The 54,669-nt window shown below is 67.6% G+C and carries 57 protein-coding genes (2 of these 57 running past the window's edge); 13 read left to right on the plus strand and 44 right to left on the minus strand.

What is annotated here, in order from left to right; genetic code table 11:
• The 21 genes from nuoL to BMZ25_RS02205 all read right to left on the minus strand — a co-directional run.
• Nucleotides 1-1,665 carry the 5' portion of an NADH-quinone oxidoreductase subunit L gene (nuoL, locus tag BMZ25_RS02105; RefSeq protein WP_092687634.1) on the minus strand. 480 nt of this gene lie to the left of the window's left edge, so the window shows 1,665 of its 2,145 coding nt (coding positions 1-1,665); the start codon lies at nt 1,663-1,665; its stop codon lies off the left edge, out of view.
• A 4-nt stretch (nt 1,666-1,669) separates the two neighbouring features.
• Nucleotides 1,670-1,975 (minus strand): NADH-quinone oxidoreductase subunit NuoK, encoded by a 306-nt coding sequence (nuoK, locus tag BMZ25_RS02110; RefSeq protein ID WP_092687637.1) that lies wholly within the window; start codon nt 1,973-1,975, stop codon nt 1,670-1,672.
• Between the two features lie 101 nt (nt 1,976-2,076).
• A complete protein-coding gene (locus BMZ25_RS02115; protein ID WP_092687640.1) occupies nt 2,077-2,691 on the minus strand; it encodes an NADH-quinone oxidoreductase subunit J in 615 nt (204 codons plus the stop codon).
• 37 nt (nt 2,692-2,728) lie between these two features.
• Entirely contained in the window at nt 2,729-3,223 is a 495-nt protein-coding gene (gene nuoI, locus BMZ25_RS02120; RefSeq protein WP_092687643.1) for an NADH-quinone oxidoreductase subunit NuoI, read from the minus strand.
• Nucleotides 3,224-3,268: 45 nt separating this feature from the next.
• On the minus strand, nt 3,269-4,306 hold the full coding sequence (gene nuoH, locus BMZ25_RS02125) for an NADH-quinone oxidoreductase subunit NuoH (protein ID WP_092687646.1): 1,038 nt from the start codon (nt 4,304-4,306) through the stop codon (nt 3,269-3,271).
• Between the two features lie 6 nt (nt 4,307-4,312).
• Nucleotides 4,313-4,702: a hypothetical protein gene (locus tag BMZ25_RS02130; protein WP_177190363.1), complete on the minus strand. Its 390-nt coding sequence runs from the start codon at nt 4,700-4,702 to the stop codon at nt 4,313-4,315.
• 4 nt (nt 4,703-4,706) lie between these two features.
• Nucleotides 4,707-6,725 (minus strand): NADH-quinone oxidoreductase subunit NuoG, encoded by a 2,019-nt coding sequence (nuoG, locus tag BMZ25_RS02135; protein ID WP_092687652.1) that lies wholly within the window; start codon nt 6,723-6,725, stop codon nt 4,707-4,709.
• Nucleotides 6,726-6,909: 184 nt separating this feature from the next.
• Nucleotides 6,910-7,317 (minus strand): DUF5333 domain-containing protein, encoded by a 408-nt coding sequence (locus BMZ25_RS02140; RefSeq protein WP_092687655.1) that lies wholly within the window; start codon nt 7,315-7,317, stop codon nt 6,910-6,912.
• Between the two features lie 89 nt (nt 7,318-7,406).
• Entirely contained in the window at nt 7,407-7,751 is a 345-nt protein-coding gene (locus tag BMZ25_RS02145) for a hypothetical protein (protein WP_092687658.1), read from the minus strand.
• A gap of 78 nt (nt 7,752-7,829) precedes the next feature.
• Nucleotides 7,830-8,120, minus strand: coding sequence for a putative antibiotic biosynthesis monooxygenase (locus tag BMZ25_RS02150; protein ID WP_092687661.1), 291 nt, complete (start codon nt 8,118-8,120; stop codon nt 7,830-7,832).
• 115 nt (nt 8,121-8,235) lie between these two features.
• Nucleotides 8,236-9,522 carry an NADH-quinone oxidoreductase subunit NuoF gene (gene nuoF, locus BMZ25_RS02155; protein WP_092687664.1) on the minus strand — a complete coding sequence of 429 codons (1,287 nt, stop codon included), beginning with the start codon at nt 9,520-9,522 and terminating at the stop codon, nt 8,236-8,238.
• 4 nt (nt 9,523-9,526) lie between these two features.
• Nucleotides 9,527-9,754 carry a DUF5337 domain-containing protein gene (locus BMZ25_RS02160; protein WP_092687666.1) on the minus strand — a complete coding sequence of 76 codons (228 nt, stop codon included), beginning with the start codon at nt 9,752-9,754 and terminating at the stop codon, nt 9,527-9,529.
• Nucleotides 9,755-9,832: 78 nt separating this feature from the next.
• Entirely contained in the window at nt 9,833-10,567 is a 735-nt protein-coding gene (locus BMZ25_RS21095) for an endonuclease (RefSeq protein WP_235859753.1), read from the minus strand.
• Nucleotides 10,568-10,632: 65 nt separating this feature from the next.
• Nucleotides 10,633-11,841: an NADH-quinone oxidoreductase subunit E gene (locus BMZ25_RS02170; RefSeq protein ID WP_092687669.1), complete on the minus strand. Its 1,209-nt coding sequence runs from the start codon at nt 11,839-11,841 to the stop codon at nt 10,633-10,635.
• 90 nt (nt 11,842-11,931) lie between these two features.
• Nucleotides 11,932-13,143, minus strand: coding sequence for an NADH-quinone oxidoreductase subunit D (locus BMZ25_RS02175; RefSeq protein WP_092687672.1), 1,212 nt, complete (start codon nt 13,141-13,143; stop codon nt 11,932-11,934).
• Nucleotides 13,144-13,153: 10 nt separating this feature from the next.
• The gene (locus BMZ25_RS02180) at nt 13,154-14,050 is read right to left on the minus strand and encodes a sulfotransferase family protein (RefSeq protein WP_092687675.1); all 897 of its coding nucleotides are present in this window, start codon (nt 14,048-14,050) and stop codon (nt 13,154-13,156) included.
• Nucleotides 14,050-14,244: a hypothetical protein gene (locus BMZ25_RS02185; RefSeq protein WP_092687678.1), complete on the minus strand. Its 195-nt coding sequence runs from the start codon at nt 14,242-14,244 to the stop codon at nt 14,050-14,052. Before BMZ25_RS02185 ends, BMZ25_RS02180 begins: the two co-directional genes overlap by 1 nt.
• The gene (locus BMZ25_RS02190; protein WP_092687681.1) at nt 14,244-14,855 is read right to left on the minus strand and encodes an NADH-quinone oxidoreductase subunit C; all 612 of its coding nucleotides are present in this window, start codon (nt 14,853-14,855) and stop codon (nt 14,244-14,246) included. The genes BMZ25_RS02185 and BMZ25_RS02190 overlap by 1 nt, the downstream gene beginning before the upstream one ends.
• Nucleotides 14,852-15,385, minus strand: a complete 534-nt coding sequence (locus tag BMZ25_RS02195; protein WP_092687684.1) for a NuoB/complex I 20 kDa subunit family protein — start codon at nt 15,383-15,385, stop codon at nt 14,852-14,854. The genes BMZ25_RS02190 and BMZ25_RS02195 overlap by 4 nt, the downstream gene beginning before the upstream one ends.
• On the minus strand, nt 15,376-15,729 hold the full coding sequence (locus BMZ25_RS02200) for an NADH-quinone oxidoreductase subunit A (protein ID WP_408033420.1): 354 nt from the start codon (nt 15,727-15,729) through the stop codon (nt 15,376-15,378). The genes BMZ25_RS02195 and BMZ25_RS02200 overlap by 10 nt, the downstream gene beginning before the upstream one ends.
• 165 nt (nt 15,730-15,894) lie before the next feature.
• Complete coding sequence (locus tag BMZ25_RS02205; protein WP_092687689.1) at nt 15,895-16,566, minus strand: glutathione S-transferase family protein; 672 nt, start codon at nt 16,564-16,566, stop codon at nt 15,895-15,897.
• A 229-nt stretch (nt 16,567-16,795) separates the two neighbouring features.
• Here BMZ25_RS02205 and BMZ25_RS02210 point away from each other — a divergent pair, with 229 nt between their 5' ends.
• A complete protein-coding gene (locus BMZ25_RS02210; protein WP_092687691.1) occupies nt 16,796-17,926 on the plus strand; it encodes a DcaP family trimeric outer membrane transporter in 1,131 nt (376 codons plus the stop codon).
• 16 nt (nt 17,927-17,942) lie between these two features.
• Here the strand turns inward: BMZ25_RS02210 and BMZ25_RS02215 are convergent, their stop codons facing one another.
• Nucleotides 17,943-19,154 carry a DegT/DnrJ/EryC1/StrS family aminotransferase gene (locus BMZ25_RS02215; protein WP_092687694.1) on the minus strand — a complete coding sequence of 404 codons (1,212 nt, stop codon included), beginning with the start codon at nt 19,152-19,154 and terminating at the stop codon, nt 17,943-17,945.
• A gap of 9 nt (nt 19,155-19,163) precedes the next feature.
• The gene (locus BMZ25_RS02220) at nt 19,164-19,829 is read right to left on the minus strand and encodes an HAD-IA family hydrolase (protein WP_092687697.1); all 666 of its coding nucleotides are present in this window, start codon (nt 19,827-19,829) and stop codon (nt 19,164-19,166) included.
• A 126-nt stretch (nt 19,830-19,955) separates the two neighbouring features.
• Between BMZ25_RS02220 and glmU the strand changes: the two genes are divergently transcribed.
• Together glmU and glmS are read left to right on the plus strand one after the other, a co-directional pair.
• The gene (glmU, locus tag BMZ25_RS02225) at nt 19,956-21,314 is read left to right on the plus strand and encodes a bifunctional UDP-N-acetylglucosamine diphosphorylase/glucosamine-1-phosphate N-acetyltransferase GlmU (RefSeq protein ID WP_092687700.1); all 1,359 of its coding nucleotides are present in this window, start codon (nt 19,956-19,958) and stop codon (nt 21,312-21,314) included.
• Complete coding sequence (gene glmS, locus BMZ25_RS02230) at nt 21,314-23,128, plus strand: glutamine--fructose-6-phosphate transaminase (isomerizing) (RefSeq protein WP_092687703.1); 1,815 nt, start codon at nt 21,314-21,316, stop codon at nt 23,126-23,128. The genes glmU and glmS overlap by 1 nt, the downstream gene beginning before the upstream one ends.
• A gap of 6 nt (nt 23,129-23,134) precedes the next feature.
• Here glmS and BMZ25_RS02235 read toward each other — a convergent pair whose 3' ends face one another.
• Nucleotides 23,135-24,763: an AMP-binding protein gene (locus tag BMZ25_RS02235; RefSeq protein ID WP_092687706.1), complete on the minus strand. Its 1,629-nt coding sequence runs from the start codon at nt 24,761-24,763 to the stop codon at nt 23,135-23,137.
• Nucleotides 24,753-25,235, minus strand: a complete 483-nt coding sequence (locus BMZ25_RS02240; protein WP_092687709.1) for a hypothetical protein — start codon at nt 25,233-25,235, stop codon at nt 24,753-24,755. Before BMZ25_RS02240 ends, BMZ25_RS02235 begins: the two co-directional genes overlap by 11 nt.
• Nucleotides 25,236-25,319: 84 nt before the next feature.
• On the opposite strand from BMZ25_RS02240, the gene moaA reads away from it, so the two are divergent.
• Complete coding sequence (moaA, locus tag BMZ25_RS02245; RefSeq protein ID WP_092687711.1) at nt 25,320-26,327, plus strand: GTP 3',8-cyclase MoaA; 1,008 nt, start codon at nt 25,320-25,322, stop codon at nt 26,325-26,327.
• Between the two features lie 94 nt (nt 26,328-26,421).
• On the plus strand, nt 26,422-27,477 hold the full coding sequence (locus BMZ25_RS02250) for an NAD(P)-dependent alcohol dehydrogenase (RefSeq protein WP_092687714.1): 1,056 nt from the start codon (nt 26,422-26,424) through the stop codon (nt 27,475-27,477).
• Between the two features lie 40 nt (nt 27,478-27,517).
• Here the strand turns inward: BMZ25_RS02250 and BMZ25_RS02255 are convergent, their stop codons facing one another.
• Together BMZ25_RS02255 and BMZ25_RS02260 are read right to left on the minus strand one after the other, a co-directional pair.
• A complete protein-coding gene (locus BMZ25_RS02255; protein WP_092687717.1) occupies nt 27,518-28,675 on the minus strand; it encodes a M20 aminoacylase family protein in 1,158 nt (385 codons plus the stop codon).
• 23 nt (nt 28,676-28,698) lie between these two features.
• The gene (locus BMZ25_RS02260) at nt 28,699-30,051 is read right to left on the minus strand and encodes an NAD(P)/FAD-dependent oxidoreductase (protein ID WP_092688203.1); all 1,353 of its coding nucleotides are present in this window, start codon (nt 30,049-30,051) and stop codon (nt 28,699-28,701) included.
• Nucleotides 30,052-30,297: 246 nt separating this feature from the next.
• Here BMZ25_RS02260 and BMZ25_RS02265 point away from each other — a divergent pair, with 246 nt between their 5' ends.
• Entirely contained in the window at nt 30,298-31,716 is a 1,419-nt protein-coding gene (locus BMZ25_RS02265; protein WP_092687719.1) for an MATE family efflux transporter, read from the plus strand.
• Nucleotides 31,717-31,721: 5 nt separating this feature from the next.
• Here the strand turns inward: BMZ25_RS02265 and BMZ25_RS02270 are convergent, their stop codons facing one another.
• From BMZ25_RS02270 to BMZ25_RS02315, 10 genes are all read right to left on the minus strand, one after another.
• Nucleotides 31,722-33,002, minus strand: coding sequence for a DUF3422 family protein (locus BMZ25_RS02270; protein WP_092687721.1), 1,281 nt, complete (start codon nt 33,000-33,002; stop codon nt 31,722-31,724).
• A 128-nt stretch (nt 33,003-33,130) separates the two neighbouring features.
• Entirely contained in the window at nt 33,131-34,603 is a 1,473-nt protein-coding gene (locus BMZ25_RS02275) for a mannitol dehydrogenase family protein (RefSeq protein ID WP_092687724.1), read from the minus strand.
• Between the two features lie 9 nt (nt 34,604-34,612).
• Nucleotides 34,613-35,392: an SDR family NAD(P)-dependent oxidoreductase gene (locus tag BMZ25_RS02280; RefSeq protein WP_092687727.1), complete on the minus strand. Its 780-nt coding sequence runs from the start codon at nt 35,390-35,392 to the stop codon at nt 34,613-34,615.
• Complete coding sequence (locus BMZ25_RS02285) at nt 35,392-36,162, minus strand: L-iditol 2-dehydrogenase (protein ID WP_092687730.1); 771 nt, start codon at nt 36,160-36,162, stop codon at nt 35,392-35,394. Before BMZ25_RS02285 ends, BMZ25_RS02280 begins: the two co-directional genes overlap by 1 nt.
• Nucleotides 36,159-37,163 carry an ABC transporter ATP-binding protein gene (locus BMZ25_RS02290; protein ID WP_092687733.1) on the minus strand — a complete coding sequence of 335 codons (1,005 nt, stop codon included), beginning with the start codon at nt 37,161-37,163 and terminating at the stop codon, nt 36,159-36,161. The genes BMZ25_RS02285 and BMZ25_RS02290 overlap by 4 nt, the downstream gene beginning before the upstream one ends.
• A 7-nt stretch (nt 37,164-37,170) precedes the next feature.
• Nucleotides 37,171-38,001 (minus strand): carbohydrate ABC transporter permease, encoded by an 831-nt coding sequence (locus BMZ25_RS02295; protein WP_092687736.1) that lies wholly within the window; start codon nt 37,999-38,001, stop codon nt 37,171-37,173.
• Nucleotides 38,002-38,004: 3 nt separating this feature from the next.
• On the minus strand, nt 38,005-38,877 hold the full coding sequence (locus tag BMZ25_RS02300; protein ID WP_092687739.1) for a carbohydrate ABC transporter permease: 873 nt from the start codon (nt 38,875-38,877) through the stop codon (nt 38,005-38,007).
• 133 nt (nt 38,878-39,010) lie between these two features.
• Nucleotides 39,011-40,336: an ABC transporter substrate-binding protein gene (locus tag BMZ25_RS02305; protein ID WP_092687742.1), complete on the minus strand. Its 1,326-nt coding sequence runs from the start codon at nt 40,334-40,336 to the stop codon at nt 39,011-39,013.
• A gap of 152 nt (nt 40,337-40,488) precedes the next feature.
• Entirely contained in the window at nt 40,489-41,448 is a 960-nt protein-coding gene (locus BMZ25_RS02310; RefSeq protein WP_092687745.1) for a sugar-binding transcriptional regulator, read from the minus strand.
• Nucleotides 41,426-42,112: an HAD family hydrolase gene (locus BMZ25_RS02315; protein ID WP_218142505.1), complete on the minus strand. Its 687-nt coding sequence runs from the start codon at nt 42,110-42,112 to the stop codon at nt 41,426-41,428. Before BMZ25_RS02315 ends, BMZ25_RS02310 begins: the two co-directional genes overlap by 23 nt.
• Nucleotides 42,113-42,235: 123 nt before the next feature.
• Here BMZ25_RS02315 and BMZ25_RS02320 point away from each other — a divergent pair, with 123 nt between their 5' ends.
• Nucleotides 42,236-42,871: a nucleoside/nucleotide kinase family protein gene (locus BMZ25_RS02320; protein WP_092687750.1), complete on the plus strand. Its 636-nt coding sequence runs from the start codon at nt 42,236-42,238 to the stop codon at nt 42,869-42,871.
• 3 nt (nt 42,872-42,874) lie between these two features.
• Here BMZ25_RS02320 and ade read toward each other — a convergent pair whose 3' ends face one another.
• The 3 genes from ade to BMZ25_RS02335 form a co-directional block, all read right to left on the minus strand.
• Nucleotides 42,875-44,569 carry an adenine deaminase gene (gene ade, locus BMZ25_RS02325; protein WP_092687753.1) on the minus strand — a complete coding sequence of 565 codons (1,695 nt, stop codon included), beginning with the start codon at nt 44,567-44,569 and terminating at the stop codon, nt 42,875-42,877.
• Nucleotides 44,570-44,639: 70 nt separating this feature from the next.
• Nucleotides 44,640-45,731 carry a Gfo/Idh/MocA family protein gene (locus BMZ25_RS02330; protein ID WP_092687756.1) on the minus strand — a complete coding sequence of 364 codons (1,092 nt, stop codon included), beginning with the start codon at nt 45,729-45,731 and terminating at the stop codon, nt 44,640-44,642.
• Nucleotides 45,732-45,739: 8 nt separating this feature from the next.
• Entirely contained in the window at nt 45,740-46,432 is a 693-nt protein-coding gene (locus BMZ25_RS02335) for a GntR family transcriptional regulator (protein ID WP_092687758.1), read from the minus strand.
• Between the two features lie 87 nt (nt 46,433-46,519).
• On the opposite strand from BMZ25_RS02335, the gene BMZ25_RS02340 reads away from it, so the two are divergent.
• From BMZ25_RS02340 to BMZ25_RS02365, 6 genes are all read left to right on the plus strand, one after another.
• The gene (locus BMZ25_RS02340) at nt 46,520-47,677 is read left to right on the plus strand and encodes an LLM class flavin-dependent oxidoreductase (protein WP_092687761.1); all 1,158 of its coding nucleotides are present in this window, start codon (nt 46,520-46,522) and stop codon (nt 47,675-47,677) included.
• 1 nt (nt 47,678) lies between these two features.
• Nucleotides 47,679-48,578 carry an aldo/keto reductase gene (locus BMZ25_RS02345; protein ID WP_092687762.1) on the plus strand — a complete coding sequence of 300 codons (900 nt, stop codon included), beginning with the start codon at nt 47,679-47,681 and terminating at the stop codon, nt 48,576-48,578.
• Nucleotides 48,533-49,072: a flavin reductase family protein gene (locus tag BMZ25_RS02350; RefSeq protein WP_092687765.1), complete on the plus strand. Its 540-nt coding sequence runs from the start codon at nt 48,533-48,535 to the stop codon at nt 49,070-49,072. Before BMZ25_RS02345 ends, BMZ25_RS02350 begins: the two co-directional genes overlap by 46 nt.
• Nucleotides 49,073-49,136: 64 nt before the next feature.
• Nucleotides 49,137-49,721: a TRAP transporter small permease gene (locus BMZ25_RS02355; protein ID WP_092687768.1), complete on the plus strand. Its 585-nt coding sequence runs from the start codon at nt 49,137-49,139 to the stop codon at nt 49,719-49,721.
• A gap of 1 nt (nt 49,722) precedes the next feature.
• On the plus strand, nt 49,723-51,189 hold the full coding sequence (locus BMZ25_RS02360; RefSeq protein ID WP_092687771.1) for a TRAP transporter large permease: 1,467 nt from the start codon (nt 49,723-49,725) through the stop codon (nt 51,187-51,189).
• 30 nt (nt 51,190-51,219) lie between these two features.
• The gene (locus BMZ25_RS02365; RefSeq protein WP_092687774.1) at nt 51,220-52,284 is read left to right on the plus strand and encodes a TRAP transporter substrate-binding protein; all 1,065 of its coding nucleotides are present in this window, start codon (nt 51,220-51,222) and stop codon (nt 52,282-52,284) included.
• Nucleotides 52,285-52,350: 66 nt separating this feature from the next.
• On the opposite strand, the gene BMZ25_RS02370 is transcribed toward BMZ25_RS02365, so the two are convergent.
• The 4 genes from BMZ25_RS02370 to BMZ25_RS02385 all read right to left on the minus strand — a co-directional run.
• Entirely contained in the window at nt 52,351-53,262 is a 912-nt protein-coding gene (locus BMZ25_RS02370; protein ID WP_092687776.1) for a DMT family transporter, read from the minus strand.
• 31 nt (nt 53,263-53,293) lie between these two features.
• Nucleotides 53,294-53,782, minus strand: a complete 489-nt coding sequence (locus tag BMZ25_RS02375) for a phosphate-starvation-inducible PsiE family protein (protein ID WP_218142506.1) — start codon at nt 53,780-53,782, stop codon at nt 53,294-53,296.
• A gap of 67 nt (nt 53,783-53,849) precedes the next feature.
• Nucleotides 53,850-54,317 (minus strand): lytic transglycosylase domain-containing protein, encoded by a 468-nt coding sequence (locus BMZ25_RS02380; RefSeq protein WP_092687779.1) that lies wholly within the window; start codon nt 54,315-54,317, stop codon nt 53,850-53,852.
• Between the two features lie 93 nt (nt 54,318-54,410).
• Nucleotides 54,411-54,669 carry the 3' portion of a tetratricopeptide repeat protein gene (locus BMZ25_RS02385; RefSeq protein WP_092688208.1) on the minus strand. Its footprint extends 233 nt past the window's final position, so the window shows 259 of its 492 coding nt (coding positions 234-492); its start codon lies beyond the right edge, outside the window — the gene reads right to left on this strand; it ends in the stop codon at nt 54,411-54,413.

Genomic DNA, 54,669 nt, shown 5'->3' on the forward strand with positions numbered 1-54,669 from the left:
CGTTCCGTCACCTTCGCCCGACCCCTCGGCGCTTTCGCTTGCCGCCGCGTTATCCTCGGCAGAGCCGCCTTCTGCCGACGCGGTTTCCTCGCCGTGGTCGCCGCCCGCCTCTTCCGAGGCCTCGGCTTGATGCGGGATGCCGAACCAGGTCGTGACCTTCTCGTGCGAGCCGAAGAACGGCCCGTACCAGACCATGCCCGCGAACACCGCGCCGATTGCCAGCACGCCGAGCGGCGCCGTCATGATCGTCGGCGATTCATGCGCGTGGTCATGGGTGTGCTTGTCGCCCTTCTGCGGCCCGTAGAACGTCATGAACATCAGGCGCCACGAGTAGAACGAGGTGAAGGCCGCCGCGATGACCAGCATCCAGAAGGCGTAGGTCGCCACGCCGGTCTGCCCGCCCCAGGCGCTCTCGATGACGGCGTCCTTCGACAGGAAGCCGGCGAAGCCGATATGCGTCAGCGGGATGCCCACACCGGTGATCGCCAGCGTGCCGATCATCATGGCCCAGAACGTGTAGGGAAACTTGTCCTTCAGCCCGCCATAGTTCCGCATGTCCTGCTCGTGGTGCATCCCGTGGATGATCGAGCCGGCGCCGAGGAACAGCATCGCCTTGAAGAACGCGTGGGTGAACAGGTGGAACATCGCCGCCGAGTAGACGCCGACACCCGCTGCCACGAACATGTATCCGAGCTGCGAACAGGTCGAATAGGCGATCACGCGCTTGATGTCGTTCTGCACCAGACCCACCGTCGCGGCGAAGAACGCCGTCGACGCCCCAATGAAGGTGACGAAAGCGGTGGCGTTCGGCGCGAACTCCATCAGCGGCGACATCCGGCAGACGAGGAACACGCCCGCCGTCACCATCGTCGCGGCGTGGATCAGGGCCGAAACCGGGGTCGGGCCTTCCATCGCGTCGGGCAGCCAGGTGTGCAGCAAGAGCTGGGCCGACTTGCCCATCGCGCCGATGAACAGCAGCAGGCAGACCACCTCGATCGCGTTCCAGTCGCGCCACAGAAAGGTCATCTGCGTTTCGGCCATCTCGGGCGCGGCGGCGAACACGGTGTCGAAGTTGATCGAATCCACCAGGAAGAAGATCGCGAAGATCGCCAGGGCGAAGCCGAAATCGCCCACCCGGTTCACCACGAAGGCCTTGATGGCCGCCGCGTTCGCCGACGGCTTGCGGTAGTAGAAGCCGATCAGGAGGTACGAGGCGACGCCGACACCCTCCCATCCGAAGAACATCTGCACGAGGTTGTCCGACGTCACCAGCATCAGCATCGCGAAGGTGAAGAAGGACAGGTACGCGAAGAAGCGCGGGCGGTAGGGCTCGTCGTCCTTGAAGTGCGCGTCATGCGACATGTAGCCGAAGCTGTAGAGATGCACGAGGCTCGACACCGTCGTCACCACGACCAGCATGATCGCGGTCAGACGATCCAGCCGGATCGCCCAGTCGGTGCTGAGACTGCCCGACTCGATCCAGCGCAGGATCTGGATGCGGTGCATCTCGCCGTCATGGGCGAAGAACACGATCCACGACAGGAACGCCGCCAGAAGCAGCAGGCAGGTGGCCGTCCATTGCGCCGGCTTCTCGCCGATGATGCCGTAACCGAAGCCGCAGATGAGCGCGCCGATCAGCGGCGCGAAGAGGATAATCGTCTCCACAGCCTCAGCCTTTCATCACGTTGATGTCTTCGACGTCGATCGTGCCGCGGTTGCGGAAGAAGCAGACCAGGATCGCCAGCCCGATCGCCGCCTCGGCCGCGGCGACCGTCAGCACGAACAGCGTGAACACCTGCCCCACCAGATCGCCGAGATAAGCCGAGAAGGCGACGAGGTTGATGTTCACCGCCAGCAGCATCAGCTCGATCGACATCAGGAGGATGATCACGTTCTTCCGGTTCAGGAACAGCCCGAAGATCCCGATGACGAAGAGGGCCGCGGCGACGGTGAGGTAGTGTTCTAATCCGATCATTCTGTCCCTCCGGGCGTGCTCACCCGTTGAAGTATCCGTTGGCCACCAGAACGGCGGTGATGATCCCGATCGCCACCGCCGTCCAGCCGCCTGCGTTCATCTCACAGCCCCTGACCGGGCTTCACGTCCTTCAGCTCCATCGCCTTGGCGGGGTCGCGGTACATCTGCGCCAGCACGTCCTGCCGCTTGACGTCCGGACGGTGCCGCAGCGTCAGCACGATCGCCCCGATCATGGCGACCAGCAGGATCAGGCCCGCAAGCTGGAAGAGCATCAGGTAGTCGTCGTAGATCAGCTGCCCCAGCATCTGCGTGTTGTGGGCGCCCTCGAACTGGTCGGGCTGCGCCGCGAGAAGCTCTGGCGCGATCTCCGAGGTCTGCCAGACGCCGAAGGCGAGGCCGAGCTGCATCAGGATGACGACACCGATCAGCAGTGCGATCGGCATGTAGCGCGCCATGCCGGCCTTGAGCTCGGTGAAGTCGATGTCGAGCATCATCACCACGAACAGGAACAGCACCGCGACCGCGCCGACATAGACGATGATCAGCAGCATCGCCACGAACTCGGCGCCCAGCAGGACGAATAGGCCCGCCGACGACAGGAAGGCCAGGATCAGCCACAGGACCGAGTGGACGGGGTTGCGCGCGATCACGGTGAACAGGCCGGCGGCGGTCACAGTGATGGCGAAAAGATAGAAGGCGAAATCCGCGACACCCATTAGGCGGTCCCTTTCATCGCTGTCCTCTCGCGCCCCCTTAACGGTACGGCGCGTCGATTTCCAGATTGCGGGCGATCTCGGCTTCCCAGCGTTCGCCGTTCTCGAGCAGCTTCTCCTTGTTGTAGAAGAGCTCTTCCCGCGTCTCGGTCGCGAACTCGAAGTTCGGTCCCTCGACGATGGCATCCACCGGGCACGCCTCCTGGCAGAAACCGCAATAGATGCATTTCGTCATGTCGATGTCGTAGCGCGTCGTGCGGCGGCTGCCGTCGGTGCGCGGCTCGGCGTCGATGGTGATCGCCTGCGCGGGGCAGATCGCCTCGCACAGCTTGCATGCGATACACCGCTCTTCGCCGTTGGGATAGCGCCGCAGCGCGTGCTCGCCGCGGAACCGCGGGCTGAGCGGCCCCTTCTCGTGCGGGTAGTTGAGCGTCGCCTTGGGCGCGAAGAAGTATTTGAAGCCCAGCTTGAGACCCTTGAAGAAGTCCTGCAGCAGGAAGTACCGGCTGGCGCGGGTATAGTCGATGGATGCCATTTTCAGCCTCCGTAGGTTTCGTCGGGTGCGCCGCTGGCGGTCATCTCAGCCGCCCACGGCCCAGCGGGCATAGGCGCCGCCGAACAGGCCGTACTGGGCAAAGAATGACACCAGCACCACCCAGGCCAGGCTGAACGGAAGGAACACCTTCCAGCCCAGCCGCATCAGCTGGTCGTAGCGATAGCGCGGGACGATCGCCTTCACCATCGCGAAGAGGAAGAAGAAGATCGCCATCTTGCCGACCATCCACAGCGCGCCGTCGGGCAGGCCCGGAATGGGCGACAGCCAGCCGCCGAAGAACAGCAGCGAGGTCAGCGCGCACATAAGGAAGATCGCGATGTACTCGCCCGCCATGAACAGAAGGAACGGCGTCGAGGAATATTCCACCTGGTAGCCCGCGACGAGCTCCGACTCGGCCTCGGGCAGGTCGAAGGGCGGGCGGTTCGTCTCGGCCAGCGCCGAGATGAAGAACAGGAACACCATCGGGAAGTGCGGCAGCCAGTACCAGTTGAACAGGCCCAGGTTGCCGTCCTGCGCGCGGACGATCTCGCCGAAGTTCAGGCTGCCGGTCGTGATTATGACGCCGATGATGATCAGTCCGATCGAGACCTCGTACGAGATCATCTGAGCGGCGGACCGGAGCGAGCCGAGGAACGGGTATTTCGAGTTCGACGCCCAGCCCCCCATGATCACGCCGTAGACCTCGAGCGACGAGATCGCAAAGACGTAGAGGATGGCGACGTTGAGGTCCGCCAGCACCCAGGTGTCGTTGAACGGAATCACCGCCCAGGCCACCATCGCCAGGACGAACGACATCAGCGGCGCCAGCAGGAAGACCGTGCGGTCCGACCCGGCGGGGATGACGATCTCCTTGACGACATATTTCAACGCGTCGGCGACGGTCTGGAGCAGGCCGAATACGCCCACCACGTTGGGGCCGCGGCGCATCTGGACAGCGGCCCAGATCTTGCGGTCGCCGTAGACCATGAACAGCAGCGACACCATCACGAAGGTGATCACCATCCCGCACTGGGCAGCGATGATCAGCGCGATTCCGGGCGCCGTGGAAAAGAAATCAGCCATGCATCCTCACACCGTCGGTATTCCGTCTTCCCTACAGGCGGCGACCACCACATCGGCATCGATGGTGCGTGTCCCCTCGGGCAGCGCTGGCGAGACCGTGTAAACCGCATCTCCCCGCCAAAGGCCACCCTCTTCGTCGAGATTCGTTCGAACGCGTCGTGCAAATCCATAGTCGCGGATCCGCGCATACTGCGCCGCGGCGCAGTCGGCATAGGCCGTCACGTCGCCTGCGGAGGACGCTCCGCGCATCTCGACGAGGAAATTGACCAGATCCCCGCCCAGGAGCCGTGTCTGCACGCCGAGATACTCGGGCGCCGGCGCCTCGGCAGGGGGTGTCGTTTCGGCGCAGGCCGCGACTCCGGCCATCAATACCAGTACCGCGGTCCCGCGCCCCATCGTCTCACTCGGCCGCGATCTTCTCCGCGGCGCGATCCTTGGCCATCGCGCTGAGCTCGGCCATGACCTCGCTCGACCGCATGATCGGGTTGGCGAGATAGTGCGCCTTCACGTGGGTCGTGAGCGGCTGATCGAGCCCGTCGGTCCCGGCGTCGGAGACCGGCTCGAGCGTGTTCTCGACCACGCGCTCGACCTTCTTGAGATGGGGAACCTCGGCCACCATCGCCTGGCGCAACTGAGCGAGGCTGTCATAGGGCAGCGTGGCGTCCACCTCGGCCGACAGCGCGCGCAGGATCGCCCAGTTCTCCTTGGCCTCGCCGGGCGCGAAGCAGGCGCGCATCGCGATCTGCGGGCGGCCTTCCATGTTCACGAAAAGCCCCTGCTCTTCGGTATAGGCGGCGGCAGGCAGGATCACGTCGGCGCGGTGCGCCCCGCGGTCGCCGTGGCTGCCCTGGTAGATCACGAACGGGCCCTGCGGAATGTCGACCTCGTCCACGCCCAGGGCAAAGACCGTATCCGCCCCGTCGAGTGCTTTGGTCATGCCGCCCTCGGTCACGGCGCCGACATCCATCGCGCCCACGCGGCCGGCCGCGGTGTGCAGGATCAGAAGGCCGGCATTGGCGTCCTCGGCGATCTTCATCGCCCGCGACAGACGTGCCGCGCCGCCTTTCCCCTGCAGCGCGCCCTGGCCGACGATGACCATCGACGGCGCCTCTTCGGTGCCCTTGGTCAGTGGCGTGTCGCCCAGGTCGGACATCGCGGCGCCCGCATGGATGTAGCCGTAGGTCAGGTCGACCGGCTCGCCCACCAGGGTGACGTCCGCACCATAGAGCCATGCCTTGCGGACACGCGAGTTCAGCACCGGCGCCTCGGCGCGCGGGTTGGTTCCGATCATCAGGATGTTTCGTGCATGATCGATGTCCTCGATCGACGCCGTCCCGACATAGCCCGAGCGGTTGCCCGCGGGCAGCGCCGCGCCGTCGGTGCGGCATTCCACGCGGCCGCCCTGCCCCTCGACCAGCTGCTTCAGGGCAAAGGTCGCCTCGGCCGGGGCAAGGTCGCCGATCAGGCCGGCGACGGTCTTGTCCTTCATCGCTTCGGCCGCCGCGGCGAGCGCCTCGGGCCACGTCGCAGGCTTCAGCTTGCCATCCTTGCGGACATAGGGCCGGTCGAGACGCTGGCGCCCGAGCCCGTCCCAGACATAGCGCGAACGGTCCGACAGCCATTCCTCGTTGATGCCGTCATGGTTGCGCGGCAGGATCCGCATCACCTCGCGACCCTTGGTGTCGACGCGGATCGCGGCGCCCATGCCATCCATCACGTCGATCGTCTCGGTCTTGGTCAGCTCCCAGGGCCGCGCGGTGAAGGCATAGGGCTTGGACGTCAGCGCGCCCACCGGGCACAGATCGACGATGTTGCCCTGCATCTCGGAATCGAGCGTCTGGCCCAGATACGAGGTGATCTCGGCATCCTCCCCCCGGCCGGTCTGGCCGAGCTCCGGCATGCCCGCGACCTCGGTGATGAAGCGGACGCAGCGCGTGCACGAGATGCAGCGCGTCATGTGCGTGCCGACGAGCGGGCCGAGATCGACGTTCGCCACGGCGCGCTTGGGCTCGCGATAGCGCGAGAAGTCGACGCCATAGGCCATCGCCTGATCCTGCAGATCGCATTCCCCGCCCTGGTCGCAGATCGGGCAGTCGAGCGGATGGTTGATGAGCAGGAACTCCATCACCCCTTCGCGCGCCTTCTTGACCATCGGCGAGTTCGTCTTGACCTGCGGCGGCTCACCGTCCTTGCCGGGGCGCAGGTCGCGGACCTGCATCGCGCAGGAGGCGGCGGGCTTCGGCGGGCCGCCGACGACCTCGACCAGGCACATCCGGCAATTGCCGGCGATCGACAGGCGCTCGTGGTAGCAGAACCGGGGGATCTCCACCCCGGCAAGCTCGCACGCCTGGATCAGCGTAATGGCGGGATCGACGTCGATATCCTTGCCGTCGATGTTGATTGTGCGGGTGTCGGTCATGTCCGGTCTCTCCTGCTCGGCACGGACACCGCGTGAGCGCCGGCCCGGCATCGGTCTTGGCGCAGGTCGCGCTGCGCCGCAACACCCGTTCGGACCATGGGCATCCGTCCTGTCGCGGATTATCTAGCACCAGCCGCGCCGAGGCCCAAGGGGCCGGACGCCTCAAATCGGCTCGACCCGGACCTTAATGCGCCGAGAGCAGCCGTCCGGCCTGCGTTTCGGCAGCAATTTCGGCGCGGCCAACCGCGCAATAGCCCTCGGGATTGTCCGGCGTGGCGCCCCGCGCGGCCAGATCGGCGCGGATGCGGTAGCGCAACGCGTCCTCGGCGGCGTCGTTGTTGCGCAGCGCCTTGATGTCGGCCGAGCTGTATCCCTTGCGCTCGGCGTAGTTCTTCAGAGAGTTCAGGAACGTTACCGCCCGGATCCAGCGCGGCGAGATGTCGTCGCAGTTCTTGCGTACCTCGTCGGCGAGACCGATCGCGTAGAATCCCGACACCACGGTCGGGTCCTCTTCCAGCGGCGGCAGCGCCTGGGCGATGGCCGGGTTGCTCAGTCCGACGACAAGGGCGAGCGCGGCGATGGGGCGTGTCATGCGGAACTCCTGCGTCAATGGGCGGCACATCCCGGCACCGATATCGCCATCCCGCGCCCCCGTGACAAGTCACGCGACCGCGAGCCGCCTCAACGGAAGGTGCAGCGCCCCGCCACGGTCAGGTTCCGCCCGTCGCTCCGGACGTCCCAGTCTCCGGTCGCCGGATCGTTTGCCCAGTCAACGTCAGGCCCGCCATAGCGCTTGATGCAGTAGCTGACGCCACCGTAGCGCAGCGATTCGCGTACCGCGGCAAGCTCGTTTCCGGCGGCGCGGTAGGCCGTCACGGAAAAGTCGCGCTGATCTTCGCCGCGCGACAGGCTGGTGCTGAACGGCAAGGCGCGCTCGGCCTCTGCCCGCGTGCCCAACACGCGCGAACGGATGCCGCATCCGGCGAGGGACGCGATCAGGACCAGGAAAACCGCCATTCGCAGCATGTTGCACACCTTCGGGCCGTACGGGTTCGGACCGTCCTTAACCCATCCGGCCGCCGCGGCCAATCCTGACCGGCGCGTTCAGCCCGCCGCGTCCCGAACGATCCGCGCATCCGTTGCACCGACCGCACGCGCCTGGTCGATCTTGAGCTCGGCCACGCTCTCGTGACGCATCCGCGCGACCACCCGTTCGATCATCGGCAGCACGACGACAGAGATCGTCGGCACGGTGAACAGCGTCGAGAACAGGATCTTGAGCCAGAGCGACACATCGATACCAAGCCACTCGAAGGCATAGGAAAACAGTAGGACGCCCGGATATACGCAAATCCAGATCAGTCCGACGAAAACGAGGCGGTCTTTGACGCGCAAGGCGAGCTCCTGTGGCTGTGGGCCCGCGTGCCGCGCGCCGAAGGGGAGAGCCTACAAACGACAACGCCCGCCGCACGGTTTCCCGGCGGCGGGCGCGTCAGAACGGCGCGGCGCATCACTCGGCGGCGATCGGCGCCCCGCGCTTGTGCTTGATGCGGTCCTCGATCTCGTCGCGGAAGTGACGGATCAGGCCCTGGATCGGCCAGGCCGCGGCATCGCCGAGCGCGCAAATCGTGTGCCCCTCGACCTGCTTGGTCACGTCCAGCAGCATGTCGATCTCTTCCGGAGCCGCCTCGCCTGTGACGAGACGGTCCATCACGCGCATCATCCAGCCCGCGCCTTCGCGGCACGGCGTGCACTGTCCGCAGCTCTCGTGCTTGTAGAACTTGGACAGGCGCCAGATCGCCTTGATGATGTCGGTGGACTGATCCATCACGATCACCGCCGCGGTACCCAGGCCCGACCGGTTCTCCTTGAGCCAGTCGAAGTCCATGATGCCGTCTTTCATGATCGAGCCCGGCAGCAGCGGCACCGACGACCCGCCGGGAATCACGGCCTTGAGATTGTCCCAACCGCCGCGGATACCGCCGCAATGACGGTCGATCAGTTCCTCGAACGAGATCGACATCTCTTCCTCGACCACGCAGGGATTGTTCACGTGGCCCGAGACGGCGAAGATCTTTGTCCCGGCATTGTTCGCCCGCCCCATGCTGGAGAACCAGTCGGACCCGCGCCGCAGGATGGTCGGCACGACGGCGATGGATTCGACGTTGTTCACTGTGGTCGGGCAACCGTAGAGGCCCGCGCCGGCGGGGAACGGCGGCTTCATCCGCGGCATCCCCTTCTTACCCTCGAGGCTTTCCAGCAGCGCCGTCTCCTCGCCGCAGATATAGGCGCCGGCGCCGTGGACCAGGAACAGGTCGAAATCCCAGCCCGAGCCGGCGGCGTTCGCGCCCAGCAGACCGTCCTCGTAGGCGGCGTCGATCGCGGCCTGCAGCGCCTCACGCTCGCGGATGTATTCGCCGCGGATATAGATGTAGCAGGCATGGGCGTTCATCGCGAACGAGGCGATCAGGCACCCCTCGATCAGCGTGTGCGGCTCGTGCCGCATGATCTCGCGGTCCTTGCAGGTGCCCGGCTCGGATTCGTCGGCGTTCACCACCAGGTAGGCCGGGCGTCCGTCGCTTTCCTTCGGCATGAAGGACCACTTCATGCCGGTGGGGAAGCCGGCGCCGCCGCGTCCGCGCAAGCCGCTTTCCTTGACCTGCTCGACGACCCAGTCGCGACCCTTCTTGATGATGTCGGCCGTGCCGTCCCACTGCCCGCGCGCCTTCGCTCCGGCGAGCGACCGGTCGTGCATGCCGTAGAGATTGGTGAAAATCCGGTCTTCGTCCTTGAGCATCGTTCTATCCGTCCTGCTTGTCCCGGCGCCTGCGCCAGATCTGATATGTCACCGCAAGCGACCACACGAAAGCCGCCAAGGCGGCGAGATCGAACAAAAAGAGCCAGCGCGCCGGCCAGCCGAGGCCGGTTCCAAGCCAGTTCAGCCCGATCCAGGCAAACATGGTTCCGACCATCACCAACGCCACGAGTTTGGCGCGGCGGGCCAGGATCATGTCTTCGTCGTCGGCCATGGGCCCCCGTTCGATCCTCTATCGCGGGACGGTCCTAGCGCAGATTTGCGCCGGAGGCGAGCCGACCTATCGTCACGGTCAGTAGACGTCGCCCTTGTCGACCCGCTTGGAAAACTCCGTCTCTCCGCCACCGGCGAGCACCTTGGCCTGCGCGACCCAGTCGTCCCGGCTGACCCGCCCCTTGAACCCCTCGAGGTTCTGGTCGACCCAGGCGACCTCGGCCGGTCCCCACGCCGCGATCTGGTCGAAATGGTACAGGCCCATGCCGTGCAACATCTCCTCCAGCTTGGGACCGACGCCCTTGATCTCCTTCAGGTCGTCCGCTCCCCCCTCGCGCGGGGCGTTCAACGTCGGCGGCTTCGTGCCCTCGCCCGCCGCGTCCACCGCGTCCCGGCTCGGCCCCGAGGCCGCGGCCCCGCCATGCGACTCGTAGCGCCACTCGCCCTTGCGATCCGCCAGTTCTTCCTCGCCCGGAAGGACGGTGCCGGTTTTCACGCCGCCCTGCGGTCCGCTCGCGTCGGGATGGCCGGCCCGCGCCTCCTCGGCGCTCGGCGCATCGCCGGGCGAGCGCAGATGGTCCGAGGTCCGTTCCGCGACCGGCGCGGGCGTCTCGCCATGCGCACGATGTCCCGGTCCGCGGTGGAAGCCCCGGAACAGGACCACGGCGGCCACGGCCGCGACCGCCAAGGCCAGAAACAGTGCCGGTGAGAAGGCGAACCCGCCAACCACCATCAACGCCACGAAAGCGACAAGCCAGATGCCGGCGGAAATGCCGCCGACTGCGGCCAGAGACCCCTGCGTTTGTTTCGACATACCTTCACTCTCCCTGTCGTAAAGGGCCACCCAGAGCTGCCCCCACGTCAGGTTGTAGCGTGAAATCAGGTGTCTGTCTCCCCGTCCGAGTTCAGGCCGCGTGCCTGGCCGACCCAGTCGTCCCGGACGGCCCGTCCCTTGAAACCTTCGATGTTACGGTCGACCCAGGCCAGCTCGGCCTCGTTCCAGCCGGCGATCTGGTCGAAATGGTAGATGCCGCGGCCGTTCAGCTGCTCGGCCAGCTTGGGACCGATTCCCTTGATCCGGGTCAGGTCGTCGCCCTTTCCGTCCCGCGGCTTGTCCAGCCCCTCGGGCTGTCGCGTGTCCTCGTCCGGCAGGTCCGACGCGGCCCCGGTTTCACCCGCGCGCGATGTCGCGGAGGCTGCGGCGGCAGGCGCGCCCTCGGCGGGGCGTCCCTTCTGGTCGACGGGCGCTTCCTGCTTGGTCGTCCCGGTGGCGTCCGGCGCAGTGTGCTCGGCGGGCTGCGGCCCCGGCGTCTGGCCGGAATCGGGCGTACGAGTCAGGTTGTCGCCGCGCTCGATCGCGGGCTGCTTGCCGGCCGCGCCGGCCGGGCGCCACGGCTTGAGCAGCGGCACCTCGGTGCCGTCGATGCGCTTGACCGTGTCGCCGATCGACTTGGCGAGGTCGATGCTGGCGTTGTGCGGCTGGCGCTTGTCGTCATCCACCTGCAGCGATGTCAGCCCGCCCGCCGGCTCGCTCGCGAAGCGGCCCTGCTGCGGGCCCGGCGTCGGCACCTTGCCGGCGGCCATCTCGTCGAGGATCTCGGCGAAACGCTCCTGCGTCAGATCCTCGTAGTAATCCTTGCCGATCATCGCCATCGGCGCGTTCGCGCAGGCACCAAGGCACTCGACTTCTTCCCAGGTAAACTTGCCGTCGTCGGAGATCTCGAACTGGTTCTGCGCGATCCTCTCCTTGCAAACGGCCATGAGGTCCTCGGCGCCGCAGATCATGCAGGATGTGGTGCCGCAGACCTGGACATGCGCGATGCTGCCCACGGGGTGCAGCTGGAACATGAAGTAGAAGGTCGCCACTTCGAGCACCCGGATATCGGCCATGCCCAGCATCTCGGCGATGTATTCGATCGCCTTGCGGCTGATCCAGCCCTCCTGCTCCTGCGCGCGCCACAGAAGCGGGATCACGGCGCTCGCCTGGCGGCCTTCGGGATACTTGGTGATCTGCGCCATCGCCCATTCCAGGTTGGCGGGCGTGAAGGCGAAGCTCTCGGGCTGGTCGTGGTGAAGACGACGTAGCATGTGTCGTTATCCTGTCCGGGTCCTATTGGGCCATGCGAGATGGCCGGAAAGTGGGGCGGAAAGACCGGGCGCACCGGCGCCCGCCCTTTCTCAGCGGTCGACTTCGCCGAAAACGATGTCGAGCGTGCCGATGATCGCGGCGACGTCGGCCAGCTGGTGGCCCTTGGTCAGATGGTCCATCGCCTGCAGATGAAGGTATCCCGGCGCGCGGATCTTGGCGCGATAGGGACGGTTCGTGCCATCGGCCACGAGATACACGCCGAACTCGCCCTTGGGCGCCTCGACCGCGGCGTAGATCTCGCCCTCGGGGACGTGGAAGCCCTCGGTATAAAGCTTGAAGTGATGGATCAGCGCTTCCATCGAGGTCTTCATGTCGCCGCGCGTGGGCGGGGCGATCTTGCCGCGCGCCATCACCGGGCCCGGCTCGTTGCGCAGTTTCTCGCAGGCCTGCTTCACGATGCGCACCGATTCCCGCATCTCGGCCATGCGGACGAGGTAGCGGTCGTAGCAGTCCCCGTTCTTGCCGACCGGGATCTTGAAGTCGAACTCGTCGTAGCACTCGTAGGGCTGCGCGCGCCGCAGATCCCAGGCCAGGCCCGAGCCCCGCACCATCACGCCGGAGAAGCCCCAGTCCTGGATGTCCTGCTCGTTCACGACGGCGATGTTGGCGTTGCGCTGCTTGAAAATTCGGTTCTCGGTCAGCAGACCGTCGATGTCGTCGAGCACGGGGGGAAACGCGTCCGCCCACTCGTCGATGTCCTCGATCAGCTTGGGCGGCAGATCCTGGTGGACGCCGCCGGGACGGAAATACGCCGCGTGAAGCCGCGCGCCGCAGGCCCGCTCGTAGAAGATCATCAGCTTCTCGCGCTCTTCGAAGCCCCAGAGCGGCGGGGTCAGCGCGCCCACGTCCATCGCCTGCGTCGTGACGTTCAGCAGGTGGTTCAGGATGCGGCCGATCTCGCTATAGAGCACGCGGATCAGCTGCGCCCGGCGCGGCACCTCGGTGCCGGTCAGCCGCTCGATCGCCAGGCACCACGCGTGCTCCTGGTTCATCGGCGCAACATAGTCGAGCCGGTCGAAATACGGCAGGTTCTGCAGGTAGGTCCTGCTCTCCATCAGTTTTTCTGTGCCGCGGTGGAGAAGGCCGATATGCGGGTCGACGCGGTCCACGATCTCGCCGTCAAGCTCCAGCACTAGCCGGAGCACGCCGTGCGCGGCGGGGTGCTGCGGCCCGAAGTTGATGTTGAAGTTGCGGATCTTCTGTTCGCCGGTTTCGACGTCGCCGAATTTCTGTCCATCCATGGTCAGACCCTCATCCAGTCGCGCCGCGCAGGGACGGCGCCGTGACGTCCAGCCAGGCGTCGGGCAGCCGACCCATCACCTTTTGGACATGCTCGTATTGCGGTTGCAGCCAAGCCCGCGCTCGTCTGCGCTGGCCCGGCTTCAGCTCGATCTTCTCGCCCTCGTGCACCCGGCGGGCGGTGTCGCCCTCGCGCGCGGATATGCCGAGGAAACGGCACAGGCGCGGCAAACCGCCCGGCGCGATCAGCTCTTCGTAGAACATCACCAGCAGCCGCTCGGGCGCGATGGCAGCGTCGAGACGCCCCAGGGCGCCGGCATAGTCGCCCCGAATCTCGATTTCGCGTTCTTCGCCGCGCAGCGTGCGGTTCAGGATACGCGCGGTACGCTCGGGCTCGGCCGTGGGTTCGGGGCTGCGCCGGCGGGCGATCATGCGCACATGGCTCCACAGACGTGCGACGGGGTCGCGCAGCAGGTAGACGAAGCGCACGTCCGGCAGAAGCCGTGCCATCGCCGAAAGCCGCTCGGTCGGAAGCAGCGCATAGGCCGGCGTCACGTCGCCCACCAAGGCAGCCTCGCCCCGCCCGGCTTGGAGGTAGTCAAGGTAGCCGCTGACATCGCCCTCGTCCGCGGTCAGCACGTCGCGGTAGGCGCGGCGGTCGGCAATACGCTCTTCCAGCCGCGGGCGCCGCTCGACCGGGGCGGTCCACCAGCGCTGCGTGAGAGTGTCGATCGTCTCGCCATGCTGCCGCGCCTCGACATCGCGCCGGCCGGACTCGAGCGCATCGAAGTAATGCAGTTCCTTGATCGACCGCAGATGACATTCGGGATGCCCTGCGAGTTCCTCGTAGAGCCACGAGGTCCCCGCCTTGGTCGCGCCGACGCAGAACATGAGGGTTGGCGCCGCCATCACACCCCCGCGCGATCCGAGAACTTGTCGCGGAACGCGATGATCCACAGCAGGATGATCGCGCCGACGGGCAGCACGGCGAACAGCGCGAACGGAGCCGCGATGCCGTAACGGGGCAGAATCTTCCAGAACGGGATCACGAGCAGCGCCGTGAGCACCAGATACCAGAGCACCCCGTTGCCGCCGCCGATCATCACTTTGCACCTTCCGTGCTCTTCTCGTCGCCGGGCAGGACGTAATCCGCGCCTTCCCACGGCGACATGAAGTCGAACTGGCGATACTCCTGCACCAGCTTGACCGGCTCGTAGATCACGCGCTTGACCTCTTCGTCGTAGCGCACCTCGGTGTAGCCGGTGGTCGGGAAGTCCTTGCGCAGCGGATACCCGCGGAAGCCATAGTCCGTCAGGATGCGCCGCAGGTCGGGATGCCCGGTGAAGAGCAGCCCGTACATGTCGAAGACCTCGCGCTCGAACCAGTTGGCCGCCGGGAACACATTGGTGATCGAGGGCAGCATGTCCTCTTCCCGCGCGCCCAGCTTCAGGCGGATGCGATGGTTCTGGTACATCGACAGGAAGTGGTAGACGACCTCGAACCGGGCCTCGCGCTGGGGGAAGTCGACGGCGGTGATGTCCACCAGCGTCGAGAACCGGCACGTGCGGTCGGTCTTGAGGAAGTCCACCAGCGACACCAGCGACGACGGCGCGATGGTCAGCGTCAGCTCGCCATGGGTGATGTGCCAGTTCAGAACGCAGTCGGGGCGCTTCGCCTCGATGTGTTCGCCGAGTTCGTTCAGTGCCTCGCTCATCGCGTGATCGTCCCCGTCCGGCGGATCTTACGTTGCAGCTGCAGGATGCCATAGAGCAGCGCCTCGGCCGACGGCGGGCAGCCCGGCACGTAGATGTCGATCGGGATCACCCGGTCGCAGCCGCGCACGACGCTGTAGCTGTAGTGATAGTAGCCGCCGCCATTGGCGCAGCTGCCCATCGAGATGGTGTAGCGTGGCTCGGGCATCTGGTCGTAGACCTTGCGCAGGGCGGGCGCCATCTTGTTGGTCAGCGTGCCGGCAACGATCATGCAGTCGGACTGGCGCGGAGAGGCCCGCGGCGCGACGCCGAACCGCTCGGCGTCGTAGCGCGGCATCGAGGTGTGCATCATCTCGACCGCGCAGCAGGCCAGACCGAACGTCATCCAGTGCAGCGACCCGGTACGCGCCCAGTTGATGATGTCCTCGGTCGAGGTCAGCAGGAAGCCCTTGTCCTGCAGCTCGGTGTTGAGTTTCTGCGTGGTGACGTCGCGATCGACGCCCGCCGTGTTGGCAGCGGTGCTCACTCCCATTCGAGGGCTCCTTTCTTCCATTCGTAGGCGAAGCCCACCGTGAGGACGCCGAGGAAGACCATCATCGACCAGAATCCGACATGGCCGATATCCTTGAACGCCACGGCCCAAGGGAAGAGGAACGCGATCTCGAGGTCGAAGATGATGAACAGGATCGACACGAGATAGAAGCGCACGTCGAACTTCATCCGGGCGTCATCGAAGGCGTTGAAGCCGCATTCGTAGGCGCTGACCTTTTCGGGGTCGGGGTTCCGTACGGCCAGAACGGCGGCGGCACCGATCAGGATCAGCCCGAGAGCAACGGCGAGCCCCAGGAAAATCAGGATCGGCGCGTAATCTTGCATCAGGTCTTCCACGGGAAGGCTCCTTTCATGGGGCAACGCCCCGTGACCGAGTTGGGTTCGGTTTAGACCCGGTCCAAGAGGGGGTCAACCGAACGTGCGGAGCGCAGTCGCTCAAATCCCTGACAGACAGGCCCCTCACGCCGCCCGACGTATCGTCGCAGCTGGTCAGGCCATCTCCCACGCGGGGTAGAATTGCTGCGCGTACAGCCGGTCCGCGCCCTCGGGCGGCAGTGCCGCCTGGAATGCGGGCCGGTCGGTGATCCGCTCGTACCATTCCGCAACCTGAGGAAAGCCCTCGAACGTGGCGAAGTGGCGGGCCATGTAGACCGCCTGCCCCACCGCGATGTCCACGGCCGAGAATCCGCTGGTCAGCAGGTAGTCACGATTCTCCACCGGCGTCGAAAGCCGTCCCTCGATCGCGCCGAAACACTTCTGCACGCGCTTCGCCTCAAGCTGCATTACGATCGGGCTGCGCATCGTGTCCTCGTAGAGCATCACGTGCTGCTGCGTCAGCGCGGCGGAATGCTGGCTGATCGTCTCGGCGAAGTGCAGCCAGACCAGCCAGTCGGCGCGCTCGATGTCTCCGGGAAGACGGCCGAGTCCGGTGTCCTGGAACGTCTCGCACAGCACCTCGATGATCGCGCCCGATTCCCAGATGATGTCGCCGTTCATTTCCAGCGCGGGCACCCGCCCCGCCGGATTCAACGCCAGGTAATCCGCGCTCCGCAGCGTCTTGTCGAAGGGATGAACCTGCAGGCCGTAATCGACCCCGAGTTCATTGAGCAGCCAGAGAACCCGCATCGAGCGCGTCTCGTGGCAATGGTGCAGTCGGATCATCGCGCCTCCGTTGGATCGCAGGGCCATGCCGCGGCGCGGCATCCCGTGACGCTCGCAACCGCGGCACGACTTGGCAAGAGCGGTGTTGCATCAAGCACACGAAAAGGTCGGTTTCGCCCGGTCTCTGGTCGAAAAGCGACATGCGCCCCGGAACCGGCCGCAGGTCCCACCTTTGGACCGACAGGTTCGTCACGCACGGACCGACCGAAGTCCTACAGCGGAGTTTTTCATGAAGAGTAATCTAGTCGCGCGCACCGCGCTTGCCGGCGGTGCGCTGGCCGTTCTGCTGCCGGCCGTCGGCGCAGCGCAGACCGCAGACCCGCAGGCCCGGATCGCCGCGCTCGAACAGCGGGTCGCCGAACTTGAATCCCAGCAGCAGAGCTCGGGCCCGACGCTGGACATGCCGGGCGGCATGAGCGTCGAGATTTACGGCTACGCCAAGGCCGACCTGTTCTTCGATCAGGACTACGACCTGGGCAACACGATCTTCTCGCTGGGCTCGGTCGGTCTGCCGAACGGTCCCGAGGAAGGCGATTTCCAGAACGCCATCGCATACGAAAGCCGCCTGGGCGTGAACACCACGCTGCCGACCGAGATGGGCGACATCAAGACCACCATCGAGGGCGACTTCTACGGCGGCGGCGGCGGCGAGTTCCGCCTGCGCCTTGCCTACGGCGAGTTCATGGGCCTGCAGGCAGGCAAGAACTGGACCAACTGGATGCCGCTCGATTCCTACCCGCTCACGCTGGATTTCCAGGGACCGGCGGGCATCCCCTTCGCGCGTGAAGCGCAAGTTCGCTACACGTTCAATCCCACCGACGCGCTCGAGGCCTCCTTCTCGCTCGAGGACGATCCGAACGACGAGTCCGACCGCTTCGCCGTCACGGCCGCAGGGCAGTATTCGTTCAACGACAGCAACTCGGTCCGGCTCGGCGCCGTGTCGCGCTCGATCGACGACGAGGACGGCTACGGCGTGGTCCTGTCCGGCGTCGCGGGCCTGTGGCAGGGCGGCACCTTCGTCGGCAACTACATCCACGGCGAGGGCATCGGCAGCTACATGGTGTTCCCGACCGACGACGTCTACGACGGCAACGCCGTCGAGACCGACGCGGTGTCGCTGCAGGTCCGGCAGGAAGTGACCGACAAAATCACGCTTTCGGCGGCCTATGGTTACCGTGAGATCGGGGACGGCGCCGTGAACGACACCGAAGAGATCGAAACGATCCACCTCACCGCCACCTACACCCCGGTGGAGCAGGTCACGATGGGCGTCGAGTACATCACCGGCGAACGCACCGAGTTCGACGGCGACAGCTACGACGCCGACCGCGTGCAGGCCTCGGTGCAGTACGACTTCTGATCCCGGCGCCGGGCGGCTATTCCGCGGCCGCCCGGCCCTGCCAGACCGCGCCGACCTCGGCGCGGATGATGCGGGCGATCTGCGCGCAATCCCTTTCGTCGAACGTCAGCGGCAGCCGCATGTCGAGCAGCCCGGCCAGGACACGGTCCGTCTCGGGCATCGGCTCGGGCGCGGCGTAGCGCCAGTGCACGTAGCGCGAGGTGAAGGCCGCCGGCGCCTCGGCCCCGAACCATTTCAGCTCGACCCCGCGGGCGGCGCAGCGCTCGACCACGTCCCGCACCGCCTCTGGCGACCAATCCTCCAGCAGGAACTGGAAGGACGACCCGACGAACGCCTCCGGCGCCGGGCGGTCGATCAGCGTCAGGCCCGGCGTTTCGGCCAGGCCCGCCTCGACCACGCGATACCGGGCCGTCCACGCGGCACAGTTCCGGTCCAGCGCCCGCAGTTGCGGCCGAAGGATTGCCGCGCGCAGGTTGTCCATCCGGCCCGAGACGTTGGGGATGTCGGGATGTTGCGTTTCGAAATGGGCGGGCGGCGGCGCGGCGGCGTGCCGGTCGAACAGCATGTAGCTGCCCGACAGCAGGATCGCCCGCGCCATCACGTCGGGATCGTCCCCGACGATCAGCCCCCCCTCGCCCGAGTTCATGTGCTTGTAGGTCTGGGTCGAGTAGCACCCCAGCGCCCCGTGCCGGCCCGACGGCACTCCGTTCCAGCGCGCGCCCATGGTATGCGCGCAATCCTCGATAACCGTGACGCCAGCGGCATCGCAGATCCGCATCAGCGCCTCCATGTCGCAGACATGCCCGCGCATGTGCGACAGTAGCAGCACCCCCGCGCCGCTCGACGCGATCTTCGCCGATAGGTCGTCGAGGTCCAGAGTCAGTCCGCGGGTCACGCCGACGAAGACGGGATGCCCGCCGACGCTCTGGATCGCGCCGGGCACGGGCGCCAGCGTGAAGGCGTTCGACAGGACCGGCTCGCCGCCGCCGACGCCCACCGCCCGCAGCGCCGTCGCCAGCGCGGACCCGCCCGAGGCGACGGCAAGGCAGTAGCGCGCCCCAGTATAGGCGGCGAACTCCACCTCCAGCCGGGCGACCTCCGCCGTCTCGCCCGGAGCCGAGTTGTAGCGGTGCAGCCGGCCGTGGCGCATCACCTCGACCGCGGCGTCGATGCCATCCTCGGGAATCGGCTCCTGCTGCGTAAAGCTGCCCTCGAACCGTTCGGTCATGCCCGCTCCTCAGCCGATCAGACCGCGCACCACGCCGCCCAGTTCGTCATAATGGGGCAACAGCGCCTCGGGTGCCAGATCGGCGACGCCGGCGCCTTCTGGGCCGAACGTGACCAGCACCGAGGGCACGCCCGCGGCGCGGGCCGTCTCGCGGTCGGTGACGGTGTCGCCCACCAGCAGCGACCGCGTCGGATCGCCGCCCGCCAGCCGCACCGCCTCGAAATAAGGCGCGGGGTCTGGCTTGCGCAGGGGCAGCGTGTCCGCCCCGACCAGCGCGCCGAACCAGTGCCGCGCGCGAAGGCGGGTCATCAGCGTCTCGGCCAGCCCGCTGGGCTTGTTGGTGCAGATGGCCACGGCATAGCCTTCGTCTCGCAGGGCCGCGATCGCCGCCGCGACACCGGGATAGAGCACCGTGTGGGTGTCGATGTTCTCGCCGTAGAGTTCGAGCAGCCGCGGATACTGCGCCTCGACCGCGGCATCGACATCCGCCTCGTCCAGCCGCTCGAACCCGAGCCGCAGCATCGCGCGGCCGCCGCGGAACGCGGTCGACTTGTCGGCCACGGGATCGAGCTGCGGCCCCGCGCCGATCTCGCCGAAGCAGCCGTTCGCCGCCGCTATCAGGTCGGCGCCCGTATCGGCGAGCGTGCCGTCGAGGTCGAAGATCACAGTGCGCATGGTGTCCTTTCGATGCCGACGCGTTCCGACGGATGAAACGCGCCGTAACCATCTTTGATCGCGCACCGACTTGTGGCACGCCGCATCGCAGTTAGAACGACACCAGCCAAAAAGAAAGAGCAGCCGATGTCCGCGACACTGATCGTCCTTGCCGCCGGCCAGGGCACCCGGATGAACTCCGACCTTCCGAAGGTCCTGCACCAGGTGGCCGGGGCGCCGCTCTTCGCGCACGCTCTGGCATCCGGTGCCGCGCTGTCGCCGGCCCGCACGGTGCTGGTCGCCGGGCACGGAATCGACCGGGTGCGCGAGGCGGCGGCGGAACTCGATCCCGAGATCACGGTCGTCGAACAGGCCGAGCAGCTGGGCACCGCCCACGCCGTCGCCCAGGCCCGCCCGGCGCTCGAGGGCGCGACCGGGGACGCGGTCGTGCTCTATGGCGACACCCCGTTCATCTCCGGCGAGACCCTGCGGCGCATGGCCGCCGCGCGGGCCGAGGGGCATGCCGTCGTCGTCCTCGGCTTCGAGCCCGTCGATCCCGCCCGCTACGGCCGGCTGGTGATGGAGGGCGACCGGCTGGCACGGATTGTCGAGTACAAGGACGCGAGCGAGGCAGAACGCGCGATCGGGCTGTGCAACTCGGGCGTGGTGATGGCCGACGCCGAGGCCCTGTTCGACCTGATCGACGCGGTCGGCAACGACAATGCAAGCGGCGAGTACTACCTGACAGACATCGTCGCCATCGCCAACGACAAGGGGCTCAGCTGCACGGCGGTCACCTGCCCCGAGGCCGAGACGATGGGCGTCAACACGCGCGGCGACCTCGTCCGCGCCGAGGCGGTGTTCCAGCAGGCGGCACGCAGCGCGGCGCTGGAGGACGGCGTCACCCTGACCGCGCCCGAGACCGTCTTCTTTTCGCACGACACGGTCGTGGGGCGAGACAGCGTGGTCGAGCCGAACGTCGTCTTCGGCCCCGGCGTGTCCGTCGAATCCGGCGCGACGATCCGCGCCTTCAGCCATCTCGAGGGCTGCCATGTGGGCAACGGCGCGGTGATCGGACCCTACGCGCGCCTGCGTCCCGGCGCAGAGCTGTCGAACGACGTGCGCGTGGGCAACTTCGTCGAGATCAAGAGCGCCCAGATCAGCGACGGCGCCAAGGTGAACCACCTCAGCTATATCGGCGATGCCAGCATCGGCGCGGGCACGAATGTCGGCGCGGGCACCATCACCTGCAATTACGACGGCGTATTCAAGCACCGGACCGAGATCGGCGAGCGGGCGTTCATCGGCTCGGACACGATGCTGGTTGCGCCGGTCAGCATCGGGGACGAGGCGATGACCGCCAGCGGCTCGGTAATCACATGCGACGTGCCCGAGGGTGCGCTGGCGCTGGGACGCGCCCGGCAGGTCAACAAGGACGGCCTGGCGCGCCGGATGTTCGAAAGATTGAAATCTCTTAAAGCCAAATCCACAAAACAGGTGAAATAATGTGCGGAATTGTCGGGGTGCTCGGCACCCACGAGGTATCGCCGATCATCCTCGAAGCGCTGAAGCGGCTGGAATACCGCGGCTACGACAGCGCCGGGATCGCGACGGTCCGGGGCGACGGAAAGCTCGACCGTCGCCGGGCGGTGGGCAAGCTGGTGAACCTGTCCGACCTGCTCGTGCATGAGCCGCTGTCGGGCAAGGCAGGCATCGGACATACCCGCTGGGCCACCCACGGCGCGCCATCGGTCGAGAACGCGCATCCCCACAAGGCCGGCCCGGTCGCCGTCGTTCACAACGGCATCATCGAGAACTACGCCGAACTCAGGACCGAGCTGGCCGCCGCCGGCTACGCCTTCGAGACGCAGACCGACACCGAAACGGTCGCACTGCTGGCCCAGAGCTTTCTCGAGTCCGGCCTCCCGCCGCGTCGCGCCGCCGAGGCGACGATGGCGCGGCTGACGGGCGCCTTCGCCCTCGCCTTCGTGTTCGACAACGAGCCCGACCTGATGATCGCCGCACGACGCGGCTCGCCGCTGGCCATCGGATACGGCGATGGCGAGATGTATCTCGGCTCGGACGCGATCGCTCTGGCGCCCATGACCGACCGGATCACCTATCTCGAGGAAGGCGACATGGCGATCCTCACGCGCGAGGGCGCCACCATCCATGACGGCGAGGGCCACGAGGTCGCCCGCGCGATCAAGCAGATCGCCATCGACCCGACCCAGCTGGAAAAGGGCGGCCACCGGCACTGGATGTCCAAGGAGATCGCCGAGCAGCCCGGCGTCCTGGCCGACGCGATCGCGCATTACGCCTCGGAAGACGCGATCAAGCTGCCGCAGGACATCGACTTTTCCGGGATCGACCGCGTGGTGATGATTGCCTGCGGCACCGCCTTCTATGCCTGCCAGACCGCGAAATACTGGTTCGAGAAGATCGCCCGCCTTCCTGTCGAGGTCGATATCGCGTCCGAGTTCCGATACCGCGAGCCGCCGATCGGACCGAACACCCTCGCCGTCTTCGTCAGTCAGTCGGGCGAGACCGCCGATACGCTGGCTGCCCTGCGCTATTGCGCCGGCAAGGCCCGGATCGCCTCGGTGGTCAACGTCTCGGAAAGCTCGATCGCGCGCGAAAGCGATATCGCTCTGCCGATCCTCGCGGGGACCGAGATCGGCGTCGCCTCGACCAAGGCATTCACCTGCCAGCTGACAGTGCTTCACCTGCTCGCCCTCAAGGCCGCCAGGGACCGCGGCCAGATCGAGCCCGCCATCTTCGGCGAGATGCTGCGGGACCTGCGCGCCCTGCCCGGCCTGATCAATCAGGCCCTCGCCGTCGGGCCCGACATCCGGGAAACCGCGTTCGCGCTGTCCGAGGCCGAGGACATCCTGTTCCTGGGACGCGGTCAGATGTACCCGCTGGCCCTGGAAGGCGCGCTCAAGCTCAAGGAGATCAGCTATATCCACGCCGAGGGCTACGCGTCCGGCGAACTGAAGCATGGTCCCATCGCGCTGATCGACGACAGCGTGCCGGTGATCGTCATGGCCCCCACGGACGAGCTGTTCGACAAGACCGTGTCGAATATGCAGGAGGTGATGGCCCGCCACGGCCGGATCGTGCTGGTCACCGACGCCGATGGCGCGGCGACCGCGGGCAACGATACCTGGCGCGTCCTGACGATGCCGACGGCGCCGTCGCAGCTTGCCCCGATCCTCTACGCGATCCCGGCGCAGCTGCTGGCGTACCACACGGCCATCGCCAAGGGCACCGACGTGGACCAGCCGCGCAACCTGGCGAAATCCGTCACCGTGGAATGACGCCGCTCAGGCGCCCCGCTCGCGCAGGGTCCGCCGCATGATCTTTCCCGTCGCTGTCATCGGCAGCGACGGAACAGGCACGATGCGCCGAGGCGCGACATGGGGGCTGATCCTGGTGCGGACGCGGTCGATCAGCTCCTTCTCCAGCGCGGCGGGATCGGCGCCGTCGCGGAACACCACGAAGGCGGTCACGACCTCGGTCCGCACCGGATCGGGCAGGCCCACGGCAGCCGCCATCACGACCTGCGGATGCCCGGCCAGGCAACTCTCGATCTCGGTCGGTCCGATGCGGTAGCCCGACGAGGTGATCACGTCGTCGTCGCGCGCGACGAAACGGAAGGTGCCGCCTTCGTCGCAGGTCCCGAGATCGCCTGTCCGCATCCACTCGCCGGTGAACTTCTCTTCGGTCTTCTCGGGCTGGTTCCAATAGCGCAGGAACATCACCGGCGTCCCGCGCCGCACCGCGATCTCCCCGCTTTCGCCCGCGGGCGCCGGTTCCCCATCGGCATCGATCACCGCCACATCGTGCCCCGGCACGGCGCGCCCCATCGCGCCCGGCGGCGTGTCCTCGATCCCACGCGAGGTCGAGACCACGAGGTTGCACTCGGTCTGACCGTAGAACTCGTTCATCTTCAGCCCCAGCGCGGTCTCGCCCCAGTCCAGAAGCTCCGGCCCGAGGGACTCGCCGCCCGACCCAATCGAGCGGATGTCGACCCCGGCGGGAACGCTCGCCTGCCGCATCAGGCGCAGCGCGGTCGGCGGCAGGAACAGGTTGCGCACCGCGTGCCGGGCGATCAGGGCATAGGCCTCGTCGGGGTCGAACTTGGCGGCCCGGTGGCTGACCAGCGGCACACCGTAGTGCAGGCACGGCAGCGCCATGTCCATCAGGCCGCCGATCCAGGCCCAGTCGGCGGGCGTCCAGCCCCGGTCGCCCGGACTTGGGAACCACTCGTGGTGCAGCTCGATCGACGGCAGGTGTCCCAGCAGGAACCGATGAGCGTGCAGCGCGCCCTTGGGTGAGCCGGTCGTGCCCGAGGTATAGATCATCACCGCCGGGTCGTCCGGCCCCGTCTCGGCCCGGATCGGCGAGTCCGACGCCCGCGCCGTCTCGACCGGAAGGTCCAGGAACGGGGCCTGTGCGGCCCCCGTCACGCCGATTGTCGACACGCCCGGCAGCACGGCCGTCAGCGCCTCGACCTTGGGCAGGTTGGCGGGGTCGGTGATGATGGCAGCGGCGCCGCTGTCCTCCAGCCGGAACCGCAGCGCATCCTCGCCGAACAGGGTGAATAGAGGCAGGGCGATGGCGCCCAGCTTGTAGGCCGCGAAATGCGCAATCAGCACGTCGGGCCCCTGCGGCAGCAGGATCGCCACGCGGTCCCCTGCCGTGACGCCCCGCGCCTGCAGCACGCGGGCCAGCCGGTTCGCCGCGCGGTAGAGGTCGATGTAGCGCCACTCGCGCGCGGTCCCGTCGGCCGCCACGTCGATGACTGCGAGGCGGTCGGGCTCGCTCTCGGCCCAGCTGTCGCAGCAGCGCTCGGCGATGTTGAACCGCGTGGGAATCTGCCAGCGGAAGCGCGCGCGCAGGTCGTTCCAACCCGCGCCGTCCGCCGGCAGGACCGTGCGATCAGAGACCATAGACCCGCAGAGTCGGCAGGTCGGTCAGCGGGGCGTCGATGGTGCGCATGGCCCCCAGCGAGACCTGGCTGCCCGCGCCCGGCTCACCCCCGAGGGGACGCAGTTCGACACGGGCCGACTTGCCGTTCGCCGGATACACGATGCGACCGGGGCGCGTCGTGCTCACGAGCGGTGTCTTGACCCAGAGCCCCTGCTCCGTCGCCGCGCCAAGGGACGCCACGGTCTCGCCGAGAAGCTCTTCGCTCTCGCCGGCATCGGGCGGCGCACTGGCGGCGGCCCGCTCTTCGTCGGTCGTGGTGTCGAGCGCGTCGGCGGTGTTGCCGCCGCTGGTCGGCGCGGGGCTGCTCTGGGGCGCCGGTGCGGCGGCCGTCTGCTCGGGCCGCCCGCCGGACTCGCCGCCGTCGAACATGGATTGGACTTGTGCGCAGGAGGCCAGCGCGGCGGTGAGGGCAAGAAGCGAAACACGGGTCATGGCAGGAGCCTAGAGTGCACGCCGACATGCCGCAACGGCCACCGCACCTTGCGGCAGGGCGCCGCCGCACTTAGTCTCTGGCCCATGACAGACCGCCTGATCGATCCCTTCCAGCGGGCCATCTCGTATCTTCGCGTTTCGGTGACGGATCGCTGCGATTTCCGCTGTGTCTACTGCATGTCCGAGAACATGAGCTTCCTTCCCAAGAAGGAGCTGCTCACGCTCGAGGAGCTGGACCGCATGTGCTCGACCTTCGTCGGGCTCGGCGTGGAAAAGCTGCGGATCACCGGGGGTGAGCCGCTGGTGCGCAGGGACATCATGAAGTTCTTCCACGGCATGTCGCGGCATCTCGAGTCGGGCGACCTGCGGGAACTGACGCTGACCACCAACGGCAGTCAGCTGGCCCGCTTCGCGGACGATCTCTATGCCGCGGGCGTGCGCCGGGTGAACGTCTCTCTCGATACGCTTGACGAAGAGAAGTTCGCCAAGGTCACGCGCTGGGGACGGCTGCCGCAGGTGCTCAAGGGGCTCGACGCGGCGCAGAAGGCTGGTCTGCGGGTCAAGATCAACGCGGTCGCGCTCAAGGGCTTCAACGAAGAGGAACTCTTCAGCATCACCCGCTGGTGCGCCGAGCGCGACATGGACCTCACCTGGATCGAGGTGATGCCGATGGGCGATATCGGCAACGAGGATCGGCTGGGGCAGTACTGGTCGCTCGACGACGTGCGCGCGCAGTTGGCCGAGCAATACACCGTGACGGACCTCGCCGAACGCTCGGGCGGCCCGGCGCGCTATGTCCGGCTGGAAGAGACCGGGCAGAAGATCGGCTTCATCACGCCGCTCAGCCACAATTTCTGCGAAAGCTGCAACCGCGTGCGCCTGACCTGCACCGGCGAGCTTTTCATGTGCCTCGGGCAAGAGGACATGGCCGATCTCCGCAAGCCGCTGCGCGAGTTCCCAGACGACGACCGCGCGCTCGAGAACGCGATCCGCGGAGCCATCGCGCTCAAGCCCAAGGGCCACGACTTCGACTATTCCCGGCAAAAGCTCGACGGCCAGATGTCGCGCCACATGAGCCACACGGGCGGCTGAGGCGCCGGGTCACGCCCACGTGACGTCATGTTGGTCTCTCTGCCGCGCAGCCTAGGTGCTGCGCCGCAGAGTTTTTAACCAAGAAGAGGCCAGCATGACTGTCTCCGCTTACGGCGTGCCGCAGGAGCGCGCGCCGCTCGAACACATGAAGATCGACCGCCGCGAGACGCGCCCCAACGATGTCCGCATCGACATCCTCTATTGCGGCGTCTGCCACACCGACATCCATTTCGGTCACGACGACTGGGGCATGACGGAATTCCCGCTCGTCCCCGGCCACGAGATCGTCGGCCGTGTGACCGAGACCGGCAGCGACGTGACCCGCTTCAAGGAAGGCGATCTTGTCGGCGTCGGCTGCCTCGTCGACAGCTGCGGGCATTGCGGCTCGTGCAAGGACGGCGACGAACAATACTGCGAGAACGGCGCGGTGCAGACCTATAACTCGCCCGACCCGGTCTCCGGCGGGATGACGATGGGCGGCTATTCAACCAGTGTCACCGTGGTCGAGGATTTCGTCCTCAAGGTCTCGGAAAAGCTCGACACCAAGGCCGTCGCCCCGCTGCTGTGCGCCGGGATCACTAGCTACTCGCCGCTGCGCCACTGGAACGTCAAGAAGGGCGACAAGGTCGGCGTGATCGGTCTGGGTGGCCTGGGTCACATGGGCATCAAGCTGGCCGCGGCGATGGGCGCCGAGGTCGTGATGATCACCCGCTCGGCTGACAAGGCCGAGGACGCGAAGCGGCTCGGCGCCGACAGCGTGCTGCTCTCGGGCGACGAGAAGGCGATGGCAGCGGCGGCGGGCAGCTTCGACTTCCTGCTGAACACCATCCCCGTCAAGCACGACGTGAACCCGTATCTCACACTGCTGAAGAAGGACGCGACGATGACCATCGTCGGCTCCATCGACGGCACCGACGAGCTGTTCGGCGGCAACCTCGTGTTCGGCCGCCGGTCACTGGCGGGCTCGCTGATCGGTGGCATCGCCGAGACGCAGGAGATGCTGGACTTCTGCGCCGAGCACGGCGTGGTGCCGGATGTCGAGATGATCGACATCGGAGACATCAACGACGCATGGAAGCGCGTCCAGTCGTCCGAGGTGAAGTACCGCTTCGTGATCGACATGCAGTCGCTCAAGGCGCAGGCCGCCTGACCGACCCCTGGGAGGGGACCCTCGCAGGGCCCCTTCCCGCTCAGGTGATCGGCAGGCGCTGCTCGACGATCTCGGCCCACCATGAGCAGCCGGCGGGGATCGCCTCGTCGTTGAAGTTGTATTCAGGGTGATGAACCGCCGCCGTGTCGCCGTTGCCGACGAGGATATAGGCGCCGGGCCGCGCGTTCAGCATGAACGCGAAATCTTCTCCCCCCATGATCAGCGCGGCCTTGTCGCACTGCCCCGAGACCGAGCGCGCCACTTCGGCGGCAAAGTCGGTCTCGTCGGGGTGGTTGTTCATCACCGGATAGTTCCGGTCATAGCGCACCTCGGCGCTGCCGCCGAACGCCAGCGCCGTCTGTTCGGCGATCCGGGTCAGCCGCTCCTGCGCCAGGTCGCGCACCCGGTCGTCCAGCGTCCGCACCGTGCCCTTCAGGATCGCCCGCTGCGGGATGACATTGTAGGCGTTCGACGACGTCTCGACCGCGGTGACCGAGACGACGACCTGATCCACCGGATCGACGTTGCGGCTGGCGATGGTTTGCAGCGCCAGGACGATGTGGCTGGCGATGACCGTGGGGTCGATCCCCTCCTGCGGCTTTGCGGCGTGGCTGCCGCGCCCGGTGACGACGATGTCGAACACGTCGGTGGCGGCAAAGAACGGCCCCGGCCGGATCGCGAACCGGCCCGTGGGGATGCCGGGCCAGTTGTGCATGCCGTAGACCTCTTCGATCCCGAAGCGCTCCATCATGCCGTCCTCGACCATCTCGCGGCCGCCGCCGCCGCCCTCTTCGGCGGGCTGGAAGATCACCGCCACCCGCCCCGCGAAGTTGCGCGTCTCGGCCAGGTAGCGCGCGGCACCGAGCAGCATCGCGGTGTGCCCGTCATGGCCGCAGGCGTGCATCTTGCCGGGGGTTTCGCTGGCATAGTCGAGCCCGGTCGCCTCTTCGATCGGCAGCGCGTCCATGTCGGCGCGCAGCCCGATCGTCCGCCCCGTCGCGCGGCCCTCGATCACGCCGACCACGCCGGTGCGCCCCAGCCCCTCGACCACCTCGTCGCAGCCGAACGCGCGCAGCTTGTCGGCTACGAACGCGGCGGTGCGATGCGTGTCGAACAGCAGTTCGGGATTGCGGTGCAGGTCGTGCCGCCACTCCGTGATCTCCGGAAGCCAGTCGGCAAAGCGGTTCTTGACGGGCATGAAGGCTCCTTTCCGGTTCGGTGTCAGAGATGCGGACCCTGGCGCAGTTCGCTTCCGTCCGAGAACCGCGACAGGCGGAAGCGGGTGAGATCGTGACCCGGATCGCGGTCCATCGCAAGATCGGCGGCCACCCGGCCGACGCCCGGTCCGATGCCGAAGCCGTGCCCCGAGAGACCGGTCAGAACCACCAGTCCGGGCAGCGCCTCGCACCGATCAAGGATCGGCACCAGGTCCGGCATCGTGTCGATCAGCCCCGCCCACGCCCGCTTGATGCGGATCTCGCCCAGTCCGGGGAACGCGGCGCCGAACCGCCGTGCCATCTGCCGCACCTTCGCGCGGTTGGGCGGCGGGTCCAGGACGCGGCAGCGCTCGAACGGCGATGCTTCGTCGGGCTGCCAACGGCGCGGCGTGCTCCAGGCGTCGGGCCAGCCACGGGGCGCCCACGGGCGATAGGCCGTGCCCAAGGGGTCGGCCATCAATTGCCTGCGAAAGGACGGCAGCGCGCGAAAGGCATCGGGGCCCACGAAGATCTCGTGATACGAGGACGGTGCCAGCGTGTAGCCGCCGTCCTGCCGCCGCCGGAACGCCAGCCGATCATCGGCGGCCCCGCCCCGACAGAACTCGGGCAGCGCTTCGGTCGCCGCCGCCGTCGAGCGGACGGAAAGCTGCGGGATCGGCACGCCATGCGCCCGCAGGAACAACGAGGACCATGCCCCTCCGGCCAGCACGACGCGCGAAGCGCGGATGCGGCCATGCTCGGTGACGACGCCGGTGATCCGGCCGGCCTCGACATCCAGCGCGCGGGCGGCGCAATCCTCGCGCACGCGGACGCCGGCCCGCACCGCCAGCCGTGCCAGCGCCGGGACGGCGACCCACGGCTCGGCCCGCATGTCGGACGGCGTGTAGAGCGCGCCCTGCCAGCGTGCGGCCGCGTCGGGAAACATCTCGGCGGTTTCGCGGGCCGAGAGCATGCGGGTGTCCAGACCATGCTCCCGCGCATGGGGCAGCCAGCTTTCATAGCGCCCACGGTCGGCCTCGCGGCGGATCAGGTAGACGGTGCCCGTGCGTTCGAGCCCGAGATCCTCGTTCGTCTCGGCGGCAAGCTCCTGCCAGCGCCGGTTCGCCTCCATCACCAGCGGCAGCTCGTCGGGATCACGGCCCTGCTGGCGGATCCAGCCCCAATTGCGCGAGGATTGCTCGCCGGCGATGCGCCCCTTTTCGATCAGGACGACGCTCTGCCCTGCCCGCGCGGCGTAGAGCGCCGCGGTCACCCCCGCGACGCCGCCGCCGATCACGACGAGGTCCGCCGCTTCAGGCAAGGCCCCGCCATGTTCGACCGGCTGCGCGGCCGAAACCGGCCCGGTCGGCCCGGTCATCGCCCACGCCCCGAAGCTGTTGCGGCTGCGGCGGTTTTCGCTGTCATCGGCCTCTCCCACGCTCAGGCCCGACCGTGGTGCGCCCGGCGCCGCACGAGGTCAAGGCTCCGCACCGCGGCCGCGCGCCCGATCGGACAGCCATCGCCCCGCTGCCCGATTTTCGGGCGACGACCGCGTCGGGCCCGGCGTCTCGGAACCGCCCTGCCACCGGTCCGTTGGCCTCGGTCCGAGGAAGGGGAGCGCCCGATGCCGACCGACCGAGATCTGACGACCGGCCCGATCACGCGCGCGGTCCTGTCGGTCTCGGCGCCGATGTCGGTGGGCATCTTCGCGGTGCTGAGCGTCGGGCTGGCCGACGCCTATTTTCTGGGCCGCCTCGGCGAGGCGCAACTGGCGGCGGTCGGCTTTCTCTATCCCGTGACCACCGCCGTCACCTCGCTTGCGATCGGACTGTCGGCCGGCGCAACCGCGGCCTTGAGCCAAGCGATCGGCCGCGGGGACGACAGGCGCTCCGTCGCTCGGATGGCGCTGCACGCGCTTGCCTTCGCGGTGGTGCTCGGCATCGTGGCCGGCGGCGTCATCTGGCTTGCGACCGGCCCGCTCTTCGCCGCGCTCGGCGCGGGACGCGAAGTCGCGACCGAGATCCGCGCCTACATGGGCTGGTGGTGCGTGTCCTTTCCCGCACTTGCGGCCATGATGACGGTGAACGCGGTGTTCCGCGCCCATGGCAACGCGGCAAGCGCGGCGATAATCATGACCTCGGTGGCGGCGGTGAACGTGGCGCTGGACCCGGTGCTAATCTACGGGTTCGGGCCGATCGCCCGGCTGGGCACCGGCGGCGCGGCGATCGCCACCGGGATCGCGCGCGTGCTCTCGCTCGCCGCCGGCCTGATCTGGGCCGCGCGGCGAAACTACCTTTCCTGGGATACCGCGCCGTTCAGAGGCATCGGCCGCTCGCTCCGCCGGATCGTCGAGGTCGGCCTGCCCGCCGCCGTGTCGAACGCGATCAACCCGGCGGGCATGGCCATCGTCACCGGTGCCGTCGCGACCCTGGGCGAGACGGCGGTCGCCGGGTTCGGGGCGGCGACGCGGGTTCAGACCCTAGCACTGGTGCCGGTTCTGGCGCTGTCCTCGGGGATCGGGCCCGTTGTCGGCCAGAACTGGGGCGCCGCGCAGGTCGGGCGCGCGCAGAGGGCGGTGCGCTTCACCTTCCTGCTGTGTCTCGTCTACGGGCTGGCGCTGGGGGTTCTGCTGGCGGTCTTCGCCGAGCCGCTGTCGGCCATCTTCGCCTCGGCCATCGGAGACGCCACCTTTGCCACGACATACCTGCGCTGGGTCGGGTGGACGCTGTTCGGCTACGGCGTCCTCGTCACCGGGAACGCGGCGATGAACGCCCGGTCCCGCGCCGTGTGGTCTATGGGGATGAGCCTGTCGCGGATCTTCGTCCTTTACGTGCCCCTGGCCTGGATCGGCGTGTCGGTCGCAGGGTTCGCGGGCATCGCCGCGGCGGCGGCCACGGCCAATGTCGCGGCGGCGGTGGCCATGGTCTTCGCCGCCCGCGCCAACCGGCTCTGGCCCGGCGCGCTCGGTCTGGCCGAGCGGCCGAAGGGCACGATCGAGGACGCGCCGGGTCAACTCAGCCATACCGGGCCGACGGCTGGCTGAGCCCCCTACTCCACCTTGCGGCGGATGCGGCGGATCACCATCCAGACGGCCAGCACGACAAGCGGCGTGATCATCGCCGTGCCCACCGGCTTGGACACGCCAAGCGGTCCGAGCGCGGGGTGAACGAAGTAACTGACGAGGTTCACCGCGTAATAGCTGATCGCCACCACCGACAGCCCCTCGACCGTCTTCTGCAGGCGCAGCTGCAGGTCGGCGCGCTGGTCCATGCTTTCGAGCAGCTTCTGGTTCTGCGCCGAGCGTTCGACATCCACGCGCGTCCGCAACAGGTTGCCTGCGCGGATCGCGCGCTCGGACATCTCGTGCAGGCGCTTCTGCGTCGCCGCTACGGTCCGCATCGCCGGGTCGAAGCGGCGCATCATGAACTCGCCGAAGGTCTGCCGCCCCTCGAAGCGTTCCTCGCGCAGGACACGGGTGCGCTGATTGACCAGCGCCTCGTAGGCCTCGGTCGCGCCGAAGCGGAACGACGTCTGCGCCGACAGCGTCTCGAGTTCGGCCGACACGCCCAGGAGCGACTTGAGCGTCGTATCGGGCCGGCTGACGTCGCCGGTCATGTCGGTCATCAGGCGGGTCAGTTCGCCGTCGATCTCGGACATCTTCGGCCCCAGCTCGCGCGAGCGCGAGAGCCCGAGCATCGACATCGCCTTGTAGGTCTCGATCTCGCACAGGCGCTGGACGACGCGGCCGATCCGGCGCGGCCCGGCCTCGGGCTGGGCGAAGACGGCCATACGCATGTGCCCCGCGGGGTCTATGCGGAAGTCGCCGGCGATCACCGCGGTGTCGTCGAGCACGCGGCTCACGGCGAGGCTTTCGGGCACGAACCAGTCGTCGATCCGCTCGCGCATGGTTTCGGCCGGTGGCGCGGGCTCCACCCGGATCAGCGCCGAGGTGATGCGGGTGCCCGGCGCGTCGGCAAGCCAGTCCTTCGGATAGACCTCGAACATGGCGGGGTCGAAGGGGCGCTCGGCCACGCCGTTTCCGAAGACGGTGTAGGTGACGAACTCGGTGTGCTGCTCCCACTTGAGATCGTACTTGCCGATCCGACCGAAATAATGCGTGGCGTCCGGTTCGGGATGGGCCGCGCCGAACCGGTCGAGCATGGCGATCAGGTGCGCGCGGTCGGCGTCGCGGTCGCGGCCGGCGGCGTTGCGCGGCTGTTTCACCGCCAGGTAGGCGGCGAAACAGGGCGCTTCGAGAGTGGGGAACGGGCGTGCGTGAAGCTCGTTGGCAAGCTTGTACCGCAGCGGATGGTCGTCGAGGGGGCTCATCGCCGCTCCGTGTCTGGATTCCCGAAGCAGGCTAACGCCCGCCGACACCGTGTAAAGCTGCAACCCGCCGCGGTGTCAGTCTATTTCGGCATACAATCCGCCGACGCGGCCGCGCCGAGGCGCCCCGATCACCCCCCCTGGACGTAGGCGCGCAGGGTGTCGCGGACGCCGTCACGCTCGATCCGGGACAGCGCATCGGCGAAGGCGTCGGCAAAGCGGCGATCCTCGCCGAGGGTGCCGAAGATGTCGCCCTGGCGCAGGAAGGCGCCGGCATCCGTCTTCGACGCCTGCGCGGCGGCGCGAAGCTGCTCGGCGCGCGGATCGTCGAGATGGATGTCGCGCCCCGCCTCGTCCTGCCCGCGGCAATAGGTGCACCAGAGCGCGACCTCCAGCGCCAGCCCGTCGAACCGCTTGGAGTCGCGAAGGGCCTCACGCACCGCCGGAAGAATGAACTTGGGCTGGCGGTTCGAACCGTCGAGACAGAGCCGCGCTATCGTGTCGCCGACCTTGGCGTTCGCGAACCGCTCGGCCACCTTGTCGCGGTAGGCGCCGTAGTCGACGCCGGGGATCGGCTCGAGCGTCGGCATCAGTTCGCGGGTCTCGAGCGCGTGCAACCAGGCGGCCACGTCCGGATCCGCCATGCCCTGATCGGCCAGCTCGTGCCCCAGAAGCGCCGAGGGATAGGCGATCGCCGCGTGGCCCCCGTTGAGGATCCGCAGCTTCATCAGCTCGTAGGGCAGCACGTCCTCGACGAACTCCACGCCGACCTCTTCCAACGCCGGGCGCCCGGCGGGAAAGTGATCCTCGAGCACCCACTGGCGGAACGGCTCGCAGACCACCGGCGCTGCGTCCTCGATGCCGAACTGGTCCCGCACCATCGCCAGTTCGCGCGGGGAGGTGGCGGGCGTGATGCAGTCGACCATGCCGTTGGGGAACGCGACCTCGGCCTCGATCCGCAGCGCGAGGTCGGGATCGCACAGCCGGGCATATCCCAGTACGGCCTGCTTCGTCGCGTCGCCGTTCGACGGGATGTTGTCGCACGACATGACGGTAAAGGGCTGCACCCCCGCCTCGAACCGCCGCGTCAGGGCGGCGCAGATCTGGCCGAACACGGTCTTGGGCCGCGAATGGCCCGAAAGGTCGGCCTGGATGTCGGGATGCGCCTCGTCGAACCCGCCGGTGTCAGCGTCGATGTAATAGCCGCCCTCGGTCACGGTCAGCGACACGATGCGGATCTCGGGGTCGGCCATGCGCGCGATATTCGCCTCGGGCTCCACCGGCACGAAATCGGCGATCGTTCCGACCACCCGCGCCGACAGGCCGGCGGGGTCCAGTTCCACCACGGTATAGAGCCAGTCCTGCGCGGCCAGCCGGTCGCGCATCCGCGCGTCGCCCTCGCGCACGCCGGCACCGACCAGCCCCCAGTCATGGTCGCGGCCCGAGGCGAACAGCCGGTCGAGATAGACCGCCTGGTGGGCCCGGTGGAAGTTGCCGACACCCACATGCAGGATGCCGGGCTTGAGGCTGGACCGGTCATAGCCGGGCCGGGCCACCTCCTGCGGCAGCGAGCCGAGGGTGGCAGCGGAAAGCGCTTCTGTCATTGGACCTCCTCAGACGGTCTTGAGCATCCCGCCGTCGACATGGACGGCGCTTCCGACCGCATAGCTGGCGCGCTCGGAGCAAAGAAAGACGCAGAAATCGGCCACTTCGTCGACACTGGCGAAGCGGCGGATCGTGGCGTGTTCGTCGGCGACCTCCTGAAGATAGTCCTCCCACCGGTCGCCCTTGAGTTCGCGGGCGGTGTTTTCCCAGTCAGGGGTGCGCACGAGACCCGGATTGACCGTGTTCACGCGGATGTTGCGGTCGATCAGTTCCGCCGACAGGCACTTGCCGAACATCATCATCGCGGACTTGGTGACGTTGTAGATCGGCTCGTACCACAGCGGCTGCACGGCGCAGATCGACGCGTTCATCAGGATGGCGCCGCCGCCCTTGTCCGCCATCTGCGCCGCCAGGCCGCGCGACAGACGTACAGCCGCCATCACGTGCAGGTTCCAGAAGTCGAGCCATTTCTCGTCGGGCGCGTCCATCACCGTCTCGTTCGATCCGGTGCCCGCGTTCGACACGAAGATGTCGGCCCCGCCCATCTCTGCCGCGGCCCCGACGATGGCCTCGCACCCCTCGGCGGTGGCCACGTCCGAGGCGACGCCGCGTGCCTCCACGCCGAACTCGGCCGCGATGTCGGCGGCGGCTTCATCGACCGCCGAGCGGGTCCGCGCGGTGACAATCACGTTCGCGCCCTCTCGGGCAAAGCCGCGGGCGATGCCCAGGCCGATGCCCTTGCTGGCCCCGGTCACGACGGCGAGTTTTCCGTTCAGTCCCAGGTCCATCAGCTCATCCACTGTCCGCCGTCGACGTTGTAGCACTGCGCCACGATGTAGTCGGCCTCGGGGCTGGCCAGAAAGATCGCCATGCCGGTCAGGTCCGCGGCGGTGCCCATGCGGCCGTAGGGCACACTGTCGCCGACTTCCTTCTTCTTCTGCCCCGGCGCCTTGTTCTCGTACTTGGCGAAGAAGGCATCGACACCGTCCCAGTGCTCGCCGTCGACCACACCGGGCGCGATGGCGTTCACGTTGATGCCGTGCTCGATCAAGTTCAGACCCGCCGACTGGGTCAGCGAGATGACCGCCGCCTTGGTCGCGCAATAAACCGCGACCAGCGGCTCGCCCCTGCGGCCCGCCTGGCTGGCCATGTTGATGATCTTGCCGCCACCGCCGCGGGTGATCATGTGCCGGGCCACGGCCTGCATGGTGAAGAGCGTCCCCGCCACGTTGACCGAGAACACCTTGTCGTAATCCGCGCGCTCGATCTCGACGATCGGTGCGGCCGTGAAGAGCGCGGCGTTGTTGATCAGGATGTCGATCCGGCCCATCCGCTCGGCCGCCTCGGTGACGGCGGTGTCGATGCTGTCCTGACGGGTGACGTCCATCTCGACGGCGATCGCGGCGGGGCCGATCTCGCCCGCCGCCTTGCGGGCGGCGTCCATGTCGATGTCGGCGATGGCAACGCGGGCGCCCTCGGCGACATAGGCCTTGGCGAAGGCCAGGCCGATCCCGCGTCCGGCGCCGGTGATGAGTGCGGTCTTTCCTTCCAGCCTCATGAGATGCGCATCCCCTCTCCGTCGAACCGGTGTATCTTGTCCTCGACCGGGGTGAGATGGACAGTGTCGCCGTGGCGCAGCGTCACCTCGCCGTCGGCGCGGACGGTGATCGTCTCGGCCAGTCCGGTCTCGTGGATGTGCAGAAACGTGTCCGAGCCGAGATGCTCGGCGACGCCCACCTTGCCGGTCCACTTCCCGCTCTCGGTCGACAGCGCCATGTGTTCCGGCCGCACGCCGATCGTGGTCGCGTCATAGGCGCGGGCCGGCTCTCCAGCGATCAGGTTCATGGTGGGCGAGCCGATGAAGCCGGCGACGAACAGGTTGCGCGGATGCTTGTAGAGATCGAGCGGCGAGCCGACCTGTTCGATCAGGCCGGCGCGCAGGACGACGATCTTGTCGGCCATCGTCATCGCCTCGACCTGGTCGTGTGTGACGTAGATCATCGTCGTCTCGAGCCGGTTGTGCAGCTCGGAGATCTCGAGCCGCATCCCCACCCTGAGCGCCGCGTCGAGGTTCGAAAGCGGCTCGTCGAAGAGGAACGCCGCCGGTTCGCGGACGATGGCGCGGCCGATGGCGACACGCTGGCGCTGGCCGCCCGACAACTGACCCGGCCGCCGGTCGAGATAGTCGCTGAGGTTCAGGACCTTCGCGGCGTTGTCGATCCGGCGGTCCTGCTCTTTCTGGTCCATGCCCGCCATGCGCAGCGGGAAGGCGATGTTCTTGCGCACGCTCATGTGCGGGTAGAGCGCGTAGGACTGGAACACCATGGCCAGTCCGCGTTTCGCGGGCGGTGTCTCGGTCGCGTTCTTGCCGTCGATGCGGATCTCGCCGCTGCTGACGTCCTCGAGGCCGGCGATCAGGCGCAGCAACGTGGACTTGCCGCAGCCCGAGGGGCCGACGAAGACGACGAACTCGCCGTCCTCGATTGTCAGGTCCAGCGGCGGAATGACCTGCACGTCGCCGAAGCTTTTGGTGATCTTGTCGAGCGTTATGCGTCCCATGTCGGTCTCACTTCACTGCGCCGAATGTCAGGCCGCGCACCAGCTGCTTCTGGCTGAACCAGCCGAGGATCAGGATGGGCGCGATCGCCATTGTGGAGGCCGCCGAAAGCTTTGCATAGAACAGGCCCTCGGGGCTGGAATAACTGGCGATGAACGCCGTGAGCGGGGCGGCGTTGGCCGCGGTCAGGTTCAGGGTCCAGAACGCCTCGTTCCAGGCCAGGATCACGTTGAGAAGGAAGGTCGAGGCGATGCCGGGCAGCGCCATCGGCGTGAGCACGTAGAGGATCTCGTAGCGCAGCGTCGCCCCGTCCATCCGCGCCGCTTCCAGGATCTCGCCGGGAATCTCGCGGAAGTAGGTGTAAAGCATCCAGACGATGATCGGCAGGTTGATCAGCGTCAGCACGATGATCAGTGCGACCCGCGTGTCCAGAAGCCCGGTGTTGCGGAAGATCAGGTAGATCGGGATCAGCACGCCCACCGGCGGCAGCATCTTTGTGGAGAGCATCCACATCAGGACGTTCTTGGTCTGCTTGCCGGGCACGAAGGCCATCGCCCAGGCCGCGGGCACGGCGATCACCAGCCCGAGGAAAGTCGATCCGAGCGAGATCACGACCGAGTTCAGGAAGTGCCGCCCGTAGTTCGAGCGGTCCTGCACGGTGGTGTAGTTCTCGAGAGTCCAGTTGAAGTTGAAGAGAGAGGGCGGCGTCGCCACCGCCTCGGCCTCGGTCTTGAAGCTCGTCAGGATGGTCCAGAAGATCGGGAAGAAGATCAGGATCCCGATGGTCCAGGCCAGGGCGGTGACGGCGGCTTTGCGGCGGGTTGAAACAGCGCGTGCCATGGCTCAGGCGTCCAGGTTCTTGCCGATCATCCGCATCAGGAAGATCGCAACGATGTTGGCGAGGATGACGGCCACGACGCCGCCGGCGGACCCGGTGCCGACGTCGAAGCGCAGGAGGCTCTCGGCGTAGACCAGGAAGGTCAGGTTGGTCGTCGCCGTGCCCGGACCGCCATTCGTGGTCACGAGGATCTCGGCGAAGATCGACAGCAGGAAGATCGTCTGGATCAGGATGACGACCGTGATCGCCCGCGCCAGGTGCGGCAGGACGATGTGGAAGAACCGGCTGACGGCCCCGGCCCCGTCCATCTCGGACGCCTCGAGCTGCTCGCCGTCGAGCGACTGCATCGCGGTCAGCAGGATCAGCGTGGCGAAGGGCAGCCAGCCCCAGGCGACGATCAGGATGATCGACAACAGGGGTATCTCGGCGAAGAAGTCCACGGGTTGCATCCCGATCGCATCCGCAAGGAAGGCGAAGAGCCCGTTCACCGGGTTCATGAACATGTTCTTCCAGACCAGCGCCGACACGGTGGGCATCACGAAGAACGGCGCGATCACCAGGAGCCGGACGATCCCCTGCCCCCAGAACGGCTGGTCGAGCAGAAGCGCAAGGAGGATGCCGCCGACCACGGTGATCAGCAGGACGCCCCCGACGAGGAAGAGCGTGTTCCAGATCGCGGCGAAGAAGGCCGGATCGGTGAGGAAGTAACTGTAGTTCTCGAACCCCGCCCAGGCTTCGGTGCCCGGCATCAGCAGGTTGTAGCGCAGGAACGAGAAGTAGATCGTCATGCCGAGCGGGATGAGCATCCAACCGAGAAGCAGGATCACGGCGGGCGAGATCATCAGGCGGGCGGCGGCGCGGGAATGTTGTGTGGCCATGGCGCGTGTCCTGAAGACGGGCGAAGGGATCGGCCGCACGAGGAACCCGAGGAGCGGATGTGCGACCACTCATGCCGCGTCGCCGCGGCCTGGGGTACGGGGGCGGCATGTCGCCGCCCCCGTAGGAGGAGCCTTACTCGCTACCGTAGCCGGCGCGGTCCATGGTGCGCTGGGTCGAGGTCTGCGCGCCCGACAGCGCCTGCGCGGCGTCCATCTGGCCGGCCAGCGCGGCCGAGAACTGCTGACCCACCGCGGTGCCGATACCCTGGAACTCGGGGATGGCGACGAACTGGGCGCCGGTATACGGCGTCTCCTGGACCGAGGGCGCGTTGGTATCGACCGCGTTGATCGAGTTCAGCGTCATCTCGGCGAAGGGCGCCGCTTCCTGGTACTGCTCGTTCTCGTAGAGCGAGGTGCGCGTACCCGGAGGTGCCGCGGCCCATCCTTCGTCCTCGGCGACGAGCTCGGTGTAGCCCTGCGAGGTCGCCCAGGCGACGAACTGCTTGGCGGCCTCGGGCGCGTCGGTCGACGACGGGATCGCCAGGTTCCACGACCACAGCCAGTTGCCGCGGTTGTCGACGCCTTCCTTGTTGGGGAACTGCGCGAAGCCCACGCTGTCTGCGACGGTCGATTCATCCTCGTCGGTGACGAACGAGGCGGCGACGGTGGCGTCGATCCAGATGCCGCACTTGCCCTGCTGGAACAGCGCGAGGTTCTCGTTGAACCCGTTCGAGGACGCGCCCGGAGGACCGTAGTTGTTCATCATGTCGAGGTAATCGGTCAGCGTGGCGTTCCACTCCTCGCTGTCGAACTGCGGCGCCCAGTCCATGTCGAACCAGCGCGCACCGTAGGAGTTCGCCATGGCGGTCAGGAAGGCCATGTTCTCGCCCCAGCCGGCCTTGCCGCGCAGGCAGATGCCGTAGACCTCGTTCTCCTTGTCCGTCATCGCCTCGGCGGCGTTGCGGATGTCGGTCCAGGTCGGCTGATCGGGGATCTCGACGCCGGCCTCCTCGGCCAGGTCGGTGCGGTACATCACCATCGCCGATTCACCGTAGAACGGAGCGGCATAGAGCGTGCCGTCCACCGTCAGCGCCTCGGCGATCGCGGGCAGGATGTCGTCCGTGTTGTAGCCTTCGGGCATGCCTTCCAGCGGTAGGAGCCACTCCTGCTTGGCCCAGATCGGCACCTCGTAGTTGCCAATGGTCATCACGTCGAACTGGCCGCCCTGGGTGGCGATGTCCTGCGTGACGCGCTGGCGCAGCACGTTCTCTTCCAGCGTCACCCATTCCAGGGCGATGTCGGGATGCTGTTCTTTGAAATCCTCGGTCAGGCCCTGCATCCGGATCATGTCGCCGTTGTTCACGGTCGCGATGGTCAGGGTCGTTTCCTGCGCGACGGCAGGCAGAGCCATGGCCGTCAGAAAGGTAGCGCCCAAAAGGGCGCGCGTCGCCTTAGTCATAGAGTCCTCCCAAACGTCTTTGTGAGCATATGCCACAAGTATGGGCAAATCCTCACCTCATGGCCGAGTCGTGTCAAGCCCTTGGAATCGCCGCACTGCAGCGAGCCCACGCACTCGAACTGAGGGTAATCTGTTCGGCTGCCGAGGTGGCGTCAGGCCTTGCCCAGCAACGCCCGCGCCGTGGCCTCGCTGGTGATGAGACCGGTCAGCAGCCCACCCTTGAGAGCGCCCCGGATCGCCTCGACCTTGCTGGCGCCGGTGGCGAGCCCGATCATCGGCCGCCCTTCGCCCGCCTGCAGGGGTGCGCTGGCGATGCGAGCGTTCAGGAGGTCCGGGATCAGCCGACCCTCGGAATCGTACGACCAGCCGGTGATCTCGCCCACCGCACCGGCCTTTTCCAGCGTGCGGCTCTCGTCCGGGCGGACGAAGCCGTCCTTCACCAGCGGCGCGGTCTCGTCGATATTGCCCACGCCGACAAAGCAGACATCGGCCCTGCGGCACAGCTCCATCGTGTTGCGCACCGGCTCCTGCGCGTGGAGCACGCGCAGTTCCTCGGGATTCCGGGCGAGCACAGGCAGCGGCATCGGGTAGTGCCGCGCGTTCACCCGCTCGGCCAGCCGGATGACGACGTTGAACGGCGAGGCCGAGCCGTCGTTCATCATGTTGCCCAGAAGCGAGACGATCCGGTGTTGAGGGCAGTCCATGCCAGGCACCTCCTCGACCGCCGCGCGCAGGGCGCGTCCCGTGCCCATGGCGATGATCCTGGGTTCGGGCGATTTCAGCACGCGCTCGATCTCTTCGGCGGCGGCGATCGCGATCCCGTCCAGCAGGTCGGGCGCATCGGGGTCGCTGGGCACGACCTCGCAGAGTTCCAGGCCGTAGCGCTCGGACAATTCCTGCGCCAGCTCCATGCAATCCGAGATCGGGTGATCGATCCGCACCTTGATGAGCCGTTCGCTCACCGCGAGCGACACCAGCCGCTGTGCCGATTGGCGCGAGACGCCAAGCTTGCGGGCGATTTCGTCCTGCGTGTTGCGCGCGACGTAATAGAGCCAGCCGGCACGCGCGGCCTCGTTCAGCCGCGATGAGTCACCGTTCGAGCTGCGCCCCATCCTGCTCCTCCCGGAATAACGAGGGACAGACCTGCGCCAATTCCCGCCAGTTGTCAAAGCTCCCGAGAGTGCCGGCAGGCAGCTCCGCGGTCTCGCCCGCCAGATGCGCCCCGCCGACGAAGCGCAGCGAGGGAATCCCCGCCGCCTCGGCCGCCTCGAGCCCCGGCACGCTGTCCTCGATCACCAGGCTGTCCCGCGGTCTCGCGCCCATCCGCGCCGCGGCGTGCAGGAACAGATCCGGCGCCGGCTTGCCGTGTGTGACCTCCGAGGCGGTGAACACGTGGGGCCCGAAATGGGCGGACAGCCCCGCCACCTCGAGCGCGCGCTTCGTGCGGGCGGGGCTGCTGGAGGTGGCCACGCAGACCGGGACCGAGATCTCGGACAGCACGGCGGGAAGCCCCGGTGTCGGGGTCAGGCGGTCCTCGAAATCGCGCAGCAGCCGGGCGCGGTAGTCGGCCTCGAAGCTCGGCGGCAGCACCGCCCCGAAGTCCCGCGACAGCATCGCGGCGACCGTGGGGAAGCTGCGGCCCAGAAAGTGCTTTCTGACATCTTCGCGGGTGATCTCGAGCCCGACGCCGCGAAGCTCGGCGATCAGCGCGTCGGCGCTCAGCACCTCGCTGTCGACCAGCACGCCGTCGCAATCGAATATGACCAGATCGACCATCTTCCCCCCTCGGTCTGGCGGCCGCGACCGCGGGCGACAGTGTTCCAGCGCCCCGGCACCGGCACAAGGTGCAATGTCGCCTGACCATTGCATGCGGTCCCGGCGGGCGTCAGAAGATGGGACATGACCTGCGAAACCGTTTACGCCGACGCGACAGATCCCGTTCACCTCGCGGCCACGCGCATCGCCGCGCTGGCCGAAGGACGCGCCCGGCTTCTCGTCGCCGTCGCCGGGCCGCCGGCGAGCGGCAAGTCGACGATCGCCGCGCGCATCGCGGATGCGCTGGACGATGCCGTGGCGGTGCCGATGGACGGCTATCACCTGGACAACGAAACGCTCTCGGCGCGGGGCCTGCTGGCGCGGAAGGGCGCGCCCGAGACCTTCGACGCCGACGGCTTCATCACGGCAATGCGGGTGCTGAAGACGGGCGAGCGAACTGCACTGCCCGCGTTCGACCGCGCCGCCGACGCCACCGTGCCCGACGCCATCGAGGTGCCGGCCGAGGCCCGCATCGTCGTGGTCGAGGGGAATTACCTGTGCCTCGACGCCGCGCCGTGGCGAGAACTCCATTCCCTCTGGGATTACCGCATCGCGCTGGACGTACCCATCGAAGAGCTCCGGCGGCGCCTGACCGAGCGCTGGCTCGAGCATGGTCATACGCATGAGGACGCCGTGCGCCGGGCCGAAGCCAACGACCTGCCGAACGCCCGCCGGGTGATGGACGAGGCGCTGCCGGTGGATCTCAGGATCGTCGGCTGACGCTCAGGGAATGATCTCGAACCGGGTGACGTCCACCATGCCCCGGTCGGTGATCTTCAGCGCCGGGATCACGGGCAAGGCCAGGAAGGCGAGCTGAAGGAACGGCTCGGCCAGCGTGACGCCCAGCCCCTTGGCCGCCGCCTGCAGCTCGACGAGGCGGGCATGCACGTCCTCGAACGACTCGAGGCTCATCAGACCGGCGACCGGCAGCGGCAGCTCCGCCACGACGGCGCCGTCCGCGGCCACGACGAAGCCGCCCTCGATCTCTCCCAGCCGGTTCGCCGCCAGCGCCATGTCGGCGTAGTCGATCCCGACGCAGGCGATGTTGTGGTGGTCATGGCACACGGTCGAGGCGATGCCGCCCTTGCGGATGCCGAAGCCGCGCACGAACCCGGTGGCGATGTTGCCGTTCCGGCCGTGCCGCTCGATCACCGCGATCCGGGCGAGGTCGCGGGAGGGATCGGGCCGCTTGTCGCCCTCGTCGATCTCGATCGTCTCGTGCAGGTGGTCGGTCAGGATCTGCCCGTCCCTGATGCCGATCACGTCCGTCTCGGCCCGGTTGGCGCGGGCGCGAAAGCTCTCGGGCGTCACGCGCGGCGCGCGCACCGAGCCGCGCCCGACGGGCGCCACGGTGCCCCGGGCGGCGAAGGCATCTTCATCCACGACCTGCCCGCCGCACAGGACCAACTGCGCATCACAGGCCTCGAGACTGCCGAGCGCGACAACGTCGGCGCGGTAGCCCGGTGCGATCATGCCCCGGTCCTTCAGCCCGAACGCCTCGGCCGCCGAAAGCGAGGCTGCCCGATAGGCCGCGAGCGGCGGCGTCCCGAGCGCGATCAGCGTCCGGATCATGTGGTCGAGATGCCCCTCCTCACCGATATCCAGGGGATTCCGGTCGTCGGTGCACAGGCACATGTAGGGCGATGTCCGCTCGGTCAGCAGCGGTTGCAGCGCATGGAGATCCTTGCTGACCGATCCCTCGCGGATCAGCACGCGCATCCCCTTGCGCAGCTTTTCCAGCGCCTCGTCGGCGGTCGTCGCCTCGTGCTCGGTCCGGATGCCCGCGGCGACATAGGCATTCAGGTCGCGCCCCAGCAGCAGCGGACAATGCCCGTCGGCATGCCCGCCTTCGATCAGCCGCAGCTTGGCCATCATGCCGGGGTCGCGGTGGATCACGCCGGGATAGTTCATCACCTCGGCCAGCCCGATGCCCGAGGCATGGCCCATGCAGCGGCGCAGATCCTCGTGCGACAGTTCGGCCCCCGACGTCTCCATGTCGGTCGAGGGGACGCAAGAGCTGAGCTGCACGCGCAGATCCATCACCGTGTACTCGCTCGCGGACTGGAAATAGCGGATGCCGTCCAGCCCGATGACATTGGCGATTTCATGCGGGTCGCAGATCGCTGTCGTCACCCCGCGCGGCGCGACGCAACGGTCGAACTCGAACGGTGTGACCAGAGAGCTTTCGACATGCAGGTGCGTGTCGATGAAGCCGGGTACGAGGGTCAGGCCCGACACGTCGATGACCTCGCGCCCCTCGTAGCTTTCGCAGATGCCGACGATCGTGTCGCCGCAGATCGCGACGTCGCCGTCCAGCATCTCTCCCGTCATCAGGTCATAGACGCGGCCCCCGCGCAGCACCAGGTCCGCCGGTTCGTCGCCGCGCCCCTGCGCGATCCGTTGTTCGATATCGGCCATGCCGTCTCCTTGCCTCGCTCGGCACAGTGTTGGCGCAAGCCGCGTGGCGTGACCAGAGCGATGGACCGCGTCAGAGGGTGACGACGCGTCCTTCCAGCGCCGCGGCCTGCGCGGCCAGGCCCATCTCGACCGCGCGCAGGCCGTCGGTGAGCGACACCTCGACCGGCCCCTTGCCGCGCGCCGCGTCAGCGAAGCGGACATGCTGGTAATAGGTCGAGCCGTTGTGGTCGCCCGCCGCCAGAAGCTGGGGATCGACGGGGATCTCGATGCTCTGGGGGCCGCGCGGGTTTCGCGGGCTGACCACGACCTCTGACACCGGCGGGGCGCCCAGATGCGGCGGCCAGAACCGACCCGGACCGGGAATCCGCGTCTCGATCTTGCCCGCGGGACCGATGGCGCTGATCTCTTCCTGAAAGCGCGAGCCCTCGGCGTACATGCACAGCTCGAGCATCGCCCGCGCGCCTCCGGCAAAGTCGCAGATCACGTAGGCGCTGTCCCAGATGTCCGGCGTGCCGGCCTCATAGCTTTCGGCCATGTGGTTCACCTCCTGCCCCGCGCTCGCCATCACGCGCACCGGCTCGTCCCGGAGGATCAGGCGCATCAGGTCGAAGAAATGACAGCATTTCTCGACCAGCGTGCCGCCGGTGTAGCGGTTGAAGCGGTTCCAGAAGCCGACCTTGTCGAGGAAGGGAAAGCGGTGCTCCTGGATGGTCAGCATCTTCACCCCGCCGGTGGCCTGCGCCACCTGGTCCAGCAGCGTCTGCACCGGGGGCATGTAGCGGTATTCCATCGCCACCCAGATCGGCGCGGCATAGCCCTCGGCCATCGCCCTGAGACGCGGCGCGTCGTCGGGATCTGTGAAGAGCGGTTTCTCCATCAGCAGCGGCAGCGGATTGCGCGCCGCGATCTCCTCGAACTGCGAGACGTGCAGGTGGTTCGGGCTCGCCACCAGCAGGCAGTCGAGGCGCGTGTCGCCCAACAGGTCCCACAGCGAGCCGTACATCACCGCCTCGGGCGCGAGCGCCCCGGCTGCGGCGGCCTGGATCTCGTCGGGCTCGAAGATCGCGGCGACGCGCGCGCCGGGCAGAAGCGCGATGTTGCGCAGGTGCTCCTGCCCCATCATGCCGCAGCCGATCACGCCGTAGTTGAGGATGTCGGACATGGTTCTCCCTATCTGATGCGCGAGACGTAGCGCGCCCGGTCCGGGTCGAACCAGGTGCGTGAAACCTCGACCGAGCGGCCGTCCTGCGCGTGGCTGATGCGGTCGACGTATCCGGCCGGCCGGCCCGCTTCGAGCGGCGGCGCCCAGTCGGGCATGGTTGCCACGCCGACCCGGTCCTCGGCGCGCACGATGCGCAAGCCCAGCCGGCTGTGGTAAAAGTGGTAGAGCGACGGCGACAGATCCTCGGCCCGCAAATCGTCGGCGCGGCCGGCATCCAGCCAGATCTCTTCCGCGGCGGCCGGGTCCCCGTCGAGCCGGCGCAGACGGCGGATGCGCCAGGCCTCTGCCGAGGTGCCGAAGGTCGGCAGGTCGGCGGGCTTTTCCAGCCGCTCAAGACCGATGATCTCGGCCGAGGGCTGCCCGCCGCCCTCGACCCGTTCGAGCCGGAAGAAAGCATAGAGCCCGCCCGCCGCACGCGTGTTTCGGATGTAGTTGCCGGACCCCTGCCGGCTTTCCACGAGCCCCCGGGACGACAACGCCGCCAGCGCCTTGCGCAGGGTGCCGACCGAGATGCCATACGCCGTCGCCATGTCCCGCTCGGGCGGGAGGCGGTCGCCCTCGCGCAGACGGCCGGCCGCGATCTCGTCGGTCAGCAGGTCCGCGATCTGGGCGTAGAGGGGTTGCGGCGGCGTGTCTGTCATTGTCCCGATAAAATTGATACAGCATTGATGCACATCAAGGCAGATGCTACGCAAGGGCTGATTACGGCCGATCCTGGGGAGAATCGCATGACCGTCGTGCCCGTCACTTCCGCCGATCTCGACGCAGCCGAAGTCTCGTGGTTCTCGGCCCTCTGCTCGGACGACTATCAGTTCCTGGGCGTCCCCGACCCCGACCTGAAATCCTCGTGGGAGCATTGCCGCGACATCCTGCTCGAATCCGAGCGTCAGGGCTTTCGCAACATCCTGTGCCCCTCGTCGTTCCAGGTCGGCCAGGACACGCTGAGCTTCGTCGCCGGCTGCGCGCCGCTGACCCACAGCATCAACATGCTGGCCGCGATCCGCTGCGGCGAGATGCAGCCCATCATGCTGGCGCGGACGGTCGCGTCGCTGGACCACATGCTGAAGGGGCGGCTGACGCTGAACGTCATCTCATCGGACTTTCCCGGAGAGAAGGCCGACAGCGCCTATCGCTACCAGCGCTCGCGCGAGGTGGTCGAAATCCTGAAACAGGCCTGGACGCGGGACGAGATCAACTACACCGGCGAAATCTACGACTTCAAAGGCGTGTGGACCGATCCGGCCAAGCCCTACCAGCAGAACGGCGGGCCGCTGCTGTATTTCGGCGGCTACAGCCCCCACGCGCTCGAGCTGTGCGGCCAGCATTGCGACGTCTATCTGATGTGGCCGGAGCCCAAGGAACAGCTGGCCCAGCGGATGCGCGACGTGAACGCGGTGGCCGAGAAGTACGACCGCACGCTCGATTACGGCCTGCGCGTCCACATGATCGTCCGTGACACCGAGGCGGAGGCAAAGGAATACGCCGAATACCTCGTCTCGAAGCTCGACGACGAGCTCGGCCAGCTGATCCGCGACCGGGCGCATGACAGCACCTCGCTCGGCGTCAGCCACCAGGCGCGGGCGCGGGAACTGGCGGACCAGTACGGCTTTGTCGAGCCGCATCTCTGGACGGGGATTGGCCGCGCCCGCTCGGGCTGCGGCGCAGCGCTCGTCGGCTCCACCGACCAGGTGATGAGCGAGATCGAGGAGTACAAGAAGATGGGCATCCGGGCCTTTATCTTCTCGGGCTATCCCCATATCGATGAATGTAAATCCTTCGGCGAGCGGGTCCTGCCCGAGCTGGAGACCTGCTCGCTGCCCGACATCTACGGCCGCGTGCCGACCGAAACACCGAAAACGCCCCTCGGGGCGGGAGAGCGCCGCTGACATGGACCGCGTCACCCTCACCGATACCCTTTCGCTGAGCCGCATCGTCTACGGCATGTGGCGCCTGTCGGAAGACCGCGACACATCCGCCGGCCACGTTCAGGCCAAGGTCGAGGCCTGCCTCGAACAGGGCATCACCTCGATGGACCAGGCCGACATCTATGGCGGCTACGAGGCCGAGGCCCTTCTGGGCGCCGCCTTCAAGGCCGCGCCGGGGCTGCGCGACAAGTGCGAGATCGTGACCAAGTGCGACATCGTCGCCCCCGCGGGACGGCACGCCGACGCGCGGGTCAAGCACTACGACACGTCGCGCGCCCACGTCACGCAATCGGTCGAGGACTCGCTGCGCCTGATGGCGATCGACAGGATCGACCTGCTGCTGATCCATCGCCCCGACCCGCTGATGGACCATCACGAGACCGGGCGCGCGCTGGACGACCTCGTCGCCTCTGGCAAGGTCGGGGCCGTGGGCGTGTCGAACTTCCGCCCGTGGGACTGGTCGCTGCTGCAATCGGCGATGCAGACGCCGCTCGTGACGAACCAGATCGAGATCAGCCTGAACCGGCTCGAGCCCTTCACCAACGGCGACCTCGCGTTCCTGCAGGAAAAGGGCGTCCCGCCGATGGCCTGGTCGCCGCTCGGCGGCGGCAGCCTGATGTCGGGCGAGAGCGACCAGAAGGGCCTGCGCCCCACCCTTGCCCGCGTGGCGAAGGAGCAGAACGTCGACATCGCCGCGGTGGCCGTCGCGTGGCTGCTGGCCCATCCGTCGAAGATCATGCCGGTCATGGGCACCAACACCCTGTCGCGCATCGCGACCCTGGGCGACGCCCTGAAGGTAGAGATGGACCGCCAGGCATGGTTCGAACTCTACACTCACGCGCTGGGACACGAGGTGCCGTGACGGACAGCTTCTCTCCCGGCCCCGACACGGCCCGCGCCTATCGGGACGCGCTGGGGCGGTTCGCCACCGGCGTGACCGTCATCACCTGCATGACCGAGGACGGGCCCCTGGGCATCACGGCGAACAGCTTTTCCAGCGTCTCGCTCGAACCGCCGCTCGTCCTGTGGTCGCCGGCGAAGGCGTCGAAGCGTTTCGTGCCGTTCACCGAAGCCGACCATTTCGCGATTCATGTCATGGGATCGGATCAGGCCCATGTCTGCGGCGGCTTCGCCAAGCAGGGCGACGCCTTCGAGGCGCTGGACTGGTACGAGGGCCCGCGCGGCACGCCGCTGATCGAGGGGTGCCTCGCGCGGTTCGACTGCGCGCGCCACGCGGTGCATGATGGAGGAGATCATGCCATCGTCATAGGTCACGTCCTCGACGCGACGTTGCGGGAGGGAGACCCGCTTCTGTTCGTGGGGGGCAGATTCGGTCGGTTCACAACCACGGACTGACCTGCGACTGTACGCGGTAGCGGTCCGACGGACGGACCGGCTCCGCATTGGGAGGAGACCGGGGATGGGCGTCTTGAGGGGCCTCTTGCGGCCACTGGAGGTGTGGAACGATACCGTCCTGCCGCTGGGGCGCGCGCTTGCCATACTGGCCGTCGGGCTGATGGTGCTGGCGATCCTGATCCAGGTCTTCTTCCGCTATGTCCTGAACAACGCCCTGCCCTGGCCGGACGAGGCCGCGCGGTTCTGCATGCTGTGGATGACGGGGCTGATCGCGCCGATGGCCTATCGCCGCGGCGGCTTCGTGGCGATCGACATGGTCGAGACGCTGCTGCCCCGCCGGGTCTCGGCGGTGCTGTCGATCGTGCTTCTGCTGATCTCGGGGCTGGTGCTGTTCGTCGCGCTGCGGATCGGCTGGTCCGAGGTCACGGGCTTTGGCGGGCAGTTCGCCACCGCATCGCTCTGGGTGCCGTGGATCGACGGCTGGTTCCGGGTGCCGCGCAGCTGGATGATGGCCTCTCTCGTGGTGGGCGTCGCGCTGCTGCTGATCGTGAACCTCGAACTGATCGTCCGCTCCCTGATCATCGCACTCGGCGGCGGCGAGCGGCTCAAGCCGCTGGCGCCGGCCGACGACGAACTGATGGCCGAATGACATGCTGATCTGGTTCCTGCCGGCATTCCTCGTCCTGCTGGTCCTCGGCCTGCCGGTCTTCTTCGGGCTGATCGCCGCGCCCGGCATCCTGTTGTGGCTGAACGGGCAGGAGCGCGACATCACCCTGCTCTACCGCAACCTCTACAACGGGATGGACAGCTTTCCGCTGATGGCGATCCCGTTCTTCATGCTGGCGGGCGAGCTGATGAACAAGGGCGGCATCACGATCCGCCTGGTGGAGTTCAGCCAGGCCCTGATGGGGCATCTGCGGGGCGGGCTGGCGCATGTGAACATCCTGTCCTCGATGCTCTTCGCGGGGCTCAGCGGCTCGGCCGTGGCCGACACCTCGGCCTTGGGGTCGATGCTGATACCCGCGATGGAGAAGCAGGGCTATACCCGCCGTTTCGCCGCCGCCGTCACCGCCGCCTCGTCGGTCATCGGGCCGATCATCCCGCCGTCGGGCATCATGATCATCTATGCCTACGTCATGGGCGAGAGCGTCGCGGCGCTGTTCCTGGCCGGCATCGTGCCGGGCGCTCTGGTGGGGATCGGGCTGATGCTGTGCGTGCGTGTGCTGGCCGACCGCTATGACCTGCCCAAGGCCGAGCGCATCGTCCACCGTGGCCAGAGCATCGCCCCCACCGAGGGCTGGATCTCTCTGGTTATGCTGCGCCTCAATCTCGGCGGGCTCATGGCCGCCATCGCGGCGATCTTCGTGCCGCTGAACGGGTGGGCCCTGACGGCGTTCTTCGTGGTCGTGGCCCATGTGCTGCTGATGTGGCTGCGCCGCCGCGTCGATTCCGATTTCCGCGTCGTCGCCAAGAAGGCCGTGGTGCCGTTGCAGACGCCGATCGTGATCCTCGGCGGCATCCTCCTGGGCGTGTTCACCCCGACCGAGGCCGCCGCGATCGCGGTGTTCTATGCCCTGCTCGTGGGTTTCTTCATCCTGCACTCGCTCAAGCTGTCGGACCTGCCGGAAGTGCTGAGCCGCGCCGCCATGACCTCGGCCGTGGTGCTGCTGCTGGTGGGCGCGGCGATGGCGTTCAAGACGGTCGTCTCGCTCAGCCACGCGCCGCAGATCCTGGCCGAGTTCATCCTGGCCCTGTCCGACAACCCGCTGATCCTGCTGTTCCTGATCAACGTGCTGCTGTTCATCGTGGGGATGTTCCTGGACGCCGGCCCGGCGATCATCATCCTCGGGCCGATACTGGGACCGATCTTCACCGATCTCGGCGTGGATCCGGTGCACTTCGCCATCATCATGTCTGTGAACCTGACCGTCGGGCTCGCGACCCCGCCCATGGGACTGGTGCTGTTCGTCGCCTCGTCCGTCTCGGGCGAGAAGGTCGAGCGCATCGCGCGGGCGATCCTGCCGTTCCTCGCCGTGGAAGTGGCGGTGATCTTCCTGATCACCTATTTCCCGGCGATCTCCATGACGATCCCCCGCCTGACGGGGTTCGTGAATTGACCGAAAAGCACATCCAGAGGGAGGTATGAGATGCTAAAGGGTCTGACCACGGCGGCGCTGACCGCCGCCATGCTGGCGGGCGCGTCGCTCGCCGCATCCGCTCAGGAATACACCCTGCGCGCGACCGCCAACTCGAACGAGAACGACGAGGATTACGACGGCCTCATCGTCTTCAAGAACTTCGTGGAACAGGCGTCGAACGGCGAGATCGCCGTCGAGATCTTCATGGGCACCCAGCTGTGCTCGAACGGGGCGGAATGCCTGCAGGGCATCGCCGACGGCTCGATCGACATCTACATCTCGACGTCGGGCGGCGCCGCGGGGATCTTCCCCTTCGTGCAGGTGCTCGACCTGCCCTACCTGATGGCGAACGACCGCATCGCCGAGACCGTGCTCGAGAACGGCTCGCCCTTCGTGGACACGATGCAGCAGATGGTGCTCGACACCTCGGGTGGGGCCGTGCGGCTGATGACGATCGGCAATACCGGCGGCTGGCGCAATTTCGCCAACACCCAGGGCCGCGTGACCCAGCCCTCCGACCTCGAGGGGATGAAGATCCGCACGGTCGTCGCCGATCTGCCGCAGGAGCTGGTGCGCGCGATGGGCGCGTCGCCGACGCCGATTCCGTGGCCCGAACTTTTCACCTCGCTGCAGACCGGCGTGGTCGAGGGCTCGAAGAACGGCATCACCGACATCATGTCGATGAAGTTCCCCGATGCGGGGCTGCAGTACCTGACGCTCGACGGGCACGCCTACATGGGCGCGCTGTGGTTCATGAACAACGAGACGTTCATGTCGATGCCCGAAGAGCTGCGCCGCGTGGTGCTCGACGGGTTCTATCAGCTGCAGCAGGCGACCTTCGCCTCGCCCAAGCGCAAGTCGATCGATGCCTACGAGGCGTTCCGCGAGGCCGGCGGTGACATCTACGTGCCCTCGCCGGACGAGAAGGAGCAGTTCGCCGAGGCCGCGCAGCCGGTCTACGAGTGGTTCCAGCAGAACGTCGAAGGCGGCGAAGAGATCTTCCAGGCGATGAACGACGCGGTGTCCGCGGCCGAGGAAGAGATCGACGCGGCGCGCTCGGCCGACATGAACTGACGGGGCGCCGCCCGACCGGCCTCCCTCCGGCCCCTTCCGCCCTGCGCGGGAGGGGCCTTTTCGTTCCTATCCATGCCCCGGCAGGTCGCCGCCGGGCCGCTGCCGGCGCCGGCCCCGCCGCTCGTGCAGCAGGTAGACGGCAAGGCTGACGACCACGATCGCCCCGCCAAGGATCACCGCCGCGCTCGGCTCTTCCGGCGTGCCAAGCCAGACCCATACCGGGCCCAGCACCGTCTCGGTCAGCATCAGCAGGCTGACATTGGCCGCGCGGGTGTGCCGCGAGGCGGTCGAGAGCAGCCCGAACGAGATCGGCAGCACCACGGCCCCCGCCAGCAGGATCGCCCATACCGACCCGGCGGTCAGGCCCGCGGGCCCCGCCACGGCGCTGCCCGAAAGCCCCGCGAGGATCGCCCCCGTCCCGATGGCGGGCAGCATCGGCAACTCCGGGTGGCGGCGCAGGGTCACGAAGCTGACCGACAGCACCACCGCGACCGCCAGGCCGCCGGCCGCCCCGAGCAGCGCCGAGGGGTCCAGCCCGACCGTGCCGCCATTCTCGCCCAGCACCGCGATGCCGATCCCGGTCAGCACCGCCGCGATGGCGACCCAGGTGGCCCGGCCCGTCCGTTCGTTCAGCACCACCGCCGACAACAGCGCAGACACCACAGGCACCGTCGCCAGGCCGAACAGCACCACCGGCACCGGCGCCACCGCGATGGAGCCGGAGAACAACACCTGGTTGAACGCCTGCGCGCAGATCACCGCCGCTCCCGCGCCGCAGACCAGCCGGGCCAGATCGCCGCGCCGGTCCCGCGCCGTCACGACCCACACCGCCAGCAGAACGGTGCCCATCGCCAGCCCGCGCCAGCCCAGCATGCCGGCGCCCGACAGGCCCGAAAGGCGCATCAAAAGCGTGTCCGGCGTCAGCACCAGCGCGCCGATTGCGGCCAGCGCGATGCCGCGGGAGGTGTCGTTCGGCATGAGGCAGGGTCTCCGGAGGCGCTCGGTCGCCCTACTCCATGTCGTCGGGGTCGGAAAGGCCCCGGTCGATCCGCCGGCCCTCGACCCACTGGATCGCGACCAGAACGCCGCCAAGCGCCACCACCGCGCTCGCGATCCCCATGAGGAACACGCCGGTGGTCTGGTCGACCTCGACGGTGATGAGCTTGCGCACCACGGCCAGCATGCCGATCACCACCACCGTGCGCAGCTGCCGCAGCCCGTGGTTGCCCGCGACGCTCTGCCGGATCGAGTGGGCAAGCTCGAGCGAGATGACGGCGGCGAGCACGCGATCGAACAGCGACTGGAACCGGGTGTAGTCGAGCGGCTCGTCGAAGCGGTTGAAGACACTCCAGAGCGACAGGAAGAAGCTGTAGGTCGCAAGCAGGATGACGACGATCATGCCGATCAGGATGACCCCCGCGATGCCCCGCTCGAACCAGCCGTAGAGGCCGAGGAACCGGGCGCCGCTTGTCGTCCGCATTTCGCCTGGGTCGGCCATCGCGCCCTCCCGTCGCTGCCCGGTCCCATGACCTAGCGCCGGACGGAAAAGCATCCAGCCGCGCGGCTCAGCGCAGGCCCGTCGCCTTCAGCAGGTTCCGGCGCTTGGCCTCGTAATAGTAGCCGCGGGCATACCAGCCGACGGCTTCGTCCGGGTCGCCGTCGGAGACCATCCATGCGCCCCGGAGATACTTCACCGCGTAGCGCAGGTTCGTCTCGGCATCGAGAAGATCGGAGGCCGGTCCGCGATGGCCCATCGTCCGCGCGGTCTGCGGGTTGATCTGCATGAGACCGTAGTATGGCCCGTTCCGTGCGGCGGGGCGATAGTCGCTCTCGCGCTGGACGACGCGATGCACCAGCGACCGCGGCACCTTGTAGTGATCGGCGTAGCGGTCGATCAGACGGCGCAGGCGCGGCGTCTCACCCGGGTAAAGACCGGGCCCGCGGCGCGTGACCTCTGGCTGCACACCGCGCCCGCAGGCTGCGACGGCCGAAAGACAGAGCGCCAGGGCGGCGCGTCGGGAATGGCGGCGCATCTGCGGGGCCTCTTCTCATGCTGCATCCGCCGAAAGGTTAGCCCCGCCTCACGGCGCCGTCAGCCCTTTTGTGGCGGCCCCCATCCCTTTTCCTCATCGAAAGGGATAGAGCCAGGGCTTGTAGTCGCCCACCATCACTGTGGCCTCCTCGATCTGTTCCCGGGTCATCTTGCGGCTGATGTCCTCGAGGCTGATCGCGGCGTCGGGGTCGCCGCCGATGGCCGACAGGTTGTACCACATGTAGGCCCGCACCGGATCCGGCGCCGGCAGGCCCAGCCCCGTCTCGTAGTACCAGCCGACGCCCGACTGCGCGCCCGGATGCCCCTTCATCGCCGCCCGCAGGTACCAGTCG

Source organism: Tranquillimonas rosea, assembly GCF_900111315.1.
Lineage (GTDB): Bacteria > Pseudomonadota > Alphaproteobacteria > Rhodobacterales > Rhodobacteraceae > Tranquillimonas > Tranquillimonas rosea.

Bases quoted from the DNA above. Each gene is read 5' to 3' on its own strand.
- nuoK (WP_092687637.1), bottom strand. From the start codon at position 1,975: ATGATCGGATTAGAACACTACCTCACCGTCGCCGCGGCCCTCTTCGTC.
- BMZ25_RS02115 (WP_092687640.1), bottom strand. From the start codon at position 2,691: ATGGGTGTCGCGGATTTCGCCTTCTATCTTTTCGCCATCACTGTGACC.
- nuoI (WP_092687643.1), bottom strand. From the start codon at position 3,223: ATGGCATCCATCGACTATACCCGCGCCAGCCGGTACTTCCTGCTGCAG.
- nuoH (WP_092687646.1), bottom strand. From the start codon at position 4,306: ATGGCTGATTTCTTTTCCACGGCGCCCGGAATCGCGCTGATCATCGCT.
- BMZ25_RS02130 (WP_177190363.1), bottom strand. From the start codon at position 4,702: ATGGGGCGCGGGACCGCGGTACTGGTATTGATGGCCGGAGTCGCGGCC.
- nuoG (WP_092687652.1), bottom strand. From the start codon at position 6,725: ATGACCGACACCCGCACAATCAACATCGACGGCAAGGATATCGACGTC.
- BMZ25_RS02140 (WP_092687655.1), bottom strand. From the start codon at position 7,317: ATGACACGCCCCATCGCCGCGCTCGCCCTTGTCGTCGGACTGAGCAAC.
- BMZ25_RS02145 (WP_092687658.1), bottom strand. From the start codon at position 7,751: ATGCTGCGAATGGCGGTTTTCCTGGTCCTGATCGCGTCCCTCGCCGGA.
- nuoF (WP_092687664.1), bottom strand. From the start codon at position 9,522: ATGCTCAAGGACGAAGACCGGATTTTCACCAATCTCTACGGCATGCAC.
- BMZ25_RS02160 (WP_092687666.1), bottom strand. From the start codon at position 9,754: ATGGCCGACGACGAAGACATGATCCTGGCCCGCCGCGCCAAACTCGTG.
- BMZ25_RS21095 (WP_235859753.1), bottom strand. From the start codon at position 10,567: ATGTCGAAACAAACGCAGGGGTCTCTGGCCGCAGTCGGCGGCATTTCC.
- BMZ25_RS02170 (WP_092687669.1), bottom strand. From the start codon at position 11,841: ATGCTACGTCGTCTTCACCACGACCAGCCCGAGAGCTTCGCCTTCACG.
- BMZ25_RS02175 (WP_092687672.1), bottom strand. From the start codon at position 13,143: ATGGATGGACAGAAATTCGGCGACGTCGAAACCGGCGAACAGAAGATC.
- BMZ25_RS02180 (WP_092687675.1), bottom strand. From the start codon at position 14,050: ATGGCGGCGCCAACCCTCATGTTCTGCGTCGGCGCGACCAAGGCGGGG.
- BMZ25_RS02185 (WP_092687678.1), bottom strand. From the start codon at position 14,244: ATGATCGGCGGCGGCAACGGGGTGCTCTGGTATCTGGTGCTCACGGCG.
- BMZ25_RS02190 (WP_092687681.1), bottom strand. From the start codon at position 14,855: ATGAGCGAGGCACTGAACGAACTCGGCGAACACATCGAGGCGAAGCGC.
- BMZ25_RS02195 (WP_092687684.1), bottom strand. From the start codon at position 15,385: ATGGGAGTGAGCACCGCTGCCAACACGGCGGGCGTCGATCGCGACGTC.
- BMZ25_RS02200 (WP_408033420.1), bottom strand. From the start codon at position 15,729: ATGCAAGATTACGCGCCGATCCTGATTTTCCTGGGGCTCGCCGTTGCT.
- BMZ25_RS02205 (WP_092687689.1), bottom strand. From the start codon at position 16,566: ATGATCCGACTGCACCATTGCCACGAGACGCGCTCGATGCGGGTTCTC.
- BMZ25_RS02210 (WP_092687691.1), top strand. From the start codon at position 16,796: ATGAAGAGTAATCTAGTCGCGCGCACCGCGCTTGCCGGCGGTGCGCTG.
- BMZ25_RS02215 (WP_092687694.1), bottom strand. From the start codon at position 19,154: ATGACCGAACGGTTCGAGGGCAGCTTTACGCAGCAGGAGCCGATTCCC.
- BMZ25_RS02220 (WP_092687697.1), bottom strand. From the start codon at position 19,829: ATGCGCACTGTGATCTTCGACCTCGACGGCACGCTCGCCGATACGGGC.
- glmU (WP_092687700.1), top strand. From the start codon at position 19,956: ATGTCCGCGACACTGATCGTCCTTGCCGCCGGCCAGGGCACCCGGATG.
- glmS (WP_092687703.1), top strand. From the start codon at position 21,314: ATGTGCGGAATTGTCGGGGTGCTCGGCACCCACGAGGTATCGCCGATC.
- BMZ25_RS02235 (WP_092687706.1), bottom strand. From the start codon at position 24,763: ATGGTCTCTGATCGCACGGTCCTGCCGGCGGACGGCGCGGGTTGGAAC.
- BMZ25_RS02240 (WP_092687709.1), bottom strand. From the start codon at position 25,235: ATGACCCGTGTTTCGCTTCTTGCCCTCACCGCCGCGCTGGCCTCCTGC.
- moaA (WP_092687711.1), top strand. From the start codon at position 25,320: ATGACAGACCGCCTGATCGATCCCTTCCAGCGGGCCATCTCGTATCTT.
- BMZ25_RS02250 (WP_092687714.1), top strand. From the start codon at position 26,422: ATGACTGTCTCCGCTTACGGCGTGCCGCAGGAGCGCGCGCCGCTCGAA.
- BMZ25_RS02255 (WP_092687717.1), bottom strand. From the start codon at position 28,675: ATGCCCGTCAAGAACCGCTTTGCCGACTGGCTTCCGGAGATCACGGAG.
- BMZ25_RS02260 (WP_092688203.1), bottom strand. From the start codon at position 30,051: ATGACCGGGCCGACCGGGCCGGTTTCGGCCGCGCAGCCGGTCGAACAT.
- BMZ25_RS02265 (WP_092687719.1), top strand. From the start codon at position 30,298: ATGCCGACCGACCGAGATCTGACGACCGGCCCGATCACGCGCGCGGTC.
- BMZ25_RS02270 (WP_092687721.1), bottom strand. From the start codon at position 33,002: ATGAGCCCCCTCGACGACCATCCGCTGCGGTACAAGCTTGCCAACGAG.
- BMZ25_RS02275 (WP_092687724.1), bottom strand. From the start codon at position 34,603: ATGACAGAAGCGCTTTCCGCTGCCACCCTCGGCTCGCTGCCGCAGGAG.
- BMZ25_RS02280 (WP_092687727.1), bottom strand. From the start codon at position 35,392: ATGGACCTGGGACTGAACGGAAAACTCGCCGTCGTGACCGGGGCCAGC.
- BMZ25_RS02285 (WP_092687730.1), bottom strand. From the start codon at position 36,162: ATGAGGCTGGAAGGAAAGACCGCACTCATCACCGGCGCCGGACGCGGG.
- BMZ25_RS02290 (WP_092687733.1), bottom strand. From the start codon at position 37,163: ATGGGACGCATAACGCTCGACAAGATCACCAAAAGCTTCGGCGACGTG.
- BMZ25_RS02295 (WP_092687736.1), bottom strand. From the start codon at position 38,001: ATGGCACGCGCTGTTTCAACCCGCCGCAAAGCCGCCGTCACCGCCCTG.
- BMZ25_RS02300 (WP_092687739.1), bottom strand. From the start codon at position 38,877: ATGGCCACACAACATTCCCGCGCCGCCGCCCGCCTGATGATCTCGCCC.
- BMZ25_RS02305 (WP_092687742.1), bottom strand. From the start codon at position 40,336: ATGACTAAGGCGACGCGCGCCCTTTTGGGCGCTACCTTTCTGACGGCC.
- BMZ25_RS02310 (WP_092687745.1), bottom strand. From the start codon at position 41,448: ATGGGGCGCAGCTCGAACGGTGACTCATCGCGGCTGAACGAGGCCGCG.
- BMZ25_RS02315 (WP_218142505.1), bottom strand. From the start codon at position 42,112: ATGGTCGATCTGGTCATATTCGATTGCGACGGCGTGCTGGTCGACAGC.
- BMZ25_RS02320 (WP_092687750.1), top strand. From the start codon at position 42,236: ATGACCTGCGAAACCGTTTACGCCGACGCGACAGATCCCGTTCACCTC.
- ade (WP_092687753.1), bottom strand. From the start codon at position 44,569: ATGGCCGATATCGAACAACGGATCGCGCAGGGGCGCGGCGACGAACCG.
- BMZ25_RS02330 (WP_092687756.1), bottom strand. From the start codon at position 45,731: ATGTCCGACATCCTCAACTACGGCGTGATCGGCTGCGGCATGATGGGG.
- BMZ25_RS02335 (WP_092687758.1), bottom strand. From the start codon at position 46,432: ATGACAGACACGCCGCCGCAACCCCTCTACGCCCAGATCGCGGACCTG.
- BMZ25_RS02340 (WP_092687761.1), top strand. From the start codon at position 46,520: ATGACCGTCGTGCCCGTCACTTCCGCCGATCTCGACGCAGCCGAAGTC.
- BMZ25_RS02345 (WP_092687762.1), top strand. From the start codon at position 47,679: ATGGACCGCGTCACCCTCACCGATACCCTTTCGCTGAGCCGCATCGTC.
- BMZ25_RS02350 (WP_092687765.1), top strand. From the start codon at position 48,533: ATGGTTCGAACTCTACACTCACGCGCTGGGACACGAGGTGCCGTGACG.
- BMZ25_RS02355 (WP_092687768.1), top strand. From the start codon at position 49,137: ATGGGCGTCTTGAGGGGCCTCTTGCGGCCACTGGAGGTGTGGAACGAT.
- BMZ25_RS02360 (WP_092687771.1), top strand. From the start codon at position 49,723: ATGCTGATCTGGTTCCTGCCGGCATTCCTCGTCCTGCTGGTCCTCGGC.
- BMZ25_RS02365 (WP_092687774.1), top strand. From the start codon at position 51,220: ATGCTAAAGGGTCTGACCACGGCGGCGCTGACCGCCGCCATGCTGGCG.
- BMZ25_RS02370 (WP_092687776.1), bottom strand. From the start codon at position 53,262: ATGCCGAACGACACCTCCCGCGGCATCGCGCTGGCCGCAATCGGCGCG.
- BMZ25_RS02375 (WP_218142506.1), bottom strand. From the start codon at position 53,782: ATGGCCGACCCAGGCGAAATGCGGACGACAAGCGGCGCCCGGTTCCTC.
- BMZ25_RS02380 (WP_092687779.1), bottom strand. From the start codon at position 54,317: ATGCGCCGCCATTCCCGACGCGCCGCCCTGGCGCTCTGTCTTTCGGCC.